Here is a 56,252-nt window from a genome sequence, read left to right as displayed (position 1 = left end):
CGCGTTCGCGTCGTCACCGGAGAAGTACATCAGGTCGGTCTGGTTCAGCACGCGGCTGACCTCGGAGAAGTCGCCCTTGGCATCCTTGATCGCGAGGATGTTGGGGTGCTTCGCGAGCCGCAGGATCGTCTCGTACCTGATCGGCACGCCGGTGCGGCCCGGGATGTCGTAGAGGATCACGGGCAGGTCGGTCGCGTCGGCGACCAGCCGGAAGTGGGTCAGGATGCCGGCCTGTGTGGGCTTGTTGTAGTACGGCGTCACGATCATGATGCCGTCGGCGCCGGCCTTCTCGCTCGCGCGGTACAGCTCGATCGCGTGAGCCGTCTCGTTCGACCCGCCGCCGGTGATGATCTTCGCGCGACCCGCGGCGACATCCTTGCCGGTCTCGACGAGGCGGAGCTTTTCGGGGTCGGTGAGGGTGGAGGTCTCGCCCGTCGTGCCGGTGACGACGATGCCGTCGGCCCCGGCGCTGATCACGTCGTCCATGTGCTTCTCGACGGCGGGCCAGTCGACCTCTCCGTCGGCCGTCATCGGAGTGACCAGCGCGACGAGGACCTGGCCGAAGGGATTGCCCGATTGCGTCATGCGTCCAGGCTATCGGGTCGGGGGCGGGAGCCTGCTGTGGACCTCCACTCGGGAGGAAATCGGCAGTCGGGAGGTCGCGTGCCACCCCGGAGCCCTCCCGAATGCCGAAACCCTCCCGACCACGACCCGCGCGCGGAGTCCCGGGGACGGGCGCAGAGCTCAGCGGCCGGTCGCGGCGAGGCGGGCGGCGAGCGATGCCGGAAGCAGCCGGACCGCCCCCACCAGGACCTTGTAGCGAAGAGACGGGAGGGAGACCGGGCGGCCCGCCGCCGCGTCGCGCAGGCCGGCGCGCACGACGTCCGCGGCATCCAGCCACATGAAGGGCGGGACCCCCTCGCGACCCGGCGCGAGGCCCATCCGCTCGTGGAAGTTCGTGTGGGTGAAGCCCGGGCACACCGCGGTGACGGTGACCCCGCGCGGAGCGTACGTCGCGTTCGCCCAGCGGCTGAACGAGACCACCCACGCCTTGACGGCGCCGTATGTTCCCCGCGGCATGAACGCGGCGACGGATGCCACGTTGATGACCCTGCCGTGCCCGCGCTCGAGCATCGCCCCCAGGGCGGCGTGCGTGAGCCGCATCGTGGCGCGGACGTGGAGGTCGAGGTGCCGCTCCTCGTCGGCGATGTCGTTCGCAGCGAAGTCGAGGCCGAGCCCGAACCCCGCGTTGTTCACGAGCACCTCGACCGGCCGCTCCGGGTCACCCACCCGCGCGGCGACCGCGTCGAGCCCGTCCTGCGAGACCAGATCCGCCGCCAGCACCTCGACCGCGACCCCGTACTGCGCCTTCAGGTCGCCCGCCAGCCCATCGAGTGCTCCCCGATCGCGGGCGACGAGCACGAGCGCCGCACCCCGAGCGGCGAGCTGGCGCGCGAACTCCGCGCCGAGGCCCGAGCTCGCTCCGGTGATCAATGCCGTCTTCGCCACGCTGCCAGCCTACGCACGTCGGGGAGAGGCGGCACGGCTCCTGTTCAGGACCGGATCAGCGTGAGGAAGCGGTAAGGGATGCCGGTGCGCGAGACGCTCCACCCGTCGGCAGGATCGACGGCCGCCACTGCCCAGCCCGCCCGCGCGGGGGCGAAGGTGTCCCCGTCGCGGATCTCGAGGTCGAGCTCGGTGACCTCGAGGATGCCGGCGCGGGGCAGCGCCTCGGCGAAGAGTCCGGCCCCGCCGATCACCCACGCGGACTCGGCGTCCGCGACGAGCGCGAGCGCGTCCTCCAGCGATCCGGCGCGCTCCGCTCCGGCCTCGGCCCAGGCGTCCGACCGCGTCACGACGATGTTGCGCCGCCCGGGCAGGGGCCGGAATCGGGGCGGGAACGATTCCCACGTCCGTCGCCCCATGATGACCGGATGCCCCGTCGTGAGCGCGCGGAAGTGCGCGAGATCCTCGGGGACGTGCCACGGCATCCCGCCGTCCCGGCCGATGACGCCGCCCCGAGCCTCCGCCCAGACGAGTCCGAGGCGCACGGTCAGACCGCGACCGCGGCGCGGATGGCGGGGTGGTGCTCGTAGTCCTCGACCACGATGTCCTCGAACGTGTAGTCGAAGACCGAGTCGGGCTTCCGCGCGAACCGAAGCGTCGGAGACGGATAGGGATCGCGGGAGAGCTGCTCGCGGACCTGCTCGACGTGGTTGTCGTAGACGTGGCAGTCTCCGCCCGTCCAGACGAAGTCACCCGGCTCGAGCCCGGTCTGCTGGGCGATCATCATCGTGAGCAGCGCATACGAGGCGATGTTGAACGGGACGCCGAGGAACATGTCCGCGGAGCGCTGGTACAGCTGGCACGAGAGCTTGCCGTCTGCGACGTAGAACTGGAACAGGGCGTGGCACGGAGCCAGCGCCATGTCGGGGATGTCGGCGGGGTTCCACGCCGAGACGATGAGGCGGCGGGAGTCGGGATTGACGCGGATCTGCTCGATCACCTCGGAGATCTGGTCGACCTGCCCGCCCGACGGGGTGGGCCACGAGCGCCACTGCACGCCGTAGACGGGACCGAGCTCGCCCTGGTCGTCGGCCCACTCGTCCCAGATCGTCACTCCGTTCTGCTGCAGCCACGCCACGTTCGACTCGCCGCGCAGGAACCACAGCAGCTCGTAGACGATCGACTTGAGGTGCACGCGCTTCGTCGTGATGAGCGGGAAGCCCTGCGCGAGGTCGAATCGGATCTGGCGCCCGAAGACGCTCGTCGTGCCCGTCCCGGTGCGATCGTCCTTGTGCACCCCGTCTCGGAGCACCTCGCGGAGGAGGTCTTCGTACGGGGTGGGAATGGATGCCGCGCTCACGCTGCCAGACTACCGGCGCCGGGCGCCCACGGGACCGGCGCACGCTGTTTCGCCGTGTTGCGGTCGCACGGTCCGGCGGATCCCTCCGGGCCCCGTCTGCTCCCGCGCGCACTAGGATCCTGGGTTGTGACCCTGCTCGACGCGATCCTCGTGCTCACCGCCCTCCTCGCGGTGACGATCGGTCTCGGCGGCTTCCTGCAGTGGCAGCAGAAGCGCCCCCGCCGGTTGAACCCCGCCGAGGTCGTCGACCCCGCGCGTCTCGGGGCTGAGAGTCTCGGCGCGCAGGCGACGCTGCTGCAGTTCAGCACCGAGATGTGCGGCCGCTGCCCCGGCGTCCATCGCACACTCGGCGCCATCGCCGGGGAGCGCCCCGGTGTGCGTCACCTCGACATCGACCTCACCCATCGCCCCGACATCGCGAAGCATTTCCGCGTCCTCCAGACGCCGACCACGCTGATCCTCGACCGCGACGGGGTCATCCAGACGCGGTTCGGCGGCACTCCCAGCCGGCACGCCATCGAGCTCGAGCTCGCCCGAGTCACCGCGGCGGACGCCCGTGTCTGACCTCGGGCGACCAACGGGCATCGATCCTCGAGGACCGCGCTTCGCGGCATCCATCACGGCACTGCTGCTGCTCATCACCACCCTCTTCGCGCTGGTCGGCAACGCGACAGCCCGCGGCTACGGGTGGTTCGCGTATCAGCCGCTGGACGCGGAGATGTCGGCGCCGGGCGGCGGAACGTGGCTGCTCCCCGCACTGTCCGTCGGTCAGCGCGCCGCCGACCTCGGCTTCGCACTCCTCCTCGTGAGCGCTCTGCTGTTCCTGTGGGGCGTCCTCTCTCCGCGCACCGCGCCCTGGGGCGTGCTGTTCCGCCGCCTCGTGCAGCCGCGCCTGGGCGCGCCGACCGCCCTCGAGGATCCCCGCCCGCCGCGCTTCGCCCAGGGCGTGGGGCTCCTCGTGACGACGATCGGGCTCGTTCTCCACCTCGCCGGCGTGCCCTGGGCTCTGCCCATCGCCGCAGCCCTGGCGTTCGTCGCGGCCTTCCTCAATGCGGTGTTCGGGCTGTGCCTGGGGTGCCAGCTGTACCTTCTCCTCCAGCGGATCGGCATCGTCGGCCGGGCGGCCACCGCCTGACACGTCCGGCCGCGCGCCGCCAGCCCCTCCCCCGCGCTCGTGGCGGCGTCTAGGCTCGTCGCAGATGCGGTCGGTACCGATCGCCGACCGCGCGAGATCCGGAGGAGACACTCATGAGCGTGACCAGCGAAGCGAGCACGAGCTGGAAGGGGAGCCTCGCCGACGGCTCCGGCGAGGTCGCACTGGAGAGCTCGAACCAGGGCCCGTTCGCCGTCAACTGGAAGGCGCGCAGCGAGGGCTCGACGTCCGTCACGACGCCGGAGGAGCTGATCGCCGCGGCGCACTCCTCGTGCTTCTCGATGGCGCTCTCCCACGCGCTGGCGGGCAATGGCACGCCGCCCGAGAGCGTCGAGACCACCGCGTCGGTGACGTTCATCCCGGGGACCGGCATCACCGGCTCCCACCTGAACGTCCAGGCGGTCGTCCCGGGCATCTCCGCCGAGGACTTCGCCCGCATCGCCGATGAGGCGAAGGCGGGATGCCCCGTGTCCGCGGCGCTGGCGGGAATCGAGATCACGCTCGAGGCGACGCTTGCCTGACCCTTCTCCCGCGTATCCCGGGCGCGTCGTCGTCGCGGGCTCTTCCGGCTTGATCGGAGGAGCCCTCGTCGACGCGCTCCGGGCGGACGGGGTCCCCGTCACCCGCCTCGTGCGGCGGGAGGCATCTGCGCCCGACGAGGTCAGCTGGGACCCGCAGCGGTCCCGGCTGGACCCGGACGTCCTCGCCGGAGCCCGAGCGGTCGTGGGGCTGGGCGGCGCGAGCATCGGTCGCTTTCCGTGGACGAAGCGCTACAAGCACGAGCTCGTCTGGTCGCGGATCGCGCCGACCCAGGCGCTGGCCGCGGCGGTGCGCACCCTCGGGGACGACGCGCCGGCGTTCGTCTCCGCCTCCGCCGTCGGCTACTACCCGTCGGCACCGGGGCAGCGCCTCACCGAGGAATCCCGCCGCGGCGACACGTTCCTCGCAGATCTCTGCGGCGAATGGGAGACGGCGGCGCGCGCCGCCGGACCACACGCGCGCGTCGCGCTGCTGCGCACCGCCCCGGTCGTCCACGCCGAGGGCGTCCTGAAGCCCCTCATGCTCCTCACCCGTCTGGGAGTGTCGGGCCCGATCGGTCGCGGCACGCAGGTGTGGCCGTGGATCTCGCTCGAGGATGAGGTGCGCGCCATCCGCCACGTCATCGACGGCGACCTCGAGGGGCCGGTGAACCTCTGCGGGCCGACGCGCGCCACGGCGAACGACCTCGGGTTCGCGCTCGCCCGCCGGATGAACCGGCCGTTCCTCGTGCGGGCCCCCGCCTGGGGGCTCCGCCTCGTGCTCGGGAAGGATGCCACCGAGGCGCTGCTCACGAGCGATTCCGACGTCGTTCCGGAGCGCCTCGAGGCGTCCGGCTTCACGTTCGTGCACCCGACGGTCGAGGATGCCGTGGCCTCCGCGGTCCCCGCCGCCTGACCCGAGTCCGACCCGGGCCGTCCCTCACGGCGCGCTCACGCGCGGGCGGACTTCTCCAGACGGATCGCAGTGCGCATCGCCTCGCGCGCACGACGGCGGTCCCCCGCGCCGTCGTAGGCGAGGCCGAGCCGGAACCACGCGCGCCAGTCGTCGGGATGCGCCTGCACGTCCTCGCGGTAGCGGGGGAACAGCGCATCCGCCTGGGCGCGGTCGGGCCGCCCGCTCGCGCGCACGTCGAGCTCCTCTGCAGGAAGCGCGCCGTCGGCCTCCATCCGGCGGGAGAGACGCTGCGCGCCGACGCCGAAGGCGATCTCGCGCCACAGCGCCCATGCGGCGATGAGGGGCAGAACGACGAGCGCGACACCCATCGCGACGCCGACCACCTGTCCGGAGGTGAGCAGCAGCCACGCACGCTGCGCGACGAGCAGGATGTACAGCGCCAGCAGCGCCGCCATCACGGCGACGCCGATGCGCGCGCTCATGCGCCGGTCACACGCGCCACCTGGCCGGGCACTCCGCCCTCGTCGAGCGGAGCGTCCGCCGCATCCGGCGTCCGCCGTGCGCCGAGGCCCAGGTCGATGAGGTTGTCCAGCCCGATCGTCACGCCGCGCGCATCGCGGGCCGCCGCGAGCGCGACGCGGATGCCGGGGGCGTACGCCTGGACGGGGTCGATCGTGTCGTGCGCGATCGTGATGGACTCGCCCGGGCCTGACAGGATCGTCTCCTGCCGCGCGATGACTCCCGGCCGGCGCAGCGAATGGATGGGGATGCTCGCGACCTGCTGCCCGCGGGCGCGCTGGTCGATGTGCGGCGCCTCGACCGGCCCGGAGGCGGCGCGGGCGGCGGCCATCAGCTCCGCGGTGCGCACGGCCGTTCCGCTCGGCGAGTCGACCTTGGTCTCACGGTGGGCCTCGATGATCTCGATCGACGGGAAGTGCGGGGCAGCGGCGGCCGCGATCGCCGTCGCGATCACCGAACCGAGGGAGAAGTTCGGGATGAAGACGGCCCCGGTTCCGGCCGCGTCGACGAGCGGGCGGACGAGCGCGATCCGCTCGTTCGACCAGCCCGACGTGCCGACGAGGACGTTGATGCCCCGCTCGATCGCGGCGCGGACGACGTCGACCGAGACACCCGGAGTAGAGGCGTCCACGACGAGGTCGGCACCGTCGAGCTCCCGCAACTCGCTCCGCGAGCCGAGGACGGCGACGACCTCGAAGCCGGGCTCCGCGTCGATCACGGCGTGGATGATCCCACCGAGTTTGCCGGTGCCGCCCACGAGGGCCACTCTCGTCGTCATGGGACCAGCCTAGGCGCGATGCGGCCGCAGCGACCCGACCCGCGCCGTGCCACGATCCGGCGGCCGCCCGTCCGCACGGACAGTACGCTCGAGGGATGGTCGCCCTGGAACCCGTCGACGTCGCCGACCCCCGCGCGCAGGCGCTTCTCACCGAGTACTTCGCGATGCGCGGAGAGAGCTTCCCGAAAGGGCAGACGTACCGCCCGGTGTTCCCCGATGCGGCGGTGTTCACCCCGCCTGCGGGCGTGTTCTTGATCCTGGTCGACGACGACGGCGTCGATGCGGGATGCGGCGGCATCCGCCGCATCGAGGACGGCCCGGCCGGAACCCGCTACGAACTGAAGCATCTCTATGTGGCCCCCTCCACGCGCGGCCGCGGCTGGGGACGCCTCGTGCTCGCGGAGCTGGAGGACCGGGCGCGGGCTCTCGGCGCCGCCGAGCTCGTTCTCGACACCCACCACAGCCTTGAAGCCGCGGGAGGGCTGTACGCGCGGAGCGGCTACACCGCGATCGCCCCGTACAACGACAACCCCAACGCGACCCGCTGGTACGGCAAGCTCCTCTGACCCCCGACCTCCGCGGCTGCGGCCCCCGGCTTCCGTCTCCGGAGTATTGGATTCCGCGCCGCCGCCGACGCCGTGACGCCGCGGCCCCGGCGCACGCCGCCCTACGTCCGGGCGGCTCAGACCGGGAGCGCCTCCGGCAGGCCCGTCCGCAGCTCCATCGGCAGGTGCGCGAGGTCGTTGTGGGATGCCAGGGTCCACGGGCGGCCAGGGCGCTGCGCGAGCACCGTCAGCCCGCAGTGCGCCTGATTGATCGTCATCCACCGCCAGTCCGGCGCGTCGAGCACCTCGCGGACGAACCACGCGATGACGAAGTTGTGGGTGATCAGCAGCTCGTGGGAACCGGGCTTGCGGACGAGGAACTCCGACACGGCGTCGGCCATCTGCGCACTGCCCGCGTCGATGTCGGCCTCGGTGATCGATCCGAAGAAGCCGTCGTAGGCGGCCGGCATCCCGGGTTCGGGTCCGCTCGGGATGCAGTCGAAGAGGAGGGCCGAGGGCTCGGGCACCACCGAGGGGAGGCGCCCGGCGACGGCCCGCGCGGTCTCCGCGGCGCGCTCGAGCGGTGAATGCCAGACCGCGTTCAGTGGAACGCCGGAGAGGCGGTCGGCGAGGAACTCCGCCTGCCGCCTGCCGCGCGGGGAGAGCGGACCGTCCTCGAGCCCGTGCTCCGCATCCAGGTGCTCGCCATGACGCACGAGGTACAGGTAGTGCGTCACGTCAGCTCGTCTCGACATCGGGGGGCGGATGCTTCCAGCCTAGGTCAGCGCACCGACACCGATCAGGGGATTGCGCGCGGGCACGATCTCTGGTGGGGGTGGGCCGCGGCTACTGCGCGGCCTTCGCGATCTCGGCGAGGTGGGCGCGACTGAGCTTGGTGCCCACGCCCTGCACGAGCTCGACGACGTGCTGCACGGCGAAGGCGTTCACGACGGGCGCGACGACCGTGCGCTGGGCGAGGAGCCAGGCGATCGCGACGGCGGACGTCGGGATCGACAGCTCCGCGCCGATCCGGTCCAGTGCGCGGAGGACGCGTTGTCCGCGACGGTTCATCGCCGCGGCGAGCTGGGAACCTCGGACCGAGGCGGCGATCTGAGAGCGGGAACGGTGCATCCCCGACAGGTACCCGTGCTCGAGCGGCTGCGAGGGTGTCACAGCGATGCCCTGCGCACCGGCGACGAGGCGGAGGTCGCCGTCGTACGAGCTCTGTCGCAGCACGTTGTAGGGCACGCTGAGCGCCGTCAGGCGCGGGTAGCCCGCGGATGCCAGGATGCGCGCCTCGACGAGCTGTGCGGCCGTGTGGCCGACGGAGCCGAGGGCGCGGACCTTGCCCGCCTCGATGAGCCACTCGGCCGTGGCGAGCGTGTCCTCCAGCGCCGTCTGCGTGTCCAGCGTGGTGTCGAGGTACAGCACGTCGATCCGGTCCGTCCCCAGGCGGGTGAGAGATGCCTCGACGGAGCGGATCAGGTTGACCGACCCGAGCCCGGGGTGGTCCGGGTTCGTCCCGACGCGCACGCAGAGCACTGTGCTGTCGCGCACGCAGCGACGCGCCATCCACTGGCCGATGATGTATTCGCTGCGACCCGCGGCATCCGCGTCACTGGTCTTGACGGCGTTGCCGCCGCGCTCACGGTAGGCGTCGAGGATCGCATGCGCGGCCGACATGTCGACGTGCCAGCCGAACTCGGCACCGCCGAGGATGAGCGGGAAGACCCGCGCACCGGACTCGCCGAGCGGGACCCGCAGAGCGGCACCGAGCGGTGCCCCCTGGACCGGGATGGGAGCGGAAGGGTGCCCGGACAGCATTGTCACGACGTTCCCCTCCCCCGTGGTGGCGTCGGCGCGCGGCGAGGCGGGTGATGACCCTGCTCCGAAGAAACCCACTCCACACCCCTCATGGTTCCGACACCCGGGTGACACGTCCGCTGCATCCCCCGATGCGTAGTACCGAGGCTAGGCCAGGCCACCGACACGCCCGCGTATTGAGGGGATGCCCAGGTAAACTTTGGATAACGCTTTGGTCTCGGGACCGCTCCCGCACTGTTTCCTGTCCCCCGTTCGGGGGACACCGCGATCCCGCGAGCGGGGGAACGGCGGCGCGGCAGCGGGAGAAGAACGGATGCCCGCCCCTCCGAGTCGGGAGGAAGCGGGCATCCGTTGTCTGTGCGCCGGGGCGGATCAGCCCTCGGCGGGGGCGTCGCCGGGGCCTTCGCTCGCGGCGGCCGAACCCTCCTGGTCCGCGGCCTCCTCGAGCACGGGCTCGAGCGAGAGCTTGCCGCGGTCGTCGATCTTCGTGATCTTCACGAGGATCTTCTGACCGACGCCGAGGACGTCTTCGACGTTCTCCACGCGCTTGCCGCCGGCGAGCTTGCGGACCTCGCTGATGTGCAGCAGGCCGTCCTTGCCGGGCAGGAGCGAGACGAACGCGCCGAACGCCGCGAGCTTGACGACGGTTCCGAGGAACTGCTCGCCCACCTCGGGGTTGGTCGGGTTCGCGATCGCGTTGACCTGCGCGCGAGCGGCCTCCGCCGAGGGACCATCGACCGCGCCGATGTAGACGGTGCCGTCCTCCTCGATGGAGATCTGCGCGCCGGTCTCGTCCTGGATCGAGTTGATCGTCTTGCCCTTGGGGCCGATCAGCTCACCGATCTTGTCGACCGGGATCTGCACGCTGATGACGCGGGGCGCGGTGGGCGCCATCTCGTCGGGCGCGTCGATCGCGGCGTTCAGGACGTTCAGGATCGTCATGCGGGCATCCTTGGCCTGCGTGAGCGCAGCAGTCAGCACCGACGACGGGATGCCGTCGAGCTTCGTGTCGAGCTGGATCGCCGTGACGAACTCGCTCGTACCCGCGACCTTGAAGTCCATGTCGCCCAGGGCGTCTTCGGCGCCGAGGATGTCGGTCAGCGCGGCGTAGCGGGTCTGGCCGTCGACCTGGTCGGAGACGAGGCCCATCGCGATGCCGGCGACGGGGGCGCGCAGCGGCACACCCGCGTTCAGCAGCGACAGGGTCGAGGCGCAGACGGAGCCCATGGACGTCGAGCCGTTGGAGCCGAGAGCCTCGGACACCTGACGGATCGCGTACGGGAACTCCTCGCGGCTCGGCAGCACCGGCACGAGCGCGCGCTCGGCGAGGAAGCCGTGCCCGATCTCGCGACGCTTCGGCGAACCGACTCGACCGGTCTCACCGGTCGAGTACGGGGGGAAGTTGTAGTGGTGCATGTAGCGCTTGTGCGTGACGGGCGACAGCGAGTCGATCTGCTGCTCCATCTTGAGCATGTTCAGCGTGGTGACACCCAGGATCTGGGTCTCGCCGCGCTGGAAGATCGCGGAGCCGTGCACGCGCGGGATGACCTGGACCTCGGCATCCAGCGGACGGATGTCCGCCAGGCCGCGTCCGTCGATGCGGACGCCCTCGGTGAGGATGCGACCGCGCACGATCGTCTTCGTGACCGACTTGTACGCGCCCGAGAACTCCAGCGGCGCGCCGGCGGGGAGCTCCCCCGCCTCGACGGCGGCGATCAGCTGCGCCTTGACGTCATCCTTGATGGCGTCGTCGGCGTTCTGACGCTCGACCTTGTCGGCGATCTGGTAGACCGGAACGAGGCGGTCGTAGGCACGGCCGGCGACGAAGTCGTAGACCTCCTGGGTGTACGCCGGGAAGACCGGGTACGGCTGGATCTCCTTGGCCGCGGTGTTCGCCACGACGTTCTGCGCCGCGACGAGCTCCTTGATGAAGGGCTTGGATGCCTCGAGGCCCTGCGCCACGACCTCCTCGGACGGCTTGGTGGCGCCGCCCTTGATGAGGTTCCAGCTGTGCTCGGTGGCCTCGGCCTCGACCATCATGATCGCGACGTCGCCGTCATCGAGCACGCGGCCCGCGACGATGAGGTCGAAGACGGCCTCTTCGAGCTGGGTGACGGTCGGGAACGCGACCCACTGGTCGGCGTGCTCGCCGTGGCCGGGGATGAGCGCGAGGCGCACGCCGGCAATGGGGCCCGAGAACGGCAGACCGGAGATCTGCGTCGACAGGGAGGCCGCGTTGATCGCGAGGGCGTCGTAGAACTCACCCGGCGCGATGGACAGCACGGTGATGACGATCTGGACCTCGTTGCGCAGGCCGTCGACGAACGACGGACGCAGCGGGCGGTCGATCAGACGGCAGACGAGGATCGCCTCGGTGGAGGGCCGGCCCTCGCGGCGGAAGAACGAACCGGGGATCTTGCCTGCCGCGTACGAACGCTCTTCGACGTCGACGGTCAGCGGGAAGAAGTCGAAGCCCTCGCGGGGGTGCTTGCCGGCGCTGGTGGCCGACAGAAGCATCGTCTCTTCGTCGAGGTAGGCGGCGACGGCGCCCTGCGCCTGCTGGGCGAGGCGGCCCGTCTCGAAGCGGATGGTGCGGGTGCCGAAGCGGCCGTTGTCGAGAACGGCTTCCGCGGCGGTGATTTCAGGACCTTCCAAGAGGTCTCTCCTTCTTTGTTTAGACTCGCTCGCGCGTTTCGCGGGCGAGATCATGCGAAGGAGCAGGAACAGGCAGATCTCAGCGCGCGGAAGATGCCGCGTCCTCGCCAGCGCTGGCCACCAGTGGAGGTCCACCAGTGCTCGACGGCGAGATCGAGTACTGGGAGACCACCACAGGGGACCAGCTTCCTGCCGGCCTGCTCCAGATGTCGCGGAGAATCCACGACAACCTGCACCAGCCTATCAGCCGCCCTCCCTGCGCGTACGCCTCCCCCGGCGGATGCGAAGGCCGTGCACGGGGAGGGACCCGTGCGTATGGTGGAGGGATGAGCACCGACGACACGACCGCATCGGACGAGATGAAGCGCAAGTTCAAGGAGGCGCTCGACAAGAAGAACGCGCAGCACCGCGAGGGCGAGGCGCATCTGGACGGCGACTCGCAGGTGCACGGCACGCACGGCGCCGTCACCAAGCGCGAGTTCCGCCGCAAGAGCGGCTGAGCGCGACATCCACCACCACCCCACCGGACGGACGAACCCATGAGCGACGTGCACCCCCGCGGCGAAGACGCCGACGAGCGTCCCGACCAGGCGGACGACGAAGCCGACGAGCGCAGCCACGCGGATGAGATCGAGATGCGCAGGCGGCTCGCGATCGAACTGGAGCAGTTCGAGGGCGGCATCGAGGGCTGACCCCTCCCGCCGGCCCTCTCAGGCGCCCCGCGGCCAGTCCGCGGGGCCCTCGGTTCCCGCGGCGTAGTCCTCGAGGGGCACATCGCCACGGCGCCACGCATCGCGGATGGGCTGCAGGATCCGCCAGCACTGCTCGGCGGTGTCGCCGCGCACGGACAGCGTCGCGTCGCCGTCGAGGATCGCGTCCAGCACCTCGACATACGCGCGCTGGGCGCCGAGCCCGAGCTCGGCGTCGAGGGTCGCGCGGTGCAGCGCGAAGGGGTCCTCGCCGCCGTTGACCGACAGCTCGAGCGCGAGCCGGTCGGGCCCGAGCGAGAATCGCACCACCGTGCCCGGGTCGCTCCCGGTGAACCCGACCGGAAGATGGCGCACCGGTCGCATCACCACCTCGATCTCGGCGAGCTTGGCGCTCAGCGCCTTGCCCGAACGCAGGGTGAAGGGCACACCCTGCCAGCGCGAGGTGCGCACCTCGCACGTGATCTCGGCGAGCGTCTCGGTGTCGCGTGCCGGGTCGACCCCCGGCTCATCGACGTACGACGGCAGCGCCTGCCCACCCGCGGTGCCGGCGGTGTACCGTGCCCGGCGGGAGAAGCGGACGGGGTTGTCATCCCACACGTGGGTCGCGCGAAGGACCGCGGCGGTGGCGGAGCGCACGTCCTGCTCCCCCAGCGTGGCGGGCGGCTCCATCGCGAAGACAGCCAGAACCTCGAGCAGGTGGCTCTGGATCATGTCGATCATCGCGCCGGCGCGGTCGTAGTATCCTGCGCGCCCCTCGAGGCCCAGGGTCTCGTCGAAGCGGATCGAGACGCGCTCGATGTGCTCGGCGGACCAGGTCGGCTCGAAGAGGCGGTTCGCGAAGCGCAGACCCAGGAGGTTCAGCACGGTCGAGCGGCCCAGAAAATGGTCGACCCGGAAGATCTGGTCCTCCGGCAGCAGGGCGCGGAGGATGCCGTTCAGCTCGCGCGCGCTCTCCTCGTCGTCGCCGAAGGGCTTCTCGAGAGCCAGGATCGTGCCCTCCGGCAGCTCCGACGGCTTCAACGACGCGCACGCCTCGGCGGCGGCGGACGGCGGCACGGCGAAGTAGAGCACGAGACGCCCCTCGGGGACCTCGCGGAGGATCTGCCGCAGGCCCGCGGCCGTGGTCGCATCGGCGGTGATGTACGGAGTGGAGGCCAGGGACGACATCGCGTCCTCGGCGTCCGCCTCGCGGAAGGCGCCGCGCACGCGGCGGCGCCATTGCGCGTCGCTGAACGCTGTGCGCCCGACGCCGACCAGGTTGATCCGGCGCTGCGGCTGGGTGTGCAGCAGCTCGGCGAGCGCCGGCAGCAGCAGCCGGGCCGTGAGGTCGCCGCTCGCCCCGATGATCACCAGTGTGGACGGGCTTGCCGCCGACTCGCCGCTCATACCGCCACCCTAATCAACGTACGGCGCCCCGCGGCGCCCCGCAGGTCATCGACCGAACACGCGGTATGGTCCCCCCAGGGGGCACGAGGGGGCACAATCGAGACGTGCCGGATGCCATCGAGGACTACGCCCTGCTCAGCAGCTGCCGCACGGCGGCGCTCGTCTCGCGGAGCGGGTCGATCGACTGGCTCTGCCTGCCGCGCTTCGACTCCGGGTCGGTGTTCGGCGCTCTGCTCGGGGCGCCGGGACAGGGTTCGTGGCAGCTGCGCCCGACCGATCCCGCGGCGATCGCGACGCGCCGCTACGACGGCGACACCTTCACCCTCATCACGCGGTGGGAGGCGAATGGCGGCGTCGCGGAGGTGCACGACTGCCTGCCCGTCGATCCCCGGCATCTCGACCTCGCCCACCGGGTCGACCTCGTCCGGCGAGTCGTCGGGGTGTCCGGCGAGGTCGAGTTCGCGCAGGAGGTGCGCCTCCGCTTCGACTACGCGCGGGCCGTGCCCTGGGTCCGCCAGACGGGCACGACCGGCGCGCCCGAGATCACCGCCATCGCGGGGCCGGATGCGGTGACGATCCGCGGCGCGGCACTGGATGCGGACGATCACGTCCACCGCGGCGCGCTGACGGTCGCCGCGGGGGGCGTGCGGGATCTCGTGCTGACGTGGCATCCCTCGCACCATCAGGCGCCCGCCCCGCTCGAGGTCGATGACGCGCTCGCGACGACTCACGCCTGGTGGACGCGGTGGGCCGCGCGCATCAGCACGCACGAGGTCCATCGGAGCCGGGTGGTGCGCTCGCTGCTCACGCTGCGCGCATTGACACACCGCGACACGGGCGGGATCATCGCCGCACCGACGACGTCCCTCCCCGAGCAGTTCCACGGCTCGCGGAACTGGGACTACCGCTACGTGTGGCTGCGGGATGCCTCGCTGACGATCGAGGTCCTCCTCGCGCACGGGTTCGAGCACGTCGTCGAGCACTGGCGGCGATGGCTGCTGCGCGCGATCGCCGGGGACCCGCGCCAGCTGCAGATCGTCTACGGGATCGCCGGCGAGCGCGACCTGGACGAGAGAGAGATCCCCGAGCTGCCGGGATACGAGGGCGCCGCGCCCGTGCGGATCGGCAACGGGGCCGCCGCGCAGTACCAGGCCGACGTGACGGGCGAGGTGCTCGCGGCGCTGTTCGCCGCACGGGAGGCGGGGATGAACGAGTCCGCGCTCTCCTGGCCGCTCGAGCGGGCCCTCCTCCGACGCACGGCGGAGCGGGTCGACGAGCCCGACCAGGGCATCTGGGAGATTCGCGGCGAGCCGCGTCGGTTCGTCCATTCGCGCGCGATGGTGTGGGCGGCCTTCGACCGCGGCATCCGCTCGGTGCGCGAGCACCACCTGTCCGGCCCCGCGGACGAGTGGGAGGGGCTGCGCGACCGGGTGCGAGCCGAGATCGACGCGCACGGCGTCGCGGCGGCCGGGCACTTCACTCAGTACGAGGGGACGGATGCCGTGGACGCCTCCCTCCTCCTCCTGCCGGTCGTCGGGTTCTGCGCTCCGGACGACCCGCGGATGCTCGCCACCGTCGCCGAGATCGAGCGGACCCTCATGCCCGACGGGCTGGTGCTGCGCTATCGCACCGAGTCGGGCGTCGACGGGCTCGCCGGCACCGAGAATCCGTTCCTCGCCTGCTCGTTCTGGCTTGTGGAGCAGTACGCCGCGACCGGGCGCCTCGCCGACGCGCAGGCCCTCATGGACCGCGCCTGCGCGCTCGCGAGCGACGTCGGCCTCCTGTCGGAGGAGTACGACGTGGCGGCGGGGCGGCAGGCCGGGAACACTCCCCAGGCCCTCTCGCACCTGGCGCTCGTGCGCGCCGCGGACGCGTTGGACCGCGCCGCCGTCTGAGACCCCGCATCCGGCCGGGCACGGCATCGCCGGCACGCGGCGTCCCGCGCGGGCGGGGAGGAGCGCGTGCGCGCGCTTCGGCCATGATGGAGGCGTGAGCAGACTCCCCCGCATCGCGATGCCCGCCCGTCTCTCCGACGCCGCCGCCGACGGCGCGGACCTCCGCGTCGGGCTCGCGAACGCGATCTTCGACGACGTGGCCGCCCTGACGCGCGCCGCGGGGCTCGATGTCGTGGTCGTGCGCGCCGCCGACCTGACGGGCTTCGACGGCGTCGTCCTCCCCGGGGGCGGCGACATCGATCCGGCGCGGTACGGCGGCGACACGGCGGCATCCGTCTACGACGTCAACGCCGTGCAGGACGACCTCGATCTCGGCATCGCGGCGGCGGCGATGGCGGCGGGGCTGCCGATCCTCGGGGTGTGCCGGGGGCTACAGGTACTCAACGTCGCGTGCGGCGGGACCCTCGTCGAGGATCTGCCCGGCTCGGACGTCCTGCACACGCCCGGCGACGGTGGCGGCGCGCTCGAGTGGACGTGGCACGAGGTCGCCGTCGCGGAGAGCTCGCGGCTGCGGGGAGAGGTCGACGCGGCGCAGATCCCGGTCGCCTCGGGGCACCACCAGGCGATCCGCGCGCTCGGCGCCGGCCTCGTCGCGACCGCAACCGCGGACGACGGCATCGTCGAGGCGGTCGAGCACGAGACCCTGCCGATCGTCGCCGTCCAGTGGCACCCCGAGGCGGAGGGCACGCCTGCACCGCTGGCCGCCGCGCCGTTCGCCGTGTTCGCCGAGCTCGTCCGGAGGTCCGCGACGATCGCGTGAGCGCGGTCAGGTCGCCTTCTGGCGTCGCGGCCGCGGAGGCGCGAACGTGGTGATGACCTCGACGTAGCCGTCGTGCTTGGCGCGGCGGCCGTCGCCCGCCGTCCGACCGCGCGCCCGCCGCCAGATCCAGGGCAGCACATCACGCACCAGCCACGATCCCGGGGCCGGCACCTCGTCGTCGTGGAACGCGGCGTCGAGGTCCTCGAGCGCCTCCGCGTTCGCGACGCCGAGCACCTGCGCAGCGCGGTACGCGACCAGACGGTGACCCCGAGGGCGCAGGTGCACACGATCGTCGCTCCACATCCCGACATCGCCGAGGGCGGGGACGGCCTCGAGGTCGAGCAGGATCGCCCCGGCGTCGCGGGCGATGACCCGGAGGCACGCGTTGAACCGCGCGAATCGGCGCGCCAGGATCGCCGCCGCACGGCGCCGCGGCAGGAACGGCGTGATGAGCAGCACGTCGCAGCCCGCGGCCCGCAGCGTCCGCACGACCGCGCCGACGCGCGCCGCGAGGTGGTCGGGGCTCGCCCCCCGGCGAACGAGGTCGTTCGCGCCCATGAGGATCGAGACGAGGTCGGGCCGGAGCCGGAGCGCCTCGGCGAGCTGCGCGCCCTCGAGATCCTCGACGCGTCGGCTGCGCACGGCGAGGTTCGCGTAGCGGAACCCGCCGGGCACCTGGGGAGCGAGCAGGGAGGCCAGCCTGTCCGCCCACCCGCGGACCTCGCCCGGGGGCATCCGTGACGAGTCCCACAGCCCTTCGGTGATCGAGTCCCCGAGGGCGACGTACCGGGCCCACCGCGGCGGTGCCTGCGGCGGCACCGACCGCAGCGCGCTCGCGGGACGCCCGACGGTCCGCGCCGGCAGCGCGTCGTCGATGCGACGCAGCTCGATGGCCTCCTCGTAGTGAGCGAGGAGCGCACGTGTCTGGGCCGCCCACGTGCGATCGCGTGCACTCTCGCGCGCCGCGACGGCGAAGGCCCGCCGCTTCGCGGGGTCGCCCACCAGGTCGGCGACGCGATCACGGAGCTCGGCGAGATCGCCCGGGCGGTACAGCCAGCCGTCCACCGAGGGGCGGATGAGATCGACCGGACCGCCGACACCGGTGGCGACGACGGGCACTCCGCTGGCGAGCGCCTCCTGGATCGTCTGACCGAACGTCTCGCTCTCCCCCGGGTGCACCGCGACGTCGAAGCTCGCGACCGCCGCCGCGAGCGAAGGACCCGACAGGTGGCCGAGGAACCTCGCGTCCGGCAGAAGCCGCTCGAGGCCCGGCCGGGACGGACCGTCGCCCACGATGACGAGGCGAACCCCGGGGAGGTCCGAGAGGATGCGGAGGTCCTCGACCTGCTTCTCCGGGGCGAGGCGCCCGACGTAGCCGACGATCGTCTCGCGAGGCGCCAGGGCGGCCCGAAGGGCATCGCTGCGCCGTTCCGGAGCGAACAGTGCAGCATCCACTCCCCGCCCCCAGCGGCGCAGACGATCGATCCCGAGCTCGTCGAGCTGCCGCTCGGACGCGCTCGAAGGCACCAGCGAGAGCGTCGCGCGCCGGTGCAGCCGCGCGAGGTGACCCTCGGCGACGGCGGTCGCCGACGGCAGCCCGTAGCGGGCGGCGTACGCGACGACGTCGGTCTGGTAGACGGCCACGGTGGGGAGGCGCAGGGCGTCGGCGGCGGCGAGCGCCTGCCAGCCGAGGACGAACGGCGACGCGAGGTGGAGCACATCCGGCTGGAACCGGCGGAGCACCTCGGTGAGCCGCGCGACGCTCGCGAAGGCGATCCGCACCTGGGGGTACTGCGGCAGCGGCGCGGAGCGCAGCAGCAGCGTGTCGGCGGTGGACGCCGCTCCGGGCCCTCCCGGTGCGACCACGAGCGACCGATGGCCGCTCTCACCGAGGTGGCGCGTCACCTGGAGGATGGAGCCGGTGACGCCGTTCATGTGGGGCAGGAAGCTCTCTGCGATGACGGCTACTCTCACGTCCCCAGCGTGACCGTGCCGTGGCTCCGCTGCGAGCCGTGACGGGCCCCCGCAGCGACTCTTCGCCAGGTCGGCATCTCCCGGCCACTCGCGCGACATGTGCGGCATCGTCCGTTCGCCGGGGATTCAGCGGACCCTGGTACTCCGGAGGGATGCTCACGCTCGTCGACCAGCTCGGCGCGGGCCCGTGGATCCTCCCGACGGTCTTCGCGCTCGTCCTCCTCGACGCCCTCCTCGTCGTCGTCCCGGGTGAACTCGCCGTGAGCGCGGCGGGCGCGTTGTCGACGGCGACCGGATCTCCGCCGCTTCCGGCGCTCATCGCGGTCGCCGCCGTCGCCGCCGCGACGGGCGACCTCCTGTGCTACCTCGTCGGACGAGCGGTGCGGCCGGCGCGGCTGCCGGCCGCCGCGAGATCGATCGTCGAGGGCCCGCGCGTGCAGCGCGCCCTCGCGTGGGCGGCGACACGGCTCGACCGGAGTATGGCCGGAGTCGTGTTCACGGCGCGCTTCATCCCGTTCGCGCGTCTCGCGGTGAACCTCACGGCCGGCGCGACGCGCATCCCTCTTCGCCGGTACCTGTCCGCCGTGATCCCCGCCGCCCTCGCATGGGCGCTCTACCAGAGCGTGATCGGCGCGGCGCTCGGCGTCGTGTTCCAGGGCGCTCCCCTCCTCGCAGTGGGCGTCGCGGTCGCCGTCGCGATGGGCCTCGGCATCGCGATCGACCTTCTGGTCGCGCGCCGGCGCAGGTAGGCCGGACCGCAGAAGGCCCGATGACGCGGAGGCCTGTGAGGGTCCTCCGCGTCATCGGGCGGGTCAGGGGTTCAGCGCCACTCAGTGGCTGAGTGAGCGGGCGCGGGCCCGCTCCTCCTTCGCGGCGGCCTCGGCGATCGCCGCCTCTTCGAGACCGATCGTGCCCACGGCATCCGTCGCCGTCGACATGCCGTCGTGGCCGTCCCCCGCGAGGCTCGCCTCGTCGAAGGGGAGCGCGCCGGCGAGGACCTCGCGCGCCCGCGCCCGGTCGAACTCCTTGGTCCAGGTGCCGATGAGGATGGTGGCGACGGCGTTGCCGGTGAAGTTCGTGACGGCCCGGCCCTCGCTCATGAAGCGGTCGATGCCGACGATCACGCCGACGCCGTTCACGAGGTCGGGGCGGAAGGCCTGCAGGCCGCCGGCGAGGGTCGCAAGCCCCGCGCCGGTGACGCCCGCCGCACCCTTGGAGGCGATGACCATGAACACCAGCAGCGCCACCTGCTCCGGGATCGACATGGGCGTCCCCATCCCGGCGGCGATGAAGAGGGACGCCATCGTCAGGTAGATCGCGGTGCCGTCGAGGTTGAAGGAGTAGCCCGTGGGGACCGTGATGCCGACGACGGGCTTGGACACTCCGAGGTGCTCCATCTTCGCGATCAGGCGCGGCAACGCCGATTCCGACGAGGATGTGCCGACGATCAGCAGGTATTCCCGGGCGAGGTACTTCATGAGGCTGAAGATGTTGATCCGGGCGATCGCGTAGAGGATGGTGCCGAGGATGCCGAAGATGAAGACCGCGCACGTGATGTAGAAGGCGATCATGAGGATGCCGAGGCTCACGATGGCGGCGAAGCCGGTCTTGCCGACGACCGCGGCGATCGCGCCGAAGGCGCCGATCGGGGCGAGCCACAGGATCATCCCGAGGATGCGGAAGACGAGGACCTGCAGCTGCTTGACGGCGAACATGATCGGCTCGCCGCGCTTGCCGAGGCCCTGCAGCGCGAAGCCGACCAGCAGCGCGATGAAGAGCACCTGGAGGACGCTCTCTCCGGTGAAGGCCGAGAAGAAGGTCGTCGGGATGATCCCCATGATGAACTCGGTCGTCGTCTTCGGCTCGAGCTGCGACGTGTCGTACTGGACGCCCGTCATGTTCAGGCCCTCACCCGGGTGGATGATGTTGCCGACGACGAGGCCGATGAACAGGGCGAACGTCGTCATGATCATGAAGTAGCCGAGGGCGAGCCCGCCGATCTTGCCGACCGTGGCCGCCTTGGCGATCGAACCGACCCCCACCACGATCGTGCAGAAGATGATCGGCGCGATCATCATCTTGATGAGGTTGACGAAGCTCTTGCCGACGGGCTCGAGGCCCTTGGCGAACTCGGGCCAGACGAGCCCGACCACCGCGCCCAGCACGACCGCGATGATGACGGACACGTACAGCCAGGTGTGCTTGTCCCATGAGGTCTTGCCGCGCCGCCAGTTGTAGCCGGGGAGTCTGAAGGATGTCGTCGAGAGGGCCATGTCCGCCTCCAAGAGTGAACGGTCGTTGTTCGGGGCCACCGACGCTGGTGGCATGGACCCCAGACTGCGGCCATCGCCGTCCGCGGGCGATTTGTGGTCGTATTGGTCTCGACGACGACTCACGACGGCGAGAGGACGGGCGAGATGGCCAGAGGGAGCGCGGGCAGCGCCGCCTCGCGGGTGTTCATCGCCCTCCTGGCCGTCGGCGTCGCGACGGCGCTGCTGACGGCCGGTCTGCTCCTGCTCGAGGGCCAGCGAGCGGGGCGCGCGGAGGCGGAGCGGGTCACGCAGGCCGTCGCGCAGACGCTCGCGGACTCGCCGGCGGTGCACGCGGCTCTGGCGGCGGGAGACCGCGCGGCGGCCACCGCGGCGCTCCAGCCGATGGCCGAGGAGATCATGGCCGGCGCCCGAGTGGACTTCGTGACGATCATGGATGCCGACGGCATCCGGATCACGCACCGCGACCCGGCCGAGATCGGAGCCCACTACCTGGGGACGATCCCCGCGACGCCGGTCCCGCTCACGGAGGAGTCGACCGGCACGCTCGGGCCGTCGCTGCGCACCATCGTCCCCGTCCAGTCCGCGGGAGAGGTGATCGGCTGGGTGTCCGTGGGCGTCACGGTGGACACCGTCGCCGCCGCCCTCGTGCCGCGGCTGCTCGCGGCGCTCGGCATCGGCGCCGCGCTCGTGGCGATGGGGATCCTCGGCGCGATCCTGGCCCGCCGCGCGACCCGGCGGGTCGCCGGGGACCTCCCGGCCGGGGCGATCCGCGACACCCTGGCGTCAGCGGAGTCGATGCGCACGCTCGGCGAAGCACTGCGCGCGCAGACGCACGAGCACGGCAACCGCCTGCACACCGCGGTGGCCCTGATCGAGCTGGGGCGCACGGCCGAAGCCGTCGAGCTGCTCAGCGCGTCGGCGCAGCAGAGCCAGACGCTCGTCGACCACGTCGCCGCTCGCACGGACGGAGACCCGACCGTCGGCGCGCTCCTCCTCGGCAAGACCGCGCAGGCGGCGGAACGCGGCGTCGAGCTGATCGTCGACATCGCTCCCGATGCGCCCCGGTCGCTGCTGCCGCCCATCGATCAGGTCGCGCTCGTCGGCAACCTGATCGACAACGCCGTCGACGCCGCGGCGGCGGGCAGCGAGCCGCGCTGGGCGCGCCTGACGATCGCTCCCGCGGGCGGTGATGTCGTGGTCGAGGTCGCGGACAGCGGCGCCGGCGTCCCCGATGCCCTGCGCCGACGGGTGTTCGAGCACGGCTTCTCGACCAAGCCGGCCGGCGCGGAGGGACGCGGCGTCGGGCTCGCGCTCGCGCGCGCCGTCGTCGAGGAGGTCGGCGGGTCGCTCGCGCTGCGGGACGGTTCGCCGACGACGTTCCGCGTCGTCCTCCCCACGGAGGGCTCATGATCGACGTGCTGCTCGTCGACGACGAGTCCCTCACCCTGGAGTTGCACCGCAGCTACGTCGAGCGTCTCGAGGGCTTCCGCGTGGCCGGCGAGTGCGCCGGGGCGCGCGCGGCGATCACGGCGGTCGTCGACGGTCCGCCCGTCGATCTCGTCCTCCTGGACATGACGATGCCCGACGGGACGGGCCTCGACGTGCTGCGGCACATCCGCGCCCGCGGCAGCGTCGTCGACGTGATCGCCGTGACGGCCGTGCACGACGCCGAGACCGTGCGTCGCACCGTCGGTCTCGGCGTCGTGCAGTACCTCGTCAAACCGGTGACGTTCGCCGTCTTCCGCGAGCGTCTCGAGCAGTACCGCGACTTCCACCGCCGAGCGCAGGAGTCGGAGGGTCCCACCACCCAGGAGGAGATCGACGCCCTCCTGAGCGCCTCCCGCGCCACCGGATCGATCCGGCTGCCGAAGGGTCTCGCACCGGACACCCTCGCACGCGTCACCGCGGCCGTGCGTGCGCACGGGCCGCTCTCGGCGAGCGAGACGGCCGAGCGGCTCGGGATGTCGCGGGTCGCCGCACGTCGCTACCTCGAGCACCTGGCATCCAGCGGCCGCATCCAGCGCGCTCCCCGGTACGGCGGACAGGGCCGGCCCGAGACCGAGTACGGCTGGCGCATCTGACGCGGCGGCGCGCGGGACGGGCTACTCGCCCGCGAGACCGCCGAGCAGGTGCCCGAACGACCGGCCTTCGCCGAGGTAGCTCTCCGGGTCGAAAGGGTCAGTCGTCGCGCCGGCGGGACGCCGCGCGACCGCCTCAGCGAGCTCGCGGGCACCCTTCTCGATGCGCGCGCTCAACGGGGCGACCTGATCCGCCGATCCGCCCCAGTCGCTCGAGGCGGCGAACACGCCCGTCGACACGGCATCCGCGTGAAGGTAGGCGAACAGCGGCCGGATCGCGTAGTCGATGGCCAGCGAATGCCGTGCCGTCCCCGCGTTGGCGCCGATGAGGACCGGCATCCCGGTGAGGGCATCGGGGTCGAGCACGTCGATGAACGACTTGAACAGCCCCGAGTAGCTCGTCGAGAAGATCGGCGTGACGACGATGAGCGCATCGGCGGAGACGACCGTGTTGATCGCCGACTCGAGCGCGGGCGGGGCGAAGCCGGTGAGCAGGTTGTTGGTGATGTCGTGCGCGAGGTCGCGCAGCTCGATGATGTCGACGGATGCCTCGATCCCCCCGGCACGCGCGCCTGCGGTCCCCGCCCCGGTCCCCGAGCCTGCCGAGGGGGCGGCGAGGGCGGCGACGGTCGCCGCGGCGAGGCGGTCGGCGAGCATGCGCGTGGACGAGGGGTTCGACAGCCCGGCGGAGACGACGGCGATGCGCCGCGCGGCGGTGGTGGTGGTCATGATGTCAGCTCTTCTCTGGTCGATCCGCGCTCAGCGCCCGGCGCCGAAGGCCGCACCGGCGGGAGCCGGGACATCGGCGTAGGGAGAGGGCCCGGAGAGGTTGTCTCCGCGGTTCGCGCGCGGGGTGGCCTGACGGCTCGGCCCGTCGCCGTAGGTCGCCCTCACCTGCGCGGCATGGGTGGGGGCGTCCGGCACGGTCGCGGGGCGGTTCTTCGCGAGCTCCTTGCGGAGCACGGGCACGACCTCGCCACCGAGGAAGTCGATCTGCTCGAGGACGGTCTTCAGCGGCAGACCCGCGTGGTCCATGAGGAACAGCTGCCGCTGGTAGTCGCCGAAGAGGTCGCGCATCCCGGCATAGCGGTCGATGACCTGCTGCGGCGATCCGACCGTCAGCGGCGTCATCTCGGTGAAGTCCTCGAGGCTCGGCCCATGGCCGTAGACCGGGGCGTTGTCGAAGTAGGGGCGGAACTGGGTCACGGCGTCCTGCGAGTTCTTCGCCATGAACGCCTGCCCGCCGAGGCCCACGATGGCCGTCTCGGGCGCGCCGTGGCCGTAGTGCTCCCAGCGCTGGCGGTAGAGGCCGATCAGCCGCTGGTAGTGCTCGGCAGGCCAGAAGATGTTGTTCGCGAAGAAGCCGTCGCCGTAATACGCGGCCTGTTCGGCGATCTCCGGCGTGCGGATCGAGCCGTGCCACACGAACGGCGCGACACCGTCGAGCGGGCGGGGGGTCGAAGTGAATCCCTGCAGGGGCGTGCGGAACTTCCCCTCCCAGTTCACGACATCCTCACGCCACAGCTTGTGGAGCAGGGCGTAGTTCTCGATCGCGAGGGGCAGCCCCTGGCGGATGTCCTTGCCGAACCACGGGTAGACCGGTCCGGTGTTGCCGCGGCCCATCATGAGGTCCATGCGACCCCCCGACAGGTGCTGCAGCATCGCGTAGTCCTCCGCGATCTTCACGGGGTCGTTCGTCGTGATGAGCGTCGTGGAGGTCGAGAGGATGAGACGCTCCGTCTGCGCCGCGATGTACGCGAGGGTCGTCGTCGGCGACGAGGACCAGAACGGCGGGTTGTGGTGCTCGCCGATGGCGAAGACGTCGAGACCGACCTCTTCGGCGTGCTTCGCGATCTCGACCGCGGCGCGGATGCGCTCGGCCTCGCTCGGCGTGCGCCCGGTCGTCGGGTCCTGCGTGATGTCGCTGACCGTCATGAGGCCGAACTGCATCTGGGTCGCCTCAGCACCGCTCGTCCCGGTCGTGCCGCCGGTGATGTTCTCGCTCACGGTCTTCCCGCCTTCCGGATGCCTCGGCATCCAATACATGCAAGTGAATGTATCTCATGCAACGCGCCCTGGTCCAGGTTATTCCCGCCCGCGCAACCCCCGGCGGTGCCCCCGGCGCGCGGGTAGGGTGGCCAGCGATGAGTCAGCCGTCCGCCGCGACCACCGGCACCGTCCGGACCCCCCGGCGGCGCGTGCCGCTCTGGGACAACGCGCGGTTCGCCTGCATCGTGCTGGTCGTGCTCGGCCACGCCGTCCAGAGACTCACGTACGACAGCGACATCGCCCTCGGGCTCTACCTCCTCGTCTACGCCTTCCACATGCCGGCGTTCGCGATCATCTCGGGGTACTTCTCCTCGTCCGACTCGCCGAGCCGGCGGCGGATGGCCCGCGTTCTCACCGACATCGTCGCCCCCTATGTGATCTTCGAGACCCTCTGGACGCTCACGAAGTGGCTCGTGGAGGGCCAGGCCAACCCCAACCTCACCCAGCCGTCGTGGACGCTGTGGTTCCTGCTCGCTCTGGCGATCTTCCGCCTCGTCCTGCCCTACCTCGCCCTCCTGAGATGGCCCCTCGTGTGGACCGTGGCGATCTCGGTCGCCGCCGGCTACTGGACGAACATCGACTCGACGCTGTCGCTGTCGCGCACCCTGGGCCTGCTGCCCTTCTTCACGCTCGGCTGGTGGCTCGCCGATCGCGACGTGGTCGCGCGCCTCGACCTCCTGAACCGCCGCCGCTGGGGCGCCCGGATCGCGGCGCTGGGCGTGTTCGCCGTCACCGGCTTCGTCGCCTGGTGGTTCGTCGACACGTGGCGCGCGGTGGACCTCCGGCAGTGGCTCTTTTACGACGCGAGCTACGCGGACCTCGGCGGCCCGTGGTGGTCGGGGGCGGTGCGACTCGCGCTGATGGCGATCGCGGTCATCCTCTCCGTCGCGTTCTTCGCGCTCGTCCCCCGCGGCTCCTACTGGTGGACGCACTTCGGCCAGTACACGATGTACGTCTACCTGCTGCACTCGTTCGTGCTCTACCCGCTGCGCGAGACGGGCGTCCTGCGCAGCGCCGAGCCGACGTGGCTGTGGCTCCCCGCCGTCATCGTCGGATCGGTGATCGTCGCGCTCGTGCTCGCGACGAAGCCCGTCCGGACCGTCTTCCGACCCCTCATCGAACCCCGCCCCGCGTGGCTGTTCGCCGATCCGACGCTCGCCGCCCGCGAGGGCCGCCGGAGCGACCCGACCGGTTCGAAGCGTCCACGGTAACGCTGCGCAACACTTGCCCGCGAGCCGCCGCGCGCGGCTTATCGTCGGGGCATGAGCGAGCTGAACCTCCCGATCCTCGACCTCTCGCAGCTGGACGAGGGGCCCGATGCCGCGGCATCCTTCCGCGCCGCCCTGCGCGCGGCGACGCACGACGTCGGGTTCTTCTATCTCACGGGGACCGGCGTGACGGCGGAGCTCTCCGAGCGGCTGCACCGCACCGCTCGGGCCTTCTTCGAGCTCCCCGAGGCGGACAAGCTCGCGATCGAGAACATCCACAGCCCGCAGTTCCGGGGGTACACGCGGGTCGGCGGCGAGCGCACCCAGGGTCAGGTCGACTGGCGGGAGCAGATCGACATCGGACCCGAGCGGGGAGTCGTGGACGAACCCGATGCGCCGGATTTCGCCCGACTGACGGGGCCGAACCTCTGGCCCGACGCCCAGCCGGAGCTCCGCGAGGTCGTCACCGAGTGGCAGGACCACCTCTCGGGTGTGGCCCGGAAGCTCCTGCGCGCCTGGGCGGTCGCGCTCGGCGCCCCGGAATCGTACTTCGATGAGCACTTCGGCGACCCCGCCACGCTGCTGAAGATCGTCCGCTACCCCGGGTCGCGCGAGCCCGAGCCCCAGCAGGGCGTCGGAGCGCACAAGGACTCCGGCGTGCTGACGCTGCTCTGGGTGGAGCCCGGGAAGGGTGGACTGCAGGTCGAGCGGGAGGGCACGTGGGTGGATGCCCCGCCGATCGACGGCGCCTTCGTCGTCAACATCGGCGAGATGCTCGAATACGCGACGGGCGGCTACCTGACCGCGACCAACCACCGCGTCGTGTCGCCGCGGTTCCCGGCGGACCGCATCTCGATCCCGTTCTTCTTCAACCCGGCCCTCGATGCCCGGCTCCCGGTCATCGACCTGCCGGCCGAGCTCGCCGCCGAGGCCCGCGGCGTGACGCAGGACCCCGCGAACCCGATCCACGCGCTGTACGGCGAGAACGCCCTGAAGTCGCGTCTGCGCGCGCACCCGGATGTCGCCGAGCGCTGGCACGCCGACCTCCTCGCCGCCCGCGCCTGACGCAGCCTCGCGGCAGCGCCCGCGGGAACGACGAAGGCCGCCCACACCGTGGGCGGCCTTCTCAAGAATGTTTCGCGCGATTGAACGCTGGTGCGATGCTTATCGACGCAGGCCGAGACGCTCGATGAGCGAGCGGTAGCGGTTGATGTCGATGTCCTGCAGGTAACCCAGCAGGCGACGGCGCTGACCGACCATCAGGAACAAGCCACGACGCGAGTGGTGGTCGTGCTTGTGCTCCTTGAGGTGCTCGGTGAGGTCCTTGATGCGCTGCGTCAGCATCGCGACCTGCACCTCGGGGGATCCGGTGTCACCGGGGTGCGTCGCGTACTCTTCGATGATCGCCTTCTTGGCGTCTGCTTCCAGGCCCATAGGTGATCCCCTCTCTGCTTGTTGCGCGGCGCCCCGCACCTGACGTGGGGGGCTCTCTTTATCCGCGGCCGATCGAACGGCAACCTCACGAGTCTACCAGCCCCTCGACAAGCGCGGGGACCGGGGCGGCGCGGGGACCGGGGGCGGCTCGGGGACCGGGGGCGGCTCGGGGACCGTAGGCTCGATGGGTGCAGCACGTGATCCGGGTCAAGCCGGGGAGCCGGAAGGGTCCCGCCGTGGAAGAGGATGCCGACGGCCTCGTCGTCTTCGTCCGCGAGCGCGCGGTGGACGGAGCGGCCAACGACGGCGTCATCCGTGCCCTCGCCGCCCATTTCGGCGTCGCCCCGCGTGGCGTGACGATCCTCCGCGGCCACGCCTCCCGCATCAAGCGCGTCGAGGTAGCCGAATGAGCACGCCGCCCGCCTCGCGACCACCCCGCACTCCACGCCGCCTGCCGCGCCTGCGACGCGACCACTTCATCGACCTGCGCCCGTTCCGCACGAGCCCCGCGTTCACCCGGCTGTGGATCGGGTCGACGCTCGCCGGCCTCGGCGGCCAGCTCACGATCGTCGCGGTGATGCTCCACGTCTACGAGCTCACCGGCGACACGCTCGCGGTGTCGATGGTCGCCGTGGTCGGGCTCGTGCCGATGATCCTCGCGGGGCTCTACGGCGGCATGCTGGCGGATGCCTTCGACCGCCGCGTCGTCGCGCTGATCGCGGCATCCGTCACCTTCGTCTCGACGCTCCTGCTCGCCGTCCTCGCCTGGACCGGGCTCGAGACGGTGGCGTGGCTGTTCGTGCTGTCGGCCGTCAACTCGTCGGCGAACTCGATCGTCGGGGCGACGAAGTCCGCGATCACCCCCCGCCTCCTCCCCCGCGAGCTCCTGCCAGCCGCAGCGGCGCTGCAGGGCATCACCGTGGGCATCATGGTGATGGCCGGTCCCGCCCTCGCGGGCGTGCTCGTCGCCTTCTCGGGGTACGCGTGGACCTACTCGATCGACGTGGTCCTCATGACCTCGCTGTTCCTCGGCCTCTGGACCCTGCCCGGCATCCGTCCGGAGGGCGTGATCGTCCGACCCGGGCTCGCCTCGCTCCGCGACGGCGTGAAGTTCCTCCGCGGCGCGCCGAACATCCGCCTGCAGTACATCCTCGACATCACCGCGATGACGTTCGGCCATCCGATCGCGCTCTTCCCCGCCATCGGCGCGGTCCTTCTGGGGGGCGGCGCGATCACGACGGGCGCCCTGACCGCATCGATCGCCGCCGGCGCATTCGCCTCGAGCCTGTTCTCCGGACCGATCGGGCGCTACCGCTGGCACGGACGCGGCATCCAGCGCTCCATCCAGGTGTTCGGCGCGGCGACGACGCTCTTCGGCATCGTGCTGGTCACCGCCGCTCTCGGGTGGTTCGCGCCGGGGGTCGTCGACGAGAACCACGCCAACACGGTGCTCATCGTCCTGGCGATGGTCGCTCTCGCAGCGACCGGAGCCGCCGACAACGTCAGCGCCATCTATCGCTCCACGATGATGCAGGCGGCGGTGCCCGACACGATGCGGGGCCGCCTGCAGGGCGTGTTCATGGTCGTCGTCGCCGGAGGGCCGCGGATCGGCGCCCTCTACGCGGGGGTGCTGGCCACCCTCACAGCCCTGTGGGTGCCGTCCCTCGTCGGAGGGCTCGTGATCATCGCACTCGTCGGGGTCCTGGTGCGACTCCACCCCGCGTTCCGGAGCTACGACGCCGAGAATCCGGTCGCGTGAGCGCCGGCATCACTCTCCTGCTGAACCGCTGAGCGACGGGGCACGCGGCGGCGACCCGTCGACGTTCGCCTGCCGTCTATCGGCGGATATCGGCCGTCGCATCCCCATCCGCTCCGCGAGGCGTCCGGCGCGTGACAGAGTCAGCCCGTGAGCATCTCCCCCGCCCGTGACGCAGCGACCGGCTCGACGGTGTCGATCGCGATCCAGTTCATCCTGTGCGGCATCGTCTGGGGGTCGAGCTTCCTCTTCATGAAGGTCGCCCTCACCGGCATCTCGCCGGCGCAGGTCGCGTGGTCGCGACTGATCCTCGGGGCCCTGTCACTCGCCGTGTTCGTCGCCCTCCGGCGAGACCGTCTGCCCCGCCGCCTCGCGGTGTGGGGCCACATGACGGTGCTCGCCGTGTCGTTCTGCGTCGTCCCGTTCCTGCTGTTCTCATGGGCGCAGCAGCACGTGACAAGCGGACTGGCGAGCATCTACAACGCGACGACGCCCATCATGACGGCGATCATGGCATGGCTCGTCTTCCGCGTCGAGAAGCTGAAGCCCCTCCAGATCGCGGGGATCGTCGTCGGCATCCTCGGCGTCATGGTGATCATCGCGCCGTGGCAGGGCCTCGACCTGTCGCAGAGCATCGTCGCGCAGCTCGCGATCCTCGGCGCGACCGCCTGCTACGGGTTCAGTCTCGCCTACATGCGCCGCTTCGCCTCCGACACCGGCATGAGCGCGCTCGTCTTCTCGTTCCTGAACATCGGCATCGCCGCGGCGATCATGCTCGTGCTCACCCCCGTGCTGGTGCTGACCCCGGTGACGCTCTCACCGTGGGTCGTCGGCGCGGTCGTGCTGCTGGGATGCCTCGGCACGGGCGTCGCCTACGTCTGGAATCAGAATGCGCTCCGCGCGTGGGGACCCACCCGGGCATCCACCGTAACCTACATCACGCCCGTCGTCGGGGTGCTGCTGGGTGTCGTGGTCCTCGGTGAGGGCCTCAGCTGGAACGAGCCCGTCGGCGCACTGGTGGTCTTCCTCGGCATCCTGCTCGCGCAGAACCGGCTCCGACGACGGCCGCGCGAAGCCACCGCGGGCTAGCTCGCGGGGTGTCGGAGCGCCGGCCGAACTCGCGGAGGTCACCGAGGGTGGCGCCCGTTCCGGGCGTGGGCGCTCGTCACTCTGCGCGCGCACTCCTCGGCTGTGACGGCGGTGGAGAAAGCGAAGGGGTGGATGCGGCAGCAGCCGCATCCACCCCTTCGAGCGCTGGGTCAGGCCTGGATCGAGCCCTGCAGGTCGAGCGTGATGGTGACGTCCTTGCCCACGAGGACACCGCCCGACTCGAGTGCGGCGTTCCAGGTGAGGCCGAAGTCTTCGCGGTTGACGACGGTCTTCGCGGTCGCGCCGGCCTTGTAGTTGCCCCACGGGTCGGTGCCGAAGCCGCCGAACTCGAGCTCGAAGGTGACCGGCTTGGTCACGCCGTGCATCGTGAGGTCGCCGTCCACGAGGAAGTCGCCCTTCTCGAACCGCACGCCGGTGGAGACGAAGTCGATCGTCGGGTAGGTCTCGACGTCGAAGAAGTCGGCGGAGCGCAGGTGGGTGTCGCGGCCCTGATCCTTCGTGTCGATCGAGGCGGCGTCGACCGAAGCCGTGACCTTCGCCTCGAAGGGATTGGCGGGGGCCTCGATGGTGGCGCTCTTCAGGCCGAAGACGCCACGCACCTTCGAGATCATCATGTGGCGGACGCTGAACGTCACTTCGCTGTGCGAGGGGTCGAGCACCCAGGTGCCCGCCTTGTAGCCGGGGACGTCGAGGGTCGTGGTGGAGTCGCTCATGGTGTTCCTTCGATCAAGGGGAGGTGGTCTGCGGGGGTGGAACGCCCTCGCAGAGAATCTATTCCCTCGAATGGAGAAGTCGTCGTGGGGATCAGCCGACGGCGAGGAGGTCGATGATGAAGATCAGCGTCTTCCCGCCGAGGAAATGTCCTCCCGCGGGACCGTACGCGAGGTGCGGCGGAATGACGAGCTCGCGGCGACCGCCGACCTTCATGCCTGGAATGCCGTCCTGCCATCCCTGGATGAGGCCGCGCAGCGGGAACTGGATGGACTCGCCACGGCCCCAGGAGGAGTCGAACTCCTCCCCGGACTCGTACTCGACACCGGCGTAGTGGACGGTGACGGTGTCGCCGGGCTTCGCCTCGGCGCCGTCGCCGACGATGAGGTCGCGGATGACGAGCTCTGCGGGCGCCGGGCCCTCGGGAGCGTCGAACTCGGGCTTGGTGCGGTCGTTTGTCATACCGACCATCCAAGCACGGATGCCGAGGCGTGCGGGAGCGGGCCGGGCGTTGACAGACGCAACGCGCCGCGATCTCTGCCGGGCGTTGACAGACTCAACGCGCCGCGATCTCTGCCGGGCGTGGACAGACTCAACGCGCCGCGATCTCTGCCGGGCGTTGACAGACTCAACGCCCGGTGCAGCGGCGATGCCTGCGTGTCTCCCGGGCGTTGAGTTGGTCTCTTCCGCCATTGTCCCCGGCGGCGTCACCGGGTGTCAAGAGGTGGGCGCGCACGATCCGCGCACCCGCCGCCTCAGCGCGTCAGGAGTGCGGCGCGTGCTCTCGTCGCGCGGGCGAGGTAGATCTGCTCATCGGCCCCCGACTGAGGGTCACGCCCGGTGCGCGTGCGCTCGCGCGCGGCGGCGAGCGCCGTGGCATCCGCGATGAACTCCTTCATGATGTCCGCACGGTCCCCCGGCAGCGTCCGCGCCCAGGCGACGGCGCGGCGCCGACCCGCGGGAGTGGCGAGCAGGTCGACCTCCGGCGCGGTGAACCAGCCGGCCGCCGCGTACTCGCCGAGACGCTCGCGGGTCAGGCGCGCCTCCTCGCGGCGCAGCGCGACGAAGCCGAGGACGAAGCCGACGAACAGGGGCACCTGCAGGGCGACGTAGACCTGGAAGAAGTCGGCGAACAGCGCCGAGCCGTTCCACAGCGCGTGCAGCGCCGCACCGCACAGCATCCCGACGGCTCCGGTCGCCGCGGCGGCGCGGGGACCCGCACCGCGCCGCGCCGCGAGCCCCAGGGCGTACCCGGTGATCGCCGTGAACATGACGTGCGCGAACGGCGAGAGGATGCCGCGCAGGAAGAACGTGAACGCCGTCTCGGGGACGCCTCCCTCGATGAGACTCGTCGCGAAATAGAGGATGTTCTCGGTGAAGGCGAACCCGGCGCCGACCAGCGCCCCGTACACGACGCCGTCGACCGGTCCGTCGAAGGTGCGGCGCCCGAACAGGAAGACGAGGAAGACACCGAGCCCCTTCGCGAACTCCTCCACGAGCGGCGCCTGCACGACGGACGAAAGCGCATCCCGCACCGGGTCGTCGGGGGCAGAGGGGAAGAGCATGGTCATGCCGATGTCGACGCCGAGAGCGATGACCACAGCCCCGACCGCGCCCCACCCGACCGCGAAGAGCACCAGCGACAGCGGCTCGGGGTCCCAGCGGTCGGCGATCCGGACCGCCCAGAGCACCGCCGTCAGTGGGATCAGCGCGAGCACGAGCCCCACGGCCGACGCGATCACCCCGAGGTAGGTGAGGATGTAGGCGACCACCCCGATCAGGAGGACGAGAAGCACCGCGAACGCCCACACGGGGGCGGTCCGTCCGCGGCGCGGCGGAGCCGGTGTCGCGATCGCGGCGGGCGAGACGGGCGCGGGCGCCGGAGCGGCGGGTGTGGAGCGTGCGGGCTGGGCCAGGGGGGAGGGGTGGCTCATGGCGATCAGCCTAGGGGCGACGCGCGACCCGGACCGAGCCGGCACGGGGGCGGACCGGTCCGCAGGCTAGCCTGGACGAATGCGTTTCGCCCATCTCCGACTGCCCGAATCACCCGAGCCCGAGCTCGCGGTGGTGGTCGGCGATCGCGCCGTCCTCGTCGGCGATCTCTTCCCGGATGCGCCGCGCGCCCTGCAGACCCTGATAGACGGCGGCGATGCCCTCCTCGATCGCGTCCGTGAGGCGTCCTCGACTCCGACCGCGGCCCGATCCGTCACCCTGGATGGCGCGGTGTACGCACCCGCGGTGACCGCTCCCCCGATCGTTCTCGCGATCGGTCTCAACTATGCGGCTCACTCCAGCGAGCTGGGGCTCAAGGCGGACACGGCTCCGACGGTGTTCGTGCTGTGGCCGAACTCCCTGTCCGCGCACGAGGAGACGACCAGCTGGCCGCGCACGCTCAGCGAGGCTGTGGACTACGAGGCGGAGCTGGGGGTCGTCATCGGCGCTCCCGCGAAGAACGTCACCCCCGCTGAGGCCCTCGACCACGTCTGGGGCTACACGGTGGTCAACGACATCACGGCGCGTGACATCCAGTTCTCCGAGGCGCAGTGGTCGCGCTGCAAGTCCTTCGACGGCTTCACCCCGAACGGCCCGTTCGTCGTGACGGCGGACGAGATCCCCGACCCGCAGGATCTGCACATCTGGGCCGTCGTCGACGGCCAGACGGTGCAGGATGCCTCCACCGGCCAGATGATCCGCTCCGTCGCGACGCTCGTCTCCCATCTCTCGCAGTCGGCGACGCTTCTGCCCGGCACCCTCATCTCCACCGGCAGCCCGGGCGGTGCCGGGTATTCGCGCGATCCGCAGATCTTCCTCCGCGACCGGTCGACCGTCACGGTCGGCGTCGACGGCATCGGCGCTCTGACGACGCACTGCCGCATCCTCGGCTGATCCGCGCGTCTGCGCCGGCGCCGGGCAGCCCTCGCACGGCCGAGCCGCTGCGTCGCTGCCCGGCCGCAGAGCGACGGGGCCGCGCCGGAGCGGCTCGGCGGTGGGAGCAGTGGTGGTGGGGCTGCTCAGCGGCCGGACTGCTCGAGGATCTGCTCGCAGGGAACGTTCACGCCCCACACCTCGACGCTCGCCGTCGGGTTGTCGAGACAGATCGTCGCGGCGTTGCCTGCCTGGATGACGAGCGGGACCAGCACGATCAGCGCGATGATGCCGAGGACGATGGAGATCGAGCCGATGATGATCGCGGCGAGGGCGAATCCGTTGCTCCGGCCGGCCTTCCTCGACTGGACGAGCGCGACGATGCCGAGGATCAGTCCGATGACGTTGAAGAAGAACGACAGGACGAAAGCCACGATACCGAGCGTCTTGCCGGGCACGGGGGTGCCGGGCGCGGGAGCCCCGCCGTCGTAGGAGGGCGCGGCGGCGTAGGCGGGCTGCTGGTAGGCGGGCGCGCTCGGCTGCTGGTTCGCGGGCGCCGCAGGCGGCGTTGTCGGTGCGTATTCGCCGTAGGCCGGCGGAGCGGGCGGGGTCGGAGCTGCGGGCTTCTGCGCGTCGGGGTTCTGGGGATCGGTCATGTCGGTCTCCTGTGCTGCGGGGATCGCGCCGGGCGTTCCGGCTCGTCCGAAACTATCGGTCCAGCCCCGCGGCGACCAGGGGCCGCGCCGTCAGCCCTCGACGAGGTTCTCGGCCGGCTGGATGATCGGGATCGCCTGCGTCACGGCCTCGAGGCCCGACAGACGCGCCGGGGACAGCTGCTTGTCGACCTCATCGCGCGACATGAGACCCGCCTCGACGACCAGGTCGCCGACATTGCGGTGGGTCAGCAGCGCCGTCTTGGCAAGAGCAGCGGAGGCGGCGTAGCCGATGAACGGCGTGAGCGCCGTGACGACGCCGACGGAGGATCCGACCATGGCGCCCAGTCGCTCGCGGTTCGCCGTGATGCCGTCGATGCAGTTGACCCGGAGTGTCCGCATCCCGCGGCGCATCCAGGTGATCGACTGGAAGATCGAGTGCGCGATGATCGGCTCGAAGGCGTTGAGCTGGAGCTGCCCGGCCTCGGAGGCCATCGTGACCGTGAGGTCGGCCCCGGCGACCGAGAAGGCGACCTGGTTGACGACCTCCGGGATGACGGGGTTGACCTTGCCGGGCATGATCGAGGAGCCCGCCTGCTGAGCGGGGAGGTTGATCTCGCCGAGGCCCGCCTGCGGGCCCGAGGAGAGCAGGCGCAGATCGTTGCAGATCTTCGAGAGCTTCATCGCGTTGCGCTTGAGCGTGGAGGAGAACGACATGAACGAGCCCGTGTCGCTCGTGGCTTCGACGAGGTCGTCGGCGGTCGCGAGATCGAGGCCCGTGATCTCCCGCAGGTAGTGCAGGACCGAAAGGGCGTAGGCGGGGTGGGTCGTGATGCCCGTGCCGATCGCCGTCGCACCCATGTTGATCGCGAAGAGCAGATTCGCGTTCTCCGTGAGCCGTTGGTAGTCGTAGCCGAGCGTCGATGCGAACCCGTGGAACTCCTGCCCGAGCGTCATCGGCACGGCATCCTGCAGCTGCGTGCGGCCGATCTTGAGGATGTCGTGGAACTCGACCGCCTTCCTCATGAACGACTGCTTCAGAAGGTCGAGCTCTTCGAGGAGGGTGACGAGGTCGAGGCTGAGACCGATCTTCACCGCGGTCGGATACACGTCGTTGGTGGACTGCGAGCGGTTCGTGTGGTCGATCGGAGAGAGGAACGCGTAGTCGCCCTTGTCGCGGCCGGCCATCTCGAGCGCGATGTTGGTGATGACCTCGTTCGCGTTCATGTTGGTGGACGTTCCCGCCCCGCCCTGCACGACGCCGACGACGAACTGGTCGTGGAACTCGCCGTCGATGACCCGCTGCGCGGCTTCGTCGATCAGGCCCGCCCGCTCGGCATCCAGCACGCCGATGTCGCGATTGGCCCGCGCCGAAGCCTGCTTGACCATCGCGAGCGCGACGACGAGGTCGCGGTAGACCGAGATGGGCCGCATCGAGATCGGGAAGTTCTCCAGAGCCCGCGCCGTGTGGATGCCCCAATAGGCGTCGGCGGGGATCTCCATCGAGCCCAGAGAGTCGGTTTCGGTGCGCGTCTTCGCGTCCAATGTCATGAGTGCAGTCCTTGTGGGTTCGCTGGCTCGATCCCCTCGACCCTACCGCCGCGCTCGTGTGCACACTCTGTACGCCGCGTACAGAGTTTCCCGCGCGCACTCCCCCACGGAGATTCTGTTCACCGTTTGCGCGAGAACCGCTCCAGGCGCTCGTCGGGGTCGAGCCGTGCCATCTCGGCCACCCACTCGGCCGTGAACACCCGGGCGGTCTCCGCCTCGACCACGGGCACGACGGCGTGGGTGATCGTGTCGTCGTAGACGTGGACGAGATGGAAGGACTGGCCGGCGTCCATGCCGTTGACCTCCTGCGGCGGGCGCTGGAGGTTCATCGTGTAGCAGGTGGCGGATGCCACACTCACCGGCACCCCCGCGAATGTGCCCGACGTGGAGTAGTGCAGGTGACCGGCGAGGATCGCGCGCACGTCGGACCCGGCGATCGCGTCGGCGAAGTCGCTCTGATGACGCAGCTCGAGGATGTCGAAGAACGGGATGTGACTCGGCAACGGCGGATGGTGGAGGGCGAGGATGGTCCCGAGCGGTGCGGGCTCGGCGAGGATCGCGCGCAGCCACGTGAGCTGGGCGGGATCGAGGTCGCCGTGATGCCAGCCCGGGACCGTGGAGTCCAGGGCGATCAGGCGCAGCCCGCCGAGGTCGTGCACCGCCGTGACGGGTTCGAGCGTCGGCGCGGCGTCGAGCAGCCCCGCGCGCAGCGCCGGCCGTTCGTCGTGGTTGCCCGCGACCCAGACGATCGGTGCCCCGAGTCGCGCCGCCACCGGCTCCACCGCCGAGCGCAGGGCGGCGTAGGCCTCGGGCTCCCCCAGGTCGGTCAGGTCACCCGTGAAGACGATGGCATCGGGGCGGGCCCCTGTCCGCTCCACCGCGCCGAGAGTCGCGGCGAGGTTCGCAGCCGTGTCGTACCGACCGCCCAGCGGGGGGTTGCCCGCGAGCAGATGCGTGTCACTGATGTGGACGATCGTCCTCGCGGCGGGCCGATGCCGACCGAACTGCGGTGCGGAGCTCATGGCTTCAGCCTAAGCCGGGGGCCCGACGTCACTTCAGGACGATGAGGAGGAGCCCTGCGAGCACCGCGAGGCCGGAGAGGACGAAGGACGCGTAGGCGCCCGCCATCGAGAGGCTCTTCTGCGCATCGGTGAGCGGACTCTTCTTCGCGGCTTTCGCGGCGGCCTTCGCGGCCTTCTGCGCTTCCTTCTCCGTGATCACCGTGATGGCGTCGGTGAACTCGGCCGGGGCGACGACCGGGGCGCGGCCCGCCCGGACGAGCAGGCGCAGTCCGAGCGCGTAGAACCCGACGATCAGGACAGCGCCGACCAGAGCGGCGACGAACACCTGGAGGAAAGCGATCCAGTCGATCTCGATCATCGCTGGGGCCCCTTCCGCTCGGCGGCCTTCTGGGCGTCGGCCGCCTTCTTCGCGTCGGCGGATGCCTTGGCATCAGCCCGCGTCTTCTTGCGCTCCGCCTTCTCCCGCGCCTGCGCCTCGGCCTTCTCCCGCGCCTGCTCGCGCAGGATCGCGCGCTGGCGCCGCGTCGGCGGCGCCTTGCGCGGCACTTTGATCGCGAGGCCCGAGTCGGCCACTTCGCTCATCGCGTTGGACGAGTCGACCTGGTTGTGGCGCGAGCGCAGGAACATCCCGATGATGATCGCGACAGCGAGGAGGGCGTCGATGAAGATGCCCCAGCCTCCGAACCAGACCACCAGCAGAGCGGCGAACGCGCCGACGGCGGCGGATGCCGGCAGCGTCAGCACCCAGCCGACGGCGATCCGGCCGACCGTGCGCCAGCGCACCGTCGATCCGCGGCGGCCGAGGCCCGAGCCGATGACCGAGCCGGAGGCGACCTGCGTGGTCGAGAGGGCGAAGCCGAGCGCGCTCGACGCGAGGATCGTGGCGGCCGTGGAGGTCTCGGCGGAGAACCCCTGCGCGGGCTTGACGTCGGTGAGTCCCTTGCCGAGCGTGCGGATGATGCGCCAGCCGCCCATATAGGTGCCGAGAGCGATCGTGAATGCGCACGCGAAGATGACCCAGGTCTGCGGATCGGCGTGGGCGGAGTCCTGCCAGCCCACCATGATGAGCGCGAGAGTGATGACGCCCATCGTCTTCTGGGCGTCGTTCGTGCCGTGCGCGAGGGCCACGAGGGAGGACGTGAAGATCTGGCCCCAGCGGAACCCGTCGCGCCCATCGGGCTTGTTGTCGTAACGGCGGGGGCGCGGGCGCGCGGGGGGGGGCGGTAAGGCTCGGCCCCGGGCGCCCCCGGCCCCCCCTTGGGGCTTTGTGGCCGGACCGGGGGTCGGGCGGGGGGGGGGGCCGCTGCAGGGGGAGGGCGTTGCCCCCCGCCGTGAACGGCGCGATGAGCGCAGGCAGGACGACCTTGCTGAGCACCATGCCGAAGTCGATCGCCTGCGTGCTCGCACCGACGAGGGTCGCGCCGATCAGACCGCCGAAGAGGGCGTGCGACGAGCTCGACGGAAGGCCGAGCAGCCAGGTGAGCATGTTCCACGTGATCGCGCCGATGAGCCCGGCGAAGATGATCGGGAGGAAGTCGATCGGAGTGATCTGGTCCTCGCGGATGATCCCATGGGAGATGGTCTTCGACACCTCGGTGGACAGGAACGCGCCGACGAGGTTGAGGCTCGCTGCCAAGAGGACGGCGACCTTCGGCTTGAGCGCACCGGTCGCGATCGGCGTCGCCATCGCGTTGGCCGTGTCATGGAAGCCGTTGGTGAAATCGAAGAACAGCGCGAGCGCGATCACCAGGACGACGATGAGGGCAGCGGTTTCCACAGTTCGCTTTCGTCAAGATGCAGGGAAGGGATGCCGACGGGATCGGCGGTGCGAACGAAGAGTTCACCGTGGGTTCACTGTCCGGCAACCGGACCAGACAAATCCTCGCACATCAGGCGCCGCTCGCAGAAACATCCGTCGCCGTTCCCCAGGCCCCGCCCCGCCCCGCTCGACTAGCGTGGAACGGTGACCAGCGCGCATCCGTCCGGCCCCGAAACCACCGCCCGCCCCTCCATCCGCTCGCACCACGGCGACGATGTCGTCGACGACTACGAGTGGCTCCGCGCGAAGGAGGACCCGGATGTCCTCGCCCACCTCGAGGCGGAGAACGCCTACACCGACGAACGGACCGCCCATCTCGCCCCGCTCCGCCAGCGGATCTTCGACGAGATCAAGGGGCGCACGCTGGAGACCGACCTGTCCGTGCCGACGCGGCAGGGCGCCTGGTGGTACTACGGGCGGACGGTGGAGGGCAAGCAGTACGGCATCCACTGCCGCGCGCCGCTCGCCGCGGAGGACGACTGGACACCGCCGAGCCTGTCCCCGGGCGTCGACGTGCCCGGGGAGGTCGTGCTGCTCGACGGCAATCTGGAGGCGGACGGCCACGAGTTCTTCTCGCTCGGCAGCTTCGACGTGTCCACCGACGGCACGCGTCTGCTCTACGGCATCGACACCGAGGGCGACGAGCGGTACACGCTGCGGATCCGCGATCTTCGTACGGGCACCGATCTCGATGACGTGATCGAAGGCACCTCGGCGGGCGCCTGCTTCTCGCCCGATGGGAGTGCCGTGGTCTACACGACGGTCGATGACGCCTGGCGGCCCGACACCGTGTGGCTGCACGAGGTGGGCACGGATGCCTCCGGCGACACCACCCTCTTCCACGAGCCCGACGAGCGGTACTGGGTGGGCGCCGGGTTCACGCGGAGCGAGCGCTACCTCGTGATCGAGGCGGGGTCCTCGATCACGACCGAGGAGTATCTCGTCCCGGCATCCGACCTCCGGGCCGAGCCGCGGTCGATCTGGCCGCGTCGAGAAGGCGTCGAGTACTCGGCGACCCACGCGATCGTGGGCGGCGAGGACGTGCTGTACATCCTGCACAACGACGGTGCGCTGGATTTCGAGGTCGTCCGCGTCGCGGCATCCGACCCCACCGGCGCGCGGGAGATCGTTCTGCCGCACCGTCCGGGCCGACGGCTGCTGGATGTCTCGGCCTTCCGCGACTGGGCGGTGGTGTCGTACCGCCGCGACGGGCTCGCGCGGATGGGCACCCTCTCGTACGAGACGAACGATGTGCACGAGCTCGACTTCCCGGAGGAGCTCTACACGGCCGGCGCCGGCGGGAATCCGGAGTGGGCACCGCCGCTCATCCGTCTCGGATACGGGTCGTTCGTGACGCCGGGCACCGTCTACGACTACGACGTCGCCACGGGCGAGTTCCTCCTCCGCAAGCGACAGAGCGTCCTGGGCGGCTACGACCCGGCCGACTACGAGCAGCGGCGCGACTGGGCCACCGCCTCGGACGGGACGCGAGTGCCGGTGTCGCTCATCTGGAAGCGCTCCTTCGGCGAGCCGGGCGCGGGAGCGCCCCGCCCGGTGCACCTGTACGGCTACGGCTCGTACGAGCACTCCATCGAACCGGGGTTCTCCGTCGCCCGCCTGTCGATGCTCGACCGAGGCGTCGTCTTCGCGATCGCGCACGTGCGCGGCGGCGGCGAGATGGGCCGTCAGTGGTACGAGGACGGCAAGCTCGCGCGCAAGCGGAACACCTTCACGGACTTCATCACCGTGGCCCGGCACCTCGTCGACATCGGTGCCACGTCCCCCGCCCTGCTCGTCGCGGAGGGCGGGTCCGCGGGTGGCCTCCTCATGGGCGCCGTCGCGAACCTCGCGCCCGAGCTCTTCGCGGGCATCCTGGCCGACGTGCCGTTCGTGGATGCGCTGACGACGATCCTCGACCCGTCGCTCCCCCTCACCGTGATCGAGTGGGACGAGTGGGGCGATCCGCTGCACGACGCGGAGGTCTACGCGTACATGAAGTCGTACACCCCGTACGAGAACGTGCGTCCGGGGGTCGACTATCCGCGCATCCTCGCGGTGACCTCGCTCAACGACACGCGGGTGTACTACGTCGAACCGGCGAAGTGGGTCGCCCGCCTGCGCGCTGTGGGCGCCGATGCGCTGCTCAAGTGCGAGATGGTCGCGGGGCACGGCGGGGTCTCGGGCAGGTACAACGCCTGGCACCAGCGCGCCTTCGAGCTGGCGTGGATGCTCGACGTGCTGGGCCTCGCCGACGCGTGACCCCGCGCCCCGCGGGTCCGGGCGGGTTCTGTGGCGGGTGCGGAATGCCCGTGTCCCACTTGGGGCGGAGGTCGTCCCAGTTGTGGCGGAGGTTGTCCCAGTTAGGGCGGAGGTTGTCCCAGTTGTGGCTGTCTGGAGGCCTCGGAAACAGCCATTTGTGGGACACGGGCGGGGCGAAGGGCGATCCTCACCTCCGCAGCGGAGGTGAGGATGCCGCGAGAGGCTCAGCGGCCGGGGGTCCATCCCGAGCGCAGGAGCGCGCCGCGTGCGATGCCGACCGCGACTCGGCCGTCGCCGTCGAGGTGGTGCGCCAGGATGCGCTCATGCGCCCATCCCTCGCGACGTATCGCCGCCCACCGGTCCGCATCGCGGGCGAACTGAGCCACGTCTTCGGCGTGAACCCGCCCGTCGTATTCCACGGCGACCCGGTAGCGGGGGAACGCCAGGTCGAGTTCGGCGACGAATGTGCCGCGGCTGTCGAACAGGTTCCACGCAACGGCCGGTTCGGGCAGCCCGGCCTCCACGAGCAGGAGTCGGAGCCGCGTCTCGCGCGCAGAACGCACTCCCGCGCGGACATCGTGGAGAGCGCGCCCGAGGATGCCGCGACGGACATCACCCATGCGCGTGATCTCGGCGCGCAGCTCGGCTGTCGTCGCGAGAGGCACGGTCCCCGAGATGAGGAAGTCCGCCGCGGCGACGATGTCGCCCCGCCGCCAGAGGCCTCCGACCTGTCTCCACGCGCGAATAGGATCTTCCACCGGTAGATCGTCCAGGTGCGTCCAGGCCGGTTCGCGCACTTGCAGGCGATGGCCGACGACACCGTGCGTCCGCGGCTCCCGCGCAGGGCGGTACGCCGACACGTGCACGAGCGGACGATACGGCCACTCCGGCATCCAGACGCCATGCAAGGCGAGGGCGGTCTCGTGACTGAAGAACTGTCCGGGGCGCAAGCGCGGAGCGAGCGCGCGACACGAGGCGCTCAGCGAATTGGCCTCGACGGCACCGCGCACGCGCACGCCATGGAAGGGCTGGGCGAAAGAGGCTCCGCGGAGCCGACCGCGAGGCACCCCGGCATCCCTCGCCTGCGCGACCGTGAACGCAGTCGGCAGGAACGCCGCCGGGTCGTTCCGCTCAGACATGACTCCATCGTGCGCGATCCGGCGCACGCGACGCGGCGGCGTCCCGGCATCCGTGGACAGGTGGCGCTGAGGGATGCCTGTGGACGAGTGGATGCCGCGCTCCGCCGGCCTCCCGCTGGCGCACCCATGTCCCAGATGTGGCTGGATCACACCTCAAGAAACAGCCGCACGTGGGACGCGCCTCGCCCAGAGTGGGACAAGGCGCACCGCAGGTGGGACGCGCCCCGCCATAAGTGGGACGCGGTGATCCGACACCCCGCCGACACGGGGATGAGAGGAGGGCGGGCTCAGCCGAAGAGCGCGGCGGCCTCTTCGTAGCGGTAGATCGGCACGGTGTTGAGCTCGCCGAGGGCGTCGGCGAACGGCACGCGCACGATATCGGTCCCCTTCATCGAGACCATCTGACCCCACGCCCCCTCCGCGACGGCGTCCGCGGCGTGCAGGCCGAGTCGGGTCGCGAGCACGCGGTCGAACGCCGAGGGCGACCCCCCGCGCTGGATGTGACCGAGCACCGTCGACCGGGTCTCGATGCCGGTGATGCGCTCGATCTCGGGCGCGAGGATCTCGCCGATGCCGCCGAGGCGCGGACGGTTGAAGGCGTCGAGGCCCTTGTCGCTGTACGCCTCGTCCATGCCGGTGAGGGTGAAGCCCTCCGAGACGACGACGAGGGGCGCGCGACCGCGGTCGTGCGCCTTCTGCACCTGAGCCGTGATCTCCTCGATCGACATCGGCACCTCGGGGATGCAGATGACGTGCGCGCCCGCGGCGATGCCGGAGTGCAGCGCGATCCAGCCGACGTGGCGGCCCATGACCTCGGCGACCATGCAGCGCTGGTGCGAGTCACCGGTCGTGCGCAGGCGGTCCATCGCCTCCGTCGCGATGTTGACGGCCGTATCGAACCCGAAGGAGTAGTCGGTCGCCCGCAGGTCGTTGTCGATCGTCTTCGGCACGCCCATGACGTTGATTCCGTCGTTGTAGAGCCGGTTCGCCGCCGCGAGGGTGCCCTCGCCGCCGATCGCGATGATGCCGTCGATGCGGTGACCGTAGAGGGTCGCCTTGATGTTCTCGGCCCCGCCGCGCGGACCCTCGTAGGGGTTGGTGCGGGACGTCCCGAGGATCGTGCCGCCGACCTTGGACAGGCCCTTCACCTCGTGCCGGGTGAGGGGGAAGAAGTCACCGTCGACGACGCCGCGCCACCCGTCGCGGATGCCGACGAACTCGATGTTGTAGTTGGTCGTGCCCTTGAGGACGACGCCGCGGATCACGGCGTTCAGGCCCGGGCAGTCTCCGCCGGAGGTGAGGATGCCGATCTTCATGTGGAGATCCTTTGGTTGGGGGTTGTGTTCCGGCGTCACTGCCTCCCCCGACACTATCGCCGGATGCCGCGGCCCTGCCACCGACCCCGCCGTCCATAACGGACGACGGAGCCGGCGTCTCGCTCAGGCCGCGCCGAGCGCCTGCCGCAGGAGGTGCATGAGCGCGGACTGCTGCACCGAGTCGCTCGAGGTCGGATCGATCTGCGCACCGTCGAGGGCGCGCGCCGCGAGCGACTGCTTCGAGTCGATGAGCTCGGCGATCTTCGTGTCGATCGTGTGCGCGGCGATGATCCGCCACGCGGTCACCGGCTCGTCCTGGCCGATGCGGTGCACACGGTCGATCGCCTGGGTCTGCTCGGCGGCCGTCCAACTCAGCTCCGCGAGGACGACGTTGGATGCCGCCTGCAGGTTGAGCCCGACGCCGGCGGCGGTCAGGGAGCACACCGCGATCGCGACGGACGGGTCCTCGTTGAACGCATCGATCGCCTGCTGGCGCACGGGCGTCGTCTGGTCACCGCGGATCGAGACGGTGCGGAGCCCCGCCTGGGCGAAGTGCGCCTCGGCGGCATCCATGACGTCGATGTGCTTCGCGAAGAAGACCACCTTGCCCACCGAGCGCTGCAGCTGCGCGGCATAGTCGGCCGCGAGGAGGGCCTTGGCCTGACCGATCTTCCGAACCATCGTGAAGACGTTGTCCGAACCCGAGCCCTGCGCCTTGGACTCCTCCAGCTCGCCGTGCGCGACGAGGCGCACGATGTCCTCGTCGACCTCGCCGAAGAGGACCTTGTCGCCGCGCGCCTCGATGATGCGGCGGTACTTCGCCGCGAGGCGCTCGCCGAGCTCCCGCTCCGCGGCGCGGATCGAGCGCCCGAACTCGTCGTCGAGCTCCACCGGGAGATCGGCGATGAGCTTGTCGGGGAGGTCGGCCGCGACATCCTTCTTCTTGCGGCGCACGATCCCCATGGAGATCACCGCGTCGCGCGCTTCGGGATAGAACGCCTTGTCCGCGGGGGTGAAGCCCGAGGCATCCAGCTTCTCCATGAGCTCAGGGCCCGGCTTCTCGCCGTTCGTCCAGCCCAGGAAGCGCCAGATCGCGTCGAAGTCCTCGACGTCGTTGATGAGCGGCGTGCCGGTGAGGGCCAGCATGAGCGGATCGCGGACCTGCTCGCGGATGCGTGCGCCCAGGGCGAGGACGTTCTGCGACCGCTGCGAGCCGAGGTTCTTGATGAAGTGCGCCTCGTCGACGACCATGCCCCGAAGACCGAGAGAGCCGAGCCAGGACAGATGGCGGTCGAGCACCTCGTAGTTCACGATGAAGACGTCGGCGAAGGCGTCGACCTGACCGCCGTCTCCGTGGATGACGGTGGCGCGGCGCTGCGGCGTCCACCGCTCCACCTCACGCGCCCAGTTCATCTTGACGACGTTCGGGACGACCGCCAGGAGCGGGTAGGCGCCGGCGACGGAGGCGCCGATCACCGACTGCGCGGTCTTGCCGAGGCCCGGCTCGTCGGCCAGCAGGAACGAGCGGTGGCCGCCGCGGACCGCCTCCAGGAAGCGCGACTGGTGCGGCATGATCTCGAGCCCCTTGGGCGAGAGCCGGTCGAACTCCGGCACGGGCGGGAGCTCCATCGACGCGGCCGCACCGCCTGCGCCGGTCTCGAACGCCTTGTACAGGGGACCCATGAGCTCCCAGCCGTCCAAGCGCCGGCGGGCGGAGGATGCCGGGGCGCGCAGCGCCGCATCGGGCGCGAGGAACGGGTTGGACTCGCGCCGCGCCTCGATCTGCGGCGGCATGACCTGACGCTCGGCGAGCGCCGCCGGAACGACGGGGGTGCCCGACCAGTTCTGCGTGGTCTTCGCCGCGTCGGTGATGATCAGCTCGTCTTCGGGCAGCTCGGCGCCCGACTCGAGCAGCCAGTCACGACGCATCCTCTTCGCGACCGGCGAGGTCGCCTGATCCACTTCGAGCAGCTGGATCAGCGATGTGTCCCGCGCCGCCGTCTTGGCGAGGATCGTGGCGACCCCGTCCAGCCGCTTCAGCAGCTCGGCGCGAGCCGCCGTCGGAACGGCCTCGTCGGCCTTGACGCGGGCGCGCTCCTCGCGGACGAGGAAGGCGATCACCTGGAACTTGACGCGGTTGGTCGGTCCGAGCTTGCCGCGCTGCGACTTCGCCTCGACCTCGCGCACCTTGCGCGCGAGGATCGGGATGAGGGGCGCGTCGTCGTCGCGACGCGCGGACGATCCGCGGGACTGCCCGCGGCGGCGGGCGGTGTCGCTGCTGCGCGACGTTGCGGTGGATGCCGTGGGCGGCATGCTCCTCCTGAGCTGCTGATCCGGTGCGGAACCGGCGTGACGTCGGCCTTCGCGCTCACGCGCCGGCCGACCGGTCTGGGGCCGCGGCTGCTGCCGCGGAGAGTGCTGGAGTCCTGCCCCAGCCGGCTGCGGGTACTCGCTTCTGCGAGCTGCGGCGACGACGGGGGCGGTGTCCTCGGCATCCATCTTAGCGTGCCGACTCCCGCGCCCGCATCACACCCCGCGCGCCGCCTCCGTGCGCGCCTCAGCGGGCGGAGCGCAGCCGGAGGCTGTTGAGCACGACGAAGACGCTCGAGAACGCCATGGCGGCGCCGGCGAGCATCGGGTTCAGCAAGCCGAGCGCAGCGGCGGGAAGTGCGGCGACGTTGTACGCGAACGCCCAGAACAGGTTGCCGCGGATCGTCCGCATCGTGCGGCGGCTCAGCGAGAGCGCCGTCAGCACCGGCGTGAGCCCCTGGCCGGCGAGCGCGATGTCACTCGCGTGCATCGCGGCATCCGTGCCGCCGCCCATCGCGATCCCGAGGTCGGCGGTCGCGAGTGCGGCGGCGTCGTTGACGCCGTCGCCGACCATCGCGACGCGCCCGCCTTCGGCTTGCAGACGGGCGATCTCTGCGACCTTCGCCTCGGGCAGAACACCCGCGATCACCTCGTCGATGCCCGCGGCGGAGGCCGCCGCCCGCGCCGCGCCGGGGTTGTCCCCCGTCAGGAGGATGATGCGGAGGCCCTCCGAGCGCAGGCGCGCGACCGTCTGCGCACTGTCGGCGCGAACGAGGTCGGACACGGCCACGACGCCGCGGACGGCACCGTCCCATCCGGCGACGACCGTGGTCGCTCCGGATGCCTCCGCGCTCGCCACGGCCGCGGCCGCCTCCTCCGGCAGGCCCCCGACGATCTCGACGGCGAAGGCGGGGCGCCCCGCGAAGACGTCGTGTCCGTCCACCGTGCCGGTGACTCCGCGCCCGGCGATCCCCGCGAAGCCGGTGACGGGGGCGTGGTCCGCGGTGAGCGCCGAGATCGCCCGTGCGACGGGGTGCTCGGACGCGCGCTCGAGCGACCCGATGACGCGGGTGAACTCCGCGGCATCCGTCCCCTGCAGGGGGGTCAGGTCGGAGACCGTCATCTCACCGCTGGTGAGAGTGCCCGTCTTGTCGAGGACGACGGTGTCGATCCGCTCGGCCGCCTCGAGGGCGTCCGGCCCCGTGATCAGGATGCCGAGCTGCGCGCCGCGCCCGGTGCCGACGAGGATCGCGACCGGGGTGGCGAGGCCCAGGGCGCACGGGCAGGCGATGATGAGCACGGCCACCGCCGCGGTGAATCCCGAGACGACCGAGGCCCCGCTGAAGCCGCCCACGACCATCCAGGCGACGAGGGTCAGCGCCGCGAGCGCGACGACGACGGGGACGAAGACCGCCGACACCCGGTCTGCGAGGCGCTGCACGCGACTCTTCTCGGCCTGGGCATGCTCGACCAGGCGCGCCAGGTGCGCGAGGCGGGTGTCGTCTCCGACGGAGGTGGCCCGGACGATGAGCCGGCCGTCGGAGGCGAGCGTGCCCCCGGTGACGGTGCTGCCTGCGGAGGCCTCGACCGGGGCGGACTCCCCGGTGATCATGCTCTCGTCGATCGAGGCATCGCCCGCGACGACGACGCCGTCGGTCGCGACCTTCTCCCCCGGCCGGACGACGAATCGGTCGCCGACGCGAAGACGCTCGATCCCCACCCGGGTGCCGTCCTCGAGTTCGACGTCGCGCGCGGCGAGGTCGAGCAGGGCGTGCACCGCGGCGCCGGCGCGGCGCTTGGAGCGCTGCTCGATGACGCGGCCGAGCAGGAGGAAGACGGTCACGGCGGCGGCGACTTCGAAGTAGACGAGCGAGGACGGATCGTGGACGGGGGCGAAGAGTCCGCCCTCATGGGTCATGCCGATCCGCCCGGCGCTGCCGAACAGAAGGGCCCACACGCTCCAGAGGAAGGCGGCGCCCGTCCCGAGCGTGATGAGCGTGTCCATGGTCATGGCCCCGTGGCGCGCGTTCGCGAACGTTGCGCGGTGGAACGGCCAGCCGCCCCAGAGGACGACGGGCGTCGTCAGCGCGAGTGAGACCCACTGCCACCCGGGGAACTGCCACGCGGGAACCATCCCGAGCGCGATGACCGGAATGGCGAGTGCCGCGCTGACGAGCAACCGCGTCAGGAGCGTCGTCCTGCCCGGACGGTCCTCGACGTCGTGGACGTGGCCGCCATCGGACTGCTCGGGCGCGTGGCCCTCGTGCGGCTGCTCGGGCGCGTGGCTGCGCGACGGTCGGACGTGGGCGTCGTAGCCCGCCTCGCGGACCGCGGCGAGCAGTTCCTCGGGCGCCAGCGCGGTGGGGTATTCGACGCGCGCAGACTCGGTCGCCAGGTTGACCGATGCCGACACGCCGTCGAGCCTCTGCAAGCGCTTCTCGACGCGGGCGACACAGCTCGCACACGTCATGCCCTCGATGTCGAGGACCGCCTGCGCGCGCGGCGCCTCTGCAGAATCCGCGGGGTGGCCGCGGCCCCGATCGGCGATGGTCATCGGGAGCCGACCAGGGTGTAGCCGGCCTCGTCGACGGCCGCCGCGATCGCCGCTTCGGGCACGCCATCCGAGGAAGTCACGGTGACGTCGCCGGCGCCCACATCCACGCGCACGTCGGTCACGCCGTCGACGCGGCGCACTTCCCGCTCGACGGCCCCGGCGCAGTGCGCGCACGTCATCCCCTCGACCTGGAAGGTCTGGGCGCCGGCTGCTGCCGGAGTGGTGGCCTCGTTCGTCATGTTCGCTCCTCGTGTGCGGTTGGGTGCCCTCTCCACACCGAACATGATACCCCCCTGGGGTATTCCCGGACATAGGCTGGAGGCATGTCCCGCATCACTGAACGCTCCCTCGCGGCCACCATCGACCACGCGATCCTGAAGCCCGAACTGACTCGCGTCGACGTCGACGCCGAGCTCGACATCGCGGCTGAGTGGAAGGTCTTCAGCGTCTGCGTGCGCCCGAGCGACATCGCGTACGCGGTCCATCGCCTCGAGGGCACCGGCGTCGCCGTCGGCACCGTCATCGGATTCCCGCACGGGACGACCTCCACCGCCGCCAAGGTCGCCGAAGTGCGTCAGGCGCTCGCGGACGGGGCCACCGAGTTCGACATGGTCATCAACATCGGCCGCCTGCGCTCGGGCGCCGAGTTCGACGACGAGGTCGTCCAGGACATCGCCGCGGTCGTCGAGGCGGCATCCGGCCATGTCACCAAGGTCATCCTCGAGACCGCCCTTCTCGATGACGAGCAGATCGCCCGCGGCAGCCGCCTCACCGAGCGCGGCGGCGCCGACTTCGTCAAGACCTCGACCGGCTTCGCCGGCGGTGGCGCGACCGCCGCGCACGTCCGCCTCATGGGCGAGAACGTGGGCGACGGCGTGCAGGTGAAGGCGTCGGGCGGCGTGCGCAGCTATGCGGACGCGCTCGCGATGCTCGATGCCGGCGCGACGCGCCTCGGCACGAGCGGCAGCGCGGTCATCCTGGGTGAGGCTCGGCGGGTGGATGCCGGCGAGGAGTCCACCGGCGCTGTCGACGCCGCCTCCTACTGAGCGGAGCGGCCGCTGCCGCCGCTGACCTCAGAAGCGGCCGTCAGGCCCGCAGCGAGCGCCGGACGCTCTCGACATCCTCGGCCATCTGTGCGATCAGCTTCTCGATGCCCTCGAAGGCCACCATCCCGCGGATACGGTGCGTGAACTGCACCTGCACGTGATGGCCGTAGAGATCGAGGTCGGTCTCGTCCAACACATACGCCTCCACCTGGCGGCGGTCGACGTCATCGAAGGTCGGATTCGTCCCGATGGAGATCGCGGCCGGGTAACGGGTGACCGCGGCTGCGGCATCCGTCCGCCCGGCCGACGACCCGAGATCCACGAGCCACCCGGCGTAGACGCCGTCCGCGGGGATGAACCCCTCCGCATCTGGCTCGAGGTTCGCCGTCGGGAAGCCGAGCTCGCGTCCGCGCTTCAGACCGTGCACGACCTCGCCCTCGACCGCGTGCGGTCGGCCCAGGAGTCGCGCGGCTCCCTCGACGTCGCCGGCGGAGAGAAGGTCGCGCACCCAGGTCGACGAGACGCGACGCCCGCCGCCCTGCACGTCGCCGACCACGTCGACGACGAAGCCGTACTGCGCGCCGAGCTCCTCGAGGAGGGCGGGGTCGCCCGCTCCCCCGCGACCGAAGCGGAAGTCGTCGCCGACCATGACGGTCACGACTCCGAGCGCGTCGACGAGCATGTGCTCGACGAAGGCGCGGGGCTCGAGGCCCGCCAGGCTCTCATCGAAGCGCAGCACGAGGGTCGCGTCGACCCCGGCATCCGCCAGCTGGTCGAGCTTCTGATCGATGCTCGAGAGCGGTTCGGGGCAGAGCTCCGGTCGCAGCAGGCTCAGCGGGTTGCGGTCGAACGTGACCGCGACCACGCGGGCACCGGCATCAGCGGCCGTCACCCGGGCGCGATCGATGACCGCCCGGTGACCCGAATGGACGCCGTCGAACTTCCCGATCACGACGACGCTCGGCCCGAAGCCCGCAGGCACGTCGGCCGGTGAATGGAACGCGATCACCACTGAGACCCTTCGATGACGGCCTGAGGCACCTCAGGCTCGGGAATGCCGTCCCGATGGCGGACGAGCCACCACAGTCCGACGAACGGGAGCACCAGCGGGACCCAGAAGTAGCCGTAGCCGAAGCCCGACCAGACGGTCGCGTCGTGCGAGAAGAGATCGGGGTGCGTGAGGCTCAGGGTGCCCACGACGAGGACCCCCACGAGCTCGAAGAGGATCGCGACCCACGCCACGACGTACCACCCACCGCTGCCCGAGCGCACCAGCGCGACCGTCGCGACGATGTAGACGATGGCGGATGCCGCGGACAGGGAGTACGCCAGCGGGGCGTTCGCGAAGTCCTCGACGATCTGCACGAGCGAACGTCCCGTCGCCGCCAGAGCCATGATCGCGTAGACGACCACGAGGACCCGGCCGATGCCGGTCATGCGGGTTCGAGAGGTGGGCGACATGACCTCTCAATGATAGGCGGGCGCTCAGAGCGCCGGCGTTGTCCAGATGACCTCCATGCGCCAGACCATGACGGCGACCGCGAGCGCTGCGATGCCCATGATCACGGTGCTCCAGCGGCTGCGTTCGAGGAGCGCCCAGAACACCGCGGCGGGCGGGAGGAGGACTGCGGAGACGAGATACACCCAGAACTCCAACGCGCTCCCCACCGGCGGGTTGCCTGCGAACGGCGCGACGATCGCGATGACCACCTGCACGACGAGAAGGAGGAGAAGGAGAGCCATCCCCCCCACGGTCACATCGCCGGGGCGGCGCCCCGCGAGCCCGGCGACGACCGCGACGACGCCGACGACGACCGCGACGACGACCTGGGCGATCGCGAACCACCAGATCATGACTGCTCCTGCGCCATGTTCATGGCGCTCTTCAGGTCGGCGCCGCGGCGCTCGAGGATGCCGATCAGCCGGCCCTCCGGGTCGATCGCCGCCGGAGTCGCCGTCGCCAGTCCCTCCAGCCGAGGGGCGGCGCCGAGCAGACGCTTGCCGTGGCGGAGGTCGCGCGCCTCGTCGGCCGTGACCGGCAGGGCCCCGAGGACCTCGCTCGCGACGTGAGCCGGCGAGGCGAGGGCGGCGCCCGGGGCGAGCTCTGCGGCATCCGCCACGGAGAACGGACCGATGCGGGTGCGACGGAGGGCGGTCAGGTGCCCGCCGATCCCGAGGCCCGCGCCGAGGTCGCGGGCCAGGGCGCGGATGTAGGTGCCGCTCGTGCAGTCGACGACGACATCGAGATCGATCGCGCCGACCGTGCGGCGGGTGGCCAGGACATCGAACCGCCCGACCGTCACCGCGCGGGCCTTCAGCTCCACGACCTCGCCGGCACGGGCGAGGTCGTACGCGCGCTTGCCGTCCACTTTGATCGCGGAGACCGTGGACGGCACCTGGGAGATGTCACCCGTGAGCGCCGCGACCCCGGCGGCGATCTGCGCGTCGGACGCAGCGGCGAGCACCGCGGGGTCCGCCGTCGCCGTCGGGGTCCCGTCGGCATCGTCGGAGTCGGTGGTCACGCCGAGCCTGATGGTGGCCTCGTAGGTCTTGTCGAGGCCGACGACGAAGGTCAGCAGGCGGGTTGCGGGACCGACACCGAGGACGAGCAGCCCCGTCGCCATCGGGTCGAGGGTGCCGGCGTGGCCGACCTTCCTGGTGCCCAGCGCGCGGCGCGCACGGGCCACGATGTCGTGGCTCGTGACTCCCCCGGGCTTGTCGACGAGCAGGATGCCGTTCGGCGATGGTGCGATCGCGGCGGTGTTCTCGGGCACCTCTCAAGCCTAAGCGGGCGCGCAGCGGCCGCATGCGTACCGTATGCAGGACCGTCGGGGTCCGGAGCGCGGCCACCGGACGGGTTTCCGCGGGCGCAGCTCGAGAGTGGCGGCGTTCGTCCTGCGAACGGTACGCGCGCCGCGCCCTAGGCTGGCGTGATGCCCGACCTCGCCGCCCCGCTCATCGCGTGGTTTCGGAGCAACGCACGCGACCTGCCCTGGCGCGCGCCGGGGTTCTCGGCGTGGGGCACCCTCGTGAGCGAGTTCATGCTCCAGCAGACGCCCGTGAATCGGGTGATCCCCCACCTGGCGGCGTGGCTGGAGCGATGGCCGACGCCGACCGCGCTCGCCGGCGACGCGCCGGCTGCCGCCGTCGCGCAGTGGGCGAACCTCGGCTACCCGCGTCGCGCCTTGTGGCTCCATCGTGCGGCCGTGGAGATCCGCGATCGGCACGAGGGGATCGTCCCGCGCCGTGTCGAGGACCTCCTCGCGCTGACCGGGATCGGGGATTACACGGCGCGAGCCGTCGCCGTCTTCGCCTACGGCGATCGGCACCCCGTCGTCGACACCAACACCCGCCGCGTCCTCGCGCGTGCGCTCGAGGGACGGTCGCAGCCGGGCGCGCCGTCCAAGGGCGACCTCGCGACGATGGCCGCGCTCCTCCCCGAAGACCAGGCGGAGGCCGCCATCGTCAACGCGGCCGCAATGGAGCTCGGCGCCGTCGTCTGCACCGCCCGCGCACCGCGCTGCGAGGCATGCCCCATCGCGCACGCGTGCGCGTGGCGCGCCGCCAGCTACCCCGACACGGGCGACGGGCGACGGAGGCAGGCGCGCTACGAGGGCAGCGACCGCCAGGCACGCGGAGCGATCCTCCGGGCGTTGCGCCATGCGCCGACGCACGAGCTCCCCGAGGAGGCCGTGGCGTCCGACCTGGCCGACCGCGCGCAACGTGACCGCGCGATCGACTCGCTCGTCGCCGACGGCCTCATCGAGGCCTCCGGAGGAACGCTCCGTCTGCCTCGCTAGGGCGTACGCCTCGCTCGGCCGTACGCATCGGGATAGGACCTTCCTCGCGACAGCGTCCGGGGGCGCTTGCCGCGGGCACCGGCCCGGCGAACTGCGTGCTCTCAGTCCTCGTCGGCGTCGAGCTCGCGGGGCTTGACGTACGGGTCGGCCTCGCCCGCGTAGCTCGCGGTCGAGGCGAGACCTGCGACGGCCTGATCGCGCTCACGCGCCTCTCGCAGCAGGTCGGCGATGTGGCCCGCGTTCTCGGGCAGCGCGTCCGGGATGAACTCGAGCGACGGTGTCAGCCGCACCCCGAGCTGCTTGCCGACCTCGCTGCGGATCATGCCGGTCGCCGCCTTCAGCGCAGCAGCGGAGTCGGCGCGCGCCTGGTCGTCGCCGTACACGGTGTAGAACACCGACGCGTGCTGCAGGTCACCGGTGACGCGCACGTCGGTGATCGTCACGAAGCCCAGTCGCGGGTCGCGCAGCCCCTTCTCGAGGCGCTCCGCGATGAGCACGCGGATGCGGTCCGACATGCGAGCCTGACGTTCGGATGCCATCTGAATCTCCTTCGGGTGTGCGTGAGGGGCGCCCGGGACTTCTCCCGGAGCGCCCCTCACCGAGGGCGCGGATCAGCCGCGAGGCTTCTCCACCATCTCGGTCGTCTCGATCTCGTCGCCGATCTGGATGTCGTTGAACTTGCCCAGACCGATACCGGCCTCGAAGTCCGTGCGGACCTCGGTGACGTCGTCCTTGAAGCGGCGCAGCGACTCGATCGCCAGACCGTCTGCCAGGACCACGCCGTCGCGGATGACGCGCGCCTTGGCGTTGCGCGTGATCGTACCGGATCGGACGATGACACCGGCGATGTTGCCGAACTTCGAGGAGCGGAACACCTCGCGGATCTCGGCGACACCGGACTGCTTCTCTTCGAACTCCGGCTTGAGCAGGCCCTTGAGCGACTGCTCGACGTCGTCGATCGCGTTGTAGATGACCGAGTAGAACCGGACGTCCACACCCTCGCGGGCGGCGCGCTCGCGCGCCTTCGTGTCGGGGCGGACGTTGAAGCCGATCACGATCGCGTTGTCGATCGTGGCCAGGTTGATGTCCGACTCGGTGATCGCACCGACGCCGCGGTGGATGATCCGCAGCTGGACCGAGTCATCGACCTCGATCTTCAGGAGCGACTCCTCCAGCGCCTCGACGGCACCGGAGACGTCACCCTTGATGATGAGGTTGAGCGACTCGACCTTGCCCTCTTCCAGAGCACGGGTGAAGTCCTCGAGCGAGATGCGCTTGCGGGCCTTGGCCAGCTGGGCGTTGCGCTCGGCGGCCTCGCGCTTCTCGGCGATCTGGCGGGCGAGACGGTCCTCCTCGGTGACGATGAAGGTGTCACCGGCGCGGGGAACCGAGTTGAGTCCCTGCACCTGAACCGGACGCGACGGCCAGGCCTCCTCGACCGCATCGCCGTTCTCGTCGACCATCGCACGCACGCGCCCATAGGCCGTGCCGGCGACGATCGCGTCGCCGACGCGCAGCGTTCCGGACTGGATCAGCACCGTGGCGACCGAACCGCGACCCTTGTCGAGCTTCGCTTCGATCGCGACACCGCGGGCTGCCTTGTTCGGGTTGGCCGTGAGGTCCAGGCCCGCATCGGCGGTGAGGAGCACCGCATCCAGCAGGTCCTGGATGCCGATGTTCTGACGCGCGGAGACGTCGACGAACATGACGTCGCCGCCGTACTCCTCGGCGACCAGGCCGTACTCGGTGAGCTGCTGACGGACCTTCGCGGGGTTCGCCTCGGGCTTGTCGACCTTGTTGACCGCGACCACGATCGGCACGTTCGCCGCCTGGGCGTGGTTCAGGGCCTCCACCGTCTGGGGCATGATGCCGTCGTCGGCGGCGACCACGAGGATCGCGATGTCGGTCACCTGCGCACCACGGGCACGCATCGCGGTGAACGCCTCGTGACCCGGGGTGTCGATGAAGGTGATGGCGCGCTCGATGCCCTCGTGCTCGGTCCACACCTGGTAGGCGCCGATGTGCTGGGTGATGCCACCGGCCTCGCCTGCCACGACGTTCGTCTGGCGGATCGCGTCGAGAAGACGCGTCTTACCGTGGTCGACGTGACCCATGACGGTGACGACGGGGGGTCGGATCTCGAGGTCATCCTCGCTCTCCGCCTCCAGCTCCGCTTCGAGGTCGAGACCGAAGCCCTCGAGGAGCTCCTTGTCCTCATCCTCGGGCGAGACCATGTCGATCTTGTAGCCGAGCTCGGCGCCGAGCACCTCGAAGGTGGCCTCGTCGAGAGACTCGGTCGCCGTCGCCATCTCACCGAGGTTGAAGAGGATCGTCACGAGCGTGCCGGGCTGCACGGTGTAGCCGCGGATGGCCTCGAGCTTGTCGGCGAAGTCGGAGATCGACGCGCCGCGACGCAGGCGGATGATCTCGCCGTTGCCCTTCGAGACGTTGACGCCGCCGACGACCGGCGCATCCCGCATCTCGAATTCCTGCCGCTTCGCCCGACGCGACTTGCGCTGCTTGCTCTTGCCGCCGCCCTTGCCGAAGGCACCCGCGGTGCCTCCGCCGGGACCGCGACCGCGGCCGCCGCCACCACCGGGACGTCCGGCGAACCCGCCGGGCGCTCCGCCGGGTGCGCCCGGGCGCTGGAAGCCGCCGGCACCGCCGGGACGACCGGGGCCGCCGGGGCGCTGCTGGAACGGAGCACCGGGACGGCCACCGCCGCCGGGGCGGCCTGCGC

General features: G+C 71.1%; 54 protein-coding genes and 1 pseudogene (1 of these 55 running past the window's edge). 21 read left to right on the top strand and 34 right to left on the bottom strand.

Annotated elements, in window-relative coordinates; all coding sequences use genetic code 11:
* The 4 genes from dapA to J0P97_RS02280 all read right to left on the bottom strand — a co-directional run.
* Positions 1-585, bottom strand: the 5' portion of a protein-coding gene (dapA, locus tag J0P97_RS02295; protein ID WP_215486165.1) for a 4-hydroxy-tetrahydrodipicolinate synthase. The gene continues 393 nt to the left of window position 1, outside the view; only the first 585 of its 978 coding nucleotides appear in the window; it begins with the start codon at positions 583-585; its stop codon lies beyond the left edge, outside the window.
* Positions 586-744: 159 nt separating this feature from the next.
* On the bottom strand, positions 745-1,509 hold the full coding sequence (locus J0P97_RS02290; RefSeq protein ID WP_215486164.1) for an SDR family NAD(P)-dependent oxidoreductase: 765 nt from the start codon (positions 1,507-1,509) through the stop codon (positions 745-747).
* Between the two features lie 44 nt (positions 1,510-1,553).
* Positions 1,554-2,057, bottom strand: a complete 504-nt coding sequence (locus J0P97_RS02285) for a dihydrofolate reductase (RefSeq protein WP_215486422.1) — start codon at positions 2,055-2,057, stop codon at positions 1,554-1,556.
* A complete protein-coding gene (locus J0P97_RS02280; RefSeq protein ID WP_282837097.1) occupies positions 2,054-2,866 on the bottom strand; it encodes a thymidylate synthase in 813 nt (270 codons plus the stop codon). The genes J0P97_RS02285 and J0P97_RS02280 overlap by 4 nt, the downstream gene beginning before the upstream one ends.
* A gap of 126 nt (positions 2,867-2,992) precedes the next feature.
* Here J0P97_RS02280 and J0P97_RS02275 point away from each other — a divergent pair, with 126 nt between their 5' ends.
* The 4 genes from J0P97_RS02275 (at position 2,993) to J0P97_RS02260 (ending at position 5,453) form a co-directional block, all read left to right on the top strand.
* Positions 2,993-3,430 (top strand): TlpA family protein disulfide reductase, encoded by a 438-nt coding sequence (locus tag J0P97_RS02275; RefSeq protein WP_215486163.1) that lies wholly within the window; start codon positions 2,993-2,995, stop codon positions 3,428-3,430.
* The gene (locus J0P97_RS02270; protein ID WP_215486162.1) at positions 3,423-4,001 is read left to right on the top strand and encodes a DUF4395 domain-containing protein; all 579 of its coding nucleotides are present in this window, start codon (positions 3,423-3,425) and stop codon (positions 3,999-4,001) included. Before J0P97_RS02275 ends, J0P97_RS02270 begins: the two co-directional genes overlap by 8 nt.
* A 113-nt stretch (positions 4,002-4,114) precedes the next feature.
* Entirely contained in the window at positions 4,115-4,540 is a 426-nt protein-coding gene (locus J0P97_RS02265; protein ID WP_215486161.1) for an OsmC family peroxiredoxin, read from the top strand.
* Positions 4,533-5,453 carry a TIGR01777 family oxidoreductase gene (locus J0P97_RS02260; protein WP_246539608.1) on the top strand — a complete coding sequence of 307 codons (921 nt, stop codon included), beginning with the start codon at positions 4,533-4,535 and terminating at the stop codon, positions 5,451-5,453. The genes J0P97_RS02265 and J0P97_RS02260 overlap by 8 nt, the downstream gene beginning before the upstream one ends.
* Before the next feature lie 35 nt (positions 5,454-5,488).
* On the opposite strand, the gene J0P97_RS02255 is transcribed toward J0P97_RS02260, so the two are convergent.
* Entirely contained in the window at positions 5,489-5,935 is a 447-nt protein-coding gene (locus J0P97_RS02255; RefSeq protein WP_215486159.1) for a tetratricopeptide repeat protein, read from the bottom strand.
* The gene (gene dapB / locus J0P97_RS02250) at positions 5,932-6,750 is read right to left on the bottom strand and encodes a 4-hydroxy-tetrahydrodipicolinate reductase (RefSeq protein WP_215486158.1); all 819 of its coding nucleotides are present in this window, start codon (positions 6,748-6,750) and stop codon (positions 5,932-5,934) included. Before dapB ends, J0P97_RS02255 begins: the two co-directional genes overlap by 4 nt.
* Before the next feature lie 95 nt (positions 6,751-6,845).
* Here dapB and J0P97_RS02245 point away from each other — a divergent pair, with 95 nt between their 5' ends.
* On the top strand, positions 6,846-7,316 hold the full coding sequence (locus J0P97_RS02245; protein ID WP_215486157.1) for a GNAT family N-acetyltransferase: 471 nt from the start codon (positions 6,846-6,848) through the stop codon (positions 7,314-7,316).
* A gap of 116 nt (positions 7,317-7,432) precedes the next feature.
* Here J0P97_RS02245 and J0P97_RS02240 read toward each other — a convergent pair whose 3' ends face one another.
* The 3 genes from J0P97_RS02240 to J0P97_RS02230 all read right to left on the bottom strand — a co-directional run bounded on the left by J0P97_RS02240 (position 7,433) and on the right by J0P97_RS02230 (position 11,774).
* The gene (locus J0P97_RS02240) at positions 7,433-8,032 is read right to left on the bottom strand and encodes a histidine phosphatase family protein (protein WP_215486156.1); all 600 of its coding nucleotides are present in this window, start codon (positions 8,030-8,032) and stop codon (positions 7,433-7,435) included.
* Between the two features lie 109 nt (positions 8,033-8,141).
* Positions 8,142-9,197, bottom strand: a complete 1,056-nt coding sequence (locus J0P97_RS02235) for an aldo/keto reductase (RefSeq protein WP_282837091.1) — start codon at positions 9,195-9,197, stop codon at positions 8,142-8,144.
* 294 nt (positions 9,198-9,491) lie between these two features.
* A complete protein-coding gene (locus J0P97_RS02230; RefSeq protein WP_215486155.1) occupies positions 9,492-11,774 on the bottom strand; it encodes a polyribonucleotide nucleotidyltransferase in 2,283 nt (760 codons plus the stop codon).
* Between the two features lie 326 nt (positions 11,775-12,100).
* Here J0P97_RS02230 and J0P97_RS02225 point away from each other — a divergent pair, with 326 nt between their 5' ends.
* On the top strand, positions 12,101-12,274 hold the full coding sequence (locus J0P97_RS02225) for a DUF5302 domain-containing protein (protein WP_215486154.1): 174 nt from the start codon (positions 12,101-12,103) through the stop codon (positions 12,272-12,274).
* A 39-nt stretch (positions 12,275-12,313) separates the two neighbouring features.
* Positions 12,314-12,466 carry a hypothetical protein gene (locus J0P97_RS02220; protein ID WP_215486153.1) on the top strand — a complete coding sequence of 51 codons (153 nt, stop codon included), beginning with the start codon at positions 12,314-12,316 and terminating at the stop codon, positions 12,464-12,466.
* Between the two features lie 18 nt (positions 12,467-12,484).
* Here the strand turns inward: J0P97_RS02220 and J0P97_RS02215 are convergent, their stop codons facing one another.
* Positions 12,485-13,870 carry a glucose-6-phosphate dehydrogenase gene (locus J0P97_RS02215; RefSeq protein WP_215486152.1) on the bottom strand — a complete coding sequence of 462 codons (1,386 nt, stop codon included), beginning with the start codon at positions 13,868-13,870 and terminating at the stop codon, positions 12,485-12,487.
* Positions 13,871-13,935: 65 nt separating this feature from the next.
* Here J0P97_RS02215 and J0P97_RS02210 point away from each other — a divergent pair, with 65 nt between their 5' ends.
* Positions 13,936-15,765 carry a glycoside hydrolase family 15 protein gene (locus tag J0P97_RS02210; RefSeq protein ID WP_215486151.1) on the top strand — a complete coding sequence of 610 codons (1,830 nt, stop codon included), beginning with the start codon at positions 13,936-13,938 and terminating at the stop codon, positions 15,763-15,765.
* Positions 15,766-15,859: 94 nt separating this feature from the next.
* Entirely contained in the window at positions 15,860-16,585 is a 726-nt protein-coding gene (locus tag J0P97_RS02205; RefSeq protein ID WP_215486150.1) for a gamma-glutamyl-gamma-aminobutyrate hydrolase family protein, read from the top strand.
* A 6-nt stretch (positions 16,586-16,591) separates the two neighbouring features.
* Here J0P97_RS02205 and J0P97_RS02200 read toward each other — a convergent pair whose 3' ends face one another.
* Positions 16,592-18,559: a GDSL-type esterase/lipase family protein gene (locus J0P97_RS02200; RefSeq protein WP_215486149.1), complete on the bottom strand. Its 1,968-nt coding sequence runs from the start codon at positions 18,557-18,559 to the stop codon at positions 16,592-16,594.
* Positions 18,560-18,711: 152 nt separating this feature from the next.
* Here J0P97_RS02200 and J0P97_RS02195 point away from each other — a divergent pair, with 152 nt between their 5' ends.
* Positions 18,712-19,308, top strand: a complete 597-nt coding sequence (locus J0P97_RS02195; RefSeq protein ID WP_215486148.1) for a DedA family protein — start codon at positions 18,712-18,714, stop codon at positions 19,306-19,308.
* Between the two features lie 81 nt (positions 19,309-19,389).
* On the opposite strand, the gene J0P97_RS02190 is transcribed toward J0P97_RS02195, so the two are convergent.
* Positions 19,390-20,832, bottom strand: coding sequence for a cation:dicarboxylate symporter family transporter (locus J0P97_RS02190; RefSeq protein ID WP_215486147.1), 1,443 nt, complete (start codon positions 20,830-20,832; stop codon positions 19,390-19,392).
* 144 nt (positions 20,833-20,976) lie between these two features.
* Between J0P97_RS02190 and J0P97_RS02185 the strand changes: the two genes are divergently transcribed.
* Together J0P97_RS02185 and J0P97_RS02180 are read left to right on the top strand one after the other, a co-directional pair.
* A complete protein-coding gene (locus J0P97_RS02185; protein ID WP_215486146.1) occupies positions 20,977-22,242 on the top strand; it encodes a sensor histidine kinase in 1,266 nt (421 codons plus the stop codon).
* Complete coding sequence (locus J0P97_RS02180; protein ID WP_215486145.1) at positions 22,239-22,913, top strand: response regulator; 675 nt, start codon at positions 22,239-22,241, stop codon at positions 22,911-22,913. Before J0P97_RS02185 ends, J0P97_RS02180 begins: the two co-directional genes overlap by 4 nt.
* Before the next feature lie 21 nt (positions 22,914-22,934).
* Here the strand turns inward: J0P97_RS02180 and J0P97_RS02175 are convergent, their stop codons facing one another.
* A complete protein-coding gene (locus J0P97_RS02175; RefSeq protein ID WP_215486144.1) occupies positions 22,935-23,639 on the bottom strand; it encodes a CE1759 family FMN reductase in 705 nt (234 codons plus the stop codon).
* A 30-nt stretch (positions 23,640-23,669) separates the two neighbouring features.
* On the bottom strand, positions 23,670-24,860 hold the full coding sequence (locus tag J0P97_RS02170; protein WP_215486419.1) for an LLM class flavin-dependent oxidoreductase: 1,191 nt from the start codon (positions 24,858-24,860) through the stop codon (positions 23,670-23,672).
* A 194-nt stretch (positions 24,861-25,054) separates the two neighbouring features.
* Between J0P97_RS02170 and J0P97_RS02165 the strand changes: the two genes are divergently transcribed.
* Both J0P97_RS02165 and J0P97_RS02160 read left to right on the top strand, forming a co-directional pair.
* The gene (locus J0P97_RS02165; RefSeq protein ID WP_215486143.1) at positions 25,055-26,170 is read left to right on the top strand and encodes an acyltransferase family protein; all 1,116 of its coding nucleotides are present in this window, start codon (positions 25,055-25,057) and stop codon (positions 26,168-26,170) included.
* Between the two features lie 51 nt (positions 26,171-26,221).
* Positions 26,222-27,232 (top strand): isopenicillin N synthase family dioxygenase, encoded by a 1,011-nt coding sequence (locus J0P97_RS02160; RefSeq protein ID WP_215486142.1) that lies wholly within the window; start codon positions 26,222-26,224, stop codon positions 27,230-27,232.
* A gap of 99 nt (positions 27,233-27,331) precedes the next feature.
* Here the strand turns inward: J0P97_RS02160 and rpsO are convergent, their stop codons facing one another.
* A complete protein-coding gene (rpsO, locus tag J0P97_RS02155) occupies positions 27,332-27,601 on the bottom strand; it encodes a 30S ribosomal protein S15 (protein ID WP_215486141.1) in 270 nt (89 codons plus the stop codon).
* Between the two features lie 188 nt (positions 27,602-27,789).
* On the opposite strand from rpsO, the gene J0P97_RS02150 reads away from it, so the two are divergent.
* From J0P97_RS02150 to J0P97_RS02140, 3 genes are all read left to right on the top strand, one after another.
* Positions 27,790-28,011 carry a DUF167 domain-containing protein gene (locus J0P97_RS02150; protein WP_215486140.1) on the top strand — a complete coding sequence of 74 codons (222 nt, stop codon included), beginning with the start codon at positions 27,790-27,792 and terminating at the stop codon, positions 28,009-28,011.
* Entirely contained in the window at positions 28,008-29,360 is a 1,353-nt protein-coding gene (locus J0P97_RS02145) for an MFS transporter (protein ID WP_215486139.1), read from the top strand. The genes J0P97_RS02150 and J0P97_RS02145 overlap by 4 nt, the downstream gene beginning before the upstream one ends.
* A 147-nt stretch (positions 29,361-29,507) precedes the next feature.
* A complete protein-coding gene (locus tag J0P97_RS02140) occupies positions 29,508-30,446 on the top strand; it encodes a DMT family transporter (protein WP_282838233.1) in 939 nt (312 codons plus the stop codon).
* A 170-nt stretch (positions 30,447-30,616) separates the two neighbouring features.
* Here J0P97_RS02140 and J0P97_RS02135 read toward each other — a convergent pair whose 3' ends face one another.
* The 3 genes from J0P97_RS02135 to J0P97_RS02125 all read right to left on the bottom strand — a co-directional run bounded on the left by J0P97_RS02135 (position 30,617) and on the right by J0P97_RS02125 (position 33,112).
* Entirely contained in the window at positions 30,617-31,180 is a 564-nt protein-coding gene (locus tag J0P97_RS02135; protein WP_215486138.1) for a YceI family protein, read from the bottom strand.
* A gap of 91 nt (positions 31,181-31,271) precedes the next feature.
* Complete coding sequence (locus J0P97_RS02130; RefSeq protein WP_215486137.1) at positions 31,272-31,640, bottom strand: FKBP-type peptidyl-prolyl cis-trans isomerase; 369 nt, start codon at positions 31,638-31,640, stop codon at positions 31,272-31,274.
* A gap of 293 nt (positions 31,641-31,933) precedes the next feature.
* Positions 31,934-33,112 (bottom strand): PrsW family intramembrane metalloprotease, encoded by a 1,179-nt coding sequence (locus J0P97_RS02125; protein WP_215486136.1) that lies wholly within the window; start codon positions 33,110-33,112, stop codon positions 31,934-31,936.
* Between the two features lie 79 nt (positions 33,113-33,191).
* Here J0P97_RS02125 and J0P97_RS02120 point away from each other — a divergent pair, with 79 nt between their 5' ends.
* Positions 33,192-34,064 (top strand): fumarylacetoacetate hydrolase family protein, encoded by an 873-nt coding sequence (locus J0P97_RS02120; RefSeq protein ID WP_215486135.1) that lies wholly within the window; start codon positions 33,192-33,194, stop codon positions 34,062-34,064.
* Positions 34,065-34,189: 125 nt separating this feature from the next.
* Here J0P97_RS02120 and J0P97_RS02115 read toward each other — a convergent pair whose 3' ends face one another.
* The 5 genes and pseudogenes from J0P97_RS02115 to J0P97_RS02095 form a co-directional block, all read right to left on the bottom strand.
* A complete protein-coding gene (locus J0P97_RS02115) occupies positions 34,190-34,699 on the bottom strand; it encodes a DUF4190 domain-containing protein (protein WP_215486134.1) in 510 nt (169 codons plus the stop codon).
* A 90-nt stretch (positions 34,700-34,789) separates the two neighbouring features.
* On the bottom strand, positions 34,790-36,247 hold the full coding sequence (locus J0P97_RS02110) for an aspartate ammonia-lyase (protein WP_215486133.1): 1,458 nt from the start codon (positions 36,245-36,247) through the stop codon (positions 34,790-34,792).
* Positions 36,248-36,366: 119 nt separating this feature from the next.
* Complete coding sequence (locus J0P97_RS02105) at positions 36,367-37,269, bottom strand: phosphodiesterase (RefSeq protein WP_215486132.1); 903 nt, start codon at positions 37,267-37,269, stop codon at positions 36,367-36,369.
* 28 nt (positions 37,270-37,297) lie between these two features.
* On the bottom strand, positions 37,298-37,627 hold the full coding sequence (locus J0P97_RS02100; protein WP_215486131.1) for a peptidase: 330 nt from the start codon (positions 37,625-37,627) through the stop codon (positions 37,298-37,300).
* Positions 37,624-39,046 (bottom strand): annotated as a pseudogene (locus J0P97_RS02095) (inorganic phosphate transporter). The gene J0P97_RS02100 and the pseudogene J0P97_RS02095 overlap by 4 nt, the downstream one beginning before the upstream one ends.
* A 186-nt stretch (positions 39,047-39,232) precedes the next feature.
* On the opposite strand from J0P97_RS02095, the gene J0P97_RS02090 reads away from it, so the two are divergent.
* Positions 39,233-41,347, top strand: a complete 2,115-nt coding sequence (locus tag J0P97_RS02090) for a S9 family peptidase (protein WP_215486130.1) — start codon at positions 39,233-39,235, stop codon at positions 41,345-41,347.
* Between the two features lie 224 nt (positions 41,348-41,571).
* Here J0P97_RS02090 and J0P97_RS02085 read toward each other — a convergent pair whose 3' ends face one another.
* The 5 genes from J0P97_RS02085 to J0P97_RS02060 form a co-directional block, all read right to left on the bottom strand.
* Positions 41,572-42,486, bottom strand: a complete 915-nt coding sequence (locus tag J0P97_RS02085) for a putative endonuclease domain-containing protein (protein ID WP_215486129.1) — start codon at positions 42,484-42,486, stop codon at positions 41,572-41,574.
* Positions 42,487-42,773: 287 nt separating this feature from the next.
* Positions 42,774-43,802, bottom strand: a complete 1,029-nt coding sequence (locus J0P97_RS02075; RefSeq protein ID WP_215486127.1) for a 6-phosphofructokinase — start codon at positions 43,800-43,802, stop codon at positions 42,774-42,776.
* Between the two features lie 123 nt (positions 43,803-43,925).
* Positions 43,926-46,115, bottom strand: coding sequence for a DEAD/DEAH box helicase (locus J0P97_RS02070; RefSeq protein ID WP_215486126.1), 2,190 nt, complete (start codon positions 46,113-46,115; stop codon positions 43,926-43,928).
* A gap of 244 nt (positions 46,116-46,359) precedes the next feature.
* Positions 46,360-48,666 (bottom strand): heavy metal translocating P-type ATPase, encoded by a 2,307-nt coding sequence (locus tag J0P97_RS02065; RefSeq protein ID WP_215486125.1) that lies wholly within the window; start codon positions 48,664-48,666, stop codon positions 46,360-46,362.
* Positions 48,663-48,905 carry a heavy-metal-associated domain-containing protein gene (locus J0P97_RS02060; RefSeq protein ID WP_215486124.1) on the bottom strand — a complete coding sequence of 81 codons (243 nt, stop codon included), beginning with the start codon at positions 48,903-48,905 and terminating at the stop codon, positions 48,663-48,665. Before J0P97_RS02060 ends, J0P97_RS02065 begins: the two co-directional genes overlap by 4 nt.
* A gap of 84 nt (positions 48,906-48,989) precedes the next feature.
* Between J0P97_RS02060 and deoC the strand changes: the two genes are divergently transcribed.
* On the top strand, positions 48,990-49,712 hold the full coding sequence (gene deoC, locus J0P97_RS02055; protein ID WP_215486123.1) for a deoxyribose-phosphate aldolase: 723 nt from the start codon (positions 48,990-48,992) through the stop codon (positions 49,710-49,712).
* A gap of 40 nt (positions 49,713-49,752) precedes the next feature.
* On the opposite strand, the gene J0P97_RS02050 is transcribed toward deoC, so the two are convergent.
* From J0P97_RS02050 to truB, 4 genes are read right to left on the bottom strand one after another with little or no spacing between them, the layout of a single operon-like run.
* Entirely contained in the window at positions 49,753-50,721 is a 969-nt protein-coding gene (locus tag J0P97_RS02050; RefSeq protein ID WP_215486122.1) for a bifunctional riboflavin kinase/FAD synthetase, read from the bottom strand.
* Complete coding sequence (locus J0P97_RS02045; RefSeq protein ID WP_215486121.1) at positions 50,718-51,173, bottom strand: hypothetical protein; 456 nt, start codon at positions 51,171-51,173, stop codon at positions 50,718-50,720. The genes J0P97_RS02050 and J0P97_RS02045 overlap by 4 nt, the downstream gene beginning before the upstream one ends.
* 24 nt (positions 51,174-51,197) lie before the next feature.
* The gene (locus tag J0P97_RS02040) at positions 51,198-51,566 is read right to left on the bottom strand and encodes a hypothetical protein (protein WP_215486120.1); all 369 of its coding nucleotides are present in this window, start codon (positions 51,564-51,566) and stop codon (positions 51,198-51,200) included.
* Positions 51,563-52,486 (bottom strand): tRNA pseudouridine(55) synthase TruB, encoded by a 924-nt coding sequence (gene truB, locus J0P97_RS02035; RefSeq protein WP_282837793.1) that lies wholly within the window; start codon positions 52,484-52,486, stop codon positions 51,563-51,565. Before truB ends, J0P97_RS02040 begins: the two co-directional genes overlap by 4 nt.
* Positions 52,487-52,645: 159 nt before the next feature.
* Here truB and J0P97_RS02030 point away from each other — a divergent pair, with 159 nt between their 5' ends.
* Complete coding sequence (locus tag J0P97_RS02030; protein WP_215486119.1) at positions 52,646-53,512, top strand: iron-sulfur binding domain-containing protein; 867 nt, start codon at positions 52,646-52,648, stop codon at positions 53,510-53,512.
* A 101-nt stretch (positions 53,513-53,613) separates the two neighbouring features.
* On the opposite strand, the gene rbfA is transcribed toward J0P97_RS02030, so the two are convergent.
* Both rbfA and infB read right to left on the bottom strand, forming a co-directional pair.
* Complete coding sequence (rbfA, locus tag J0P97_RS02025) at positions 53,614-54,051, bottom strand: 30S ribosome-binding factor RbfA (RefSeq protein WP_215486118.1); 438 nt, start codon at positions 54,049-54,051, stop codon at positions 53,614-53,616.
* A gap of 72 nt (positions 54,052-54,123) precedes the next feature.
* Positions 54,124-56,252, bottom strand: a 2,129-nt coding sequence (gene infB, locus J0P97_RS02020) for a translation initiation factor IF-2 (protein WP_215486117.1), incomplete at its 5' end; no start/stop codon positions are given.

The sequence above is a fragment of the Microbacterium flavum genome (genome assembly GCF_018717645.1).
GTDB lineage: Bacteria > Actinomycetota > Actinomycetes > Actinomycetales > Microbacteriaceae > Microbacterium > Microbacterium flavum.
This window is presented reverse-complemented; position numbering and strand designations above follow the sequence as displayed.

Coding starts and splice junctions, on each gene's coding strand:
- J0P97_RS02265 (WP_215486161.1), top strand. CDS start 4,115: ATGAGCGTGACCAGCGAAGCGAGCACGAGCTGGAAGGGGAGCCTCGCC.
- J0P97_RS02255 (WP_215486159.1), bottom strand. CDS start 5,935: ATGAGCGCGCGCATCGGCGTCGCCGTGATGGCGGCGCTGCTGGCGCTG.
- dapB (WP_215486158.1), bottom strand. CDS start 6,750: ATGACGACGAGAGTGGCCCTCGTGGGCGGCACCGGCAAACTCGGTGGG.
- J0P97_RS02245 (WP_215486157.1), top strand. CDS start 6,846: ATGGTCGCCCTGGAACCCGTCGACGTCGCCGACCCCCGCGCGCAGGCG.
- J0P97_RS02225 (WP_215486154.1), top strand. CDS start 12,101: ATGAGCACCGACGACACGACCGCATCGGACGAGATGAAGCGCAAGTTC.
- J0P97_RS02220 (WP_215486153.1), top strand. CDS start 12,314: ATGAGCGACGTGCACCCCCGCGGCGAAGACGCCGACGAGCGTCCCGAC.
- J0P97_RS02215 (WP_215486152.1), bottom strand. CDS start 13,870: ATGAGCGGCGAGTCGGCGGCAAGCCCGTCCACACTGGTGATCATCGGG.
- J0P97_RS02210 (WP_215486151.1), top strand. CDS start 13,936: ATGGTCCCCCCAGGGGGCACGAGGGGGCACAATCGAGACGTGCCGGAT.
- J0P97_RS02195 (WP_215486148.1), top strand. CDS start 18,712: ATGCTCACGCTCGTCGACCAGCTCGGCGCGGGCCCGTGGATCCTCCCG.
- J0P97_RS02190 (WP_215486147.1), bottom strand. CDS start 20,832: ATGGCCCTCTCGACGACATCCTTCAGACTCCCCGGCTACAACTGGCGG.
- J0P97_RS02185 (WP_215486146.1), top strand. CDS start 20,977: ATGGCCAGAGGGAGCGCGGGCAGCGCCGCCTCGCGGGTGTTCATCGCC.
- J0P97_RS02180 (WP_215486145.1), top strand. CDS start 22,239: ATGATCGACGTGCTGCTCGTCGACGACGAGTCCCTCACCCTGGAGTTG.
- J0P97_RS02175 (WP_215486144.1), bottom strand. CDS start 23,639: ATGACCACCACCACCGCCGCGCGGCGCATCGCCGTCGTCTCCGCCGGG.
- J0P97_RS02170 (WP_215486419.1), bottom strand. CDS start 24,860: ATGCAGTTCGGCCTCATGACGGTCAGCGACATCACGCAGGACCCGACG.
- J0P97_RS02165 (WP_215486143.1), top strand. CDS start 25,055: ATGAGTCAGCCGTCCGCCGCGACCACCGGCACCGTCCGGACCCCCCGG.
- J0P97_RS02160 (WP_215486142.1), top strand. CDS start 26,222: ATGAGCGAGCTGAACCTCCCGATCCTCGACCTCTCGCAGCTGGACGAG.
- rpsO (WP_215486141.1), bottom strand. CDS start 27,601: ATGGGCCTGGAAGCAGACGCCAAGAAGGCGATCATCGAAGAGTACGCG.
- J0P97_RS02145 (WP_215486139.1), top strand. CDS start 28,008: ATGAGCACGCCGCCCGCCTCGCGACCACCCCGCACTCCACGCCGCCTG.
- J0P97_RS02135 (WP_215486138.1), bottom strand. CDS start 31,180: ATGAGCGACTCCACCACGACCCTCGACGTCCCCGGCTACAAGGCGGGC.
- J0P97_RS02130 (WP_215486137.1), bottom strand. CDS start 31,640: ATGACAAACGACCGCACCAAGCCCGAGTTCGACGCTCCCGAGGGCCCG.
- J0P97_RS02125 (WP_215486136.1), bottom strand. CDS start 33,112: ATGAGCCACCCCTCCCCCCTGGCCCAGCCCGCACGCTCCACACCCGCC.
- J0P97_RS02120 (WP_215486135.1), top strand. CDS start 33,192: ATGCGTTTCGCCCATCTCCGACTGCCCGAATCACCCGAGCCCGAGCTC.
- J0P97_RS02115 (WP_215486134.1), bottom strand. CDS start 34,699: ATGACCGATCCCCAGAACCCCGACGCGCAGAAGCCCGCAGCTCCGACC.
- J0P97_RS02110 (WP_215486133.1), bottom strand. CDS start 36,247: ATGACATTGGACGCGAAGACGCGCACCGAAACCGACTCTCTGGGCTCG.
- J0P97_RS02105 (WP_215486132.1), bottom strand. CDS start 37,269: ATGAGCTCCGCACCGCAGTTCGGTCGGCATCGGCCCGCCGCGAGGACG.
- J0P97_RS02100 (WP_215486131.1), bottom strand. CDS start 37,627: ATGATCGAGATCGACTGGATCGCTTTCCTCCAGGTGTTCGTCGCCGCT.
- J0P97_RS02085 (WP_215486129.1), bottom strand. CDS start 42,486: ATGTCTGAGCGGAACGACCCGGCGGCGTTCCTGCCGACTGCGTTCACG.
- J0P97_RS02075 (WP_215486127.1), bottom strand. CDS start 43,802: ATGAAGATCGGCATCCTCACCTCCGGCGGAGACTGCCCGGGCCTGAAC.
- J0P97_RS02070 (WP_215486126.1), bottom strand. CDS start 46,115: ATGCCGCCCACGGCATCCACCGCAACGTCGCGCAGCAGCGACACCGCC.
- J0P97_RS02065 (WP_215486125.1), bottom strand. CDS start 48,666: ATGACCATCGCCGATCGGGGCCGCGGCCACCCCGCGGATTCTGCAGAG.
- J0P97_RS02060 (WP_215486124.1), bottom strand. CDS start 48,905: ATGACGAACGAGGCCACCACTCCGGCAGCAGCCGGCGCCCAGACCTTC.
- deoC (WP_215486123.1), top strand. CDS start 48,990: ATGTCCCGCATCACTGAACGCTCCCTCGCGGCCACCATCGACCACGCG.
- J0P97_RS02045 (WP_215486121.1), bottom strand. CDS start 51,173: ATGTCGCCCACCTCTCGAACCCGCATGACCGGCATCGGCCGGGTCCTC.
- J0P97_RS02040 (WP_215486120.1), bottom strand. CDS start 51,566: ATGATCTGGTGGTTCGCGATCGCCCAGGTCGTCGTCGCGGTCGTCGTC.
- J0P97_RS02030 (WP_215486119.1), top strand. CDS start 52,646: ATGCCCGACCTCGCCGCCCCGCTCATCGCGTGGTTTCGGAGCAACGCA.
- rbfA (WP_215486118.1), bottom strand. CDS start 54,051: ATGGCATCCGAACGTCAGGCTCGCATGTCGGACCGCATCCGCGTGCTC.